Origin of the sequence: Ilyomonas limi, assembly GCF_005233845.1 — a bacterium.
In the GTDB taxonomy this organism is placed as follows: Bacteria; Bacteroidota; Bacteroidia; order Chitinophagales; family Chitinophagaceae; genus Ilyomonas; species Ilyomonas limi.
In genome coordinates this window covers 115,344-162,067 of sequence record NZ_SZQL01000015.1, presented here as the reverse complement: position 1 = coordinate 162,067, position 46,724 = coordinate 115,344, and the positions used below count along the sequence as shown (strand labels likewise).

Sequence of the window (46,724 nt, the reverse complement as noted above, 5' to 3'; positions counted from 1 at the left end):
CTTTTGATTGTTGTTTGAGTAATTGCTTTAATTGCTGAGGTGTTTCTTTTACCCTAATTCCTTTTGCCTTTGCCATATGGCAAAATATTATAAATTAGACTATTTATGAAATATAACCGGTATAATAGCCATCATCATCAACTACCGGTTGACCATTCTTATACACAAAATTGTAGCCTCTTAATGTACCGTAGGGCTGCCCAAGGGTAGCGTTTACTGTTACCTCGCTCTGAGACTGCCCAATCAGCAGGTTGTTAGATGTGTCAAATAGTGATATAACCTTATTACGGTTTTTGGACCAGTTTAGGTTAACAGACCAGGAGAAGTCTTTGGTTCTTACCGGCGTTGCATTCAAAGATACTTCCACACCCTGGTTGCGAATGCTACCCGCATTTACATATTCGTAATTATAACCCGTAGCTGTTGACACCTGCACCGGTAAAATCTGATCCACTGATTTAGTGTTGTAATAGGAAACATCAAAACCTAAACGGTTGTTGAACATGGATGCTTCCAATCCTACCTCATAGCTCTTGGAGAGTTCTGGTTTAAGATCTGCGTTGTTCCGCGTATTAGCTACTGATGCTAACGTATGGGTACCAAAAGGACTTGGAATAGTATAGGTATTGATTACGCTTAGTGCAGGGGCATTGTTACCTACTTCGGCATAGTTTGCTCTTAGTTTTCCATAGTTGATCCATTTAAGACCGGGTAGTAACTTGGAGAAAACAAAACCACCGGAAACAGATGGATAGTAATACGTATTATTACTTTCAGGTAAAGAAGAAGCCCTGTCTCTCCGTAAGGTGGCATCCAATACCAGCATTTCTTTATAGGTGAGGGTAGCACCTGCAAAAACACCATCTACTTCCAGCAGGCTTTGCGTTTCTATGGGAGGGCTCAGCGGGTTTACAGAATTGGAAAGTGCATAAAAGTGAGGAATTACAATACCGCCATTTGTTTTAGCAAGATTGGATGCATCTTGTGTGCGGCGGATGTTGCCACCCAATAATGCTTTTAGATTTAAATCCTGGTTTAGATTCTTATCGAAGTTAATCAGCAAGTCGTAGTTGTATTCTCTGAAAGAATGATTATACTTGGCATAGCCGGATGGTTCGCCCACTGTCTCCTGGGTGCTTTGCCCTGCTATAAACGCCGGTGTACTACCCACAGCTATACGTTCTTCCTGCATTTCGTCGTAAGAGTCGAGTGCTACACGACCCAATACATTCAGCCAGTCAGTAATTTTATAATTAAGACTTACATTGCCATAGGTGCGGTAGCGTTGGTCATTTTCATAGTTTTCATACCTGTTCCAGTACTGATTGTCCCAATAGGCAGGACGATTGCCATTCACCGGATCGGAAGGATCGAGCCAATTCCAGGTGGTATTTTGTTTTGTTCTGAAATAAGCATCTTTTTGTTCCAATATGTCCACATTGGTTTCCCACCATTGCCTGAAGTTCGTCATCGGGTTCTTAGGGTCGTAGCCGGTTCCATACCTGCCTAATCCATCAATCTTTGAGAAATTGACAGATGCTGCGGCAGTAAGGTTTTTAGTTACCTTATAACTGGCGCTAAAATTCAGCAGGTCTTTGTTGATTTTGCTGTTGGGTAAAATGCCTTTATCATTGGTCCTGGTATAACCGAGTGTAAAGCCAGCTTTATCATCACCACCTTCGATAAACACGCTGTTATTGAGCGATACGGCAGTCTCCAAAAAGCTGTAGGGAGTATGAGCGGCGGCAACCCATGGACGAGGCTTGCCATAATAAGGCGATGTTTTATCAAAAAATGCATCCCAATGATATACCTGTAAATTAGGGTCGAATTTTGCACCCCAGGAGGCATCCTGACCAGTAGGTACTACAAGGTCAGGATGTCCATCACCGTTTACATCAAAATAATGAAAATTACCATCCGGCGATCCGTATTCATTTGCCGAGCCATAACCTGAGCCATATTGATTCTGGTACTCAGGGAAAGTAGCCTTATCTGCTTTACCTATGGTTACGCCCGAATTTACACTAATGCCTAAGCCCTTTCTTCCTTTTTTGGTAGTAATCAAAATAACTCCATTGGCAGCGCGGGAGCCATACAAAGCAGTAGCAGCGGCGCCCTTCAGCACCGTGATGGATTCAATATCATCCGGGTTGATATCGGCAGCAGCACTACCATAATCGAAACCGCCACGACCCCCTATTTGATTAAGGGTATTCGTATTTGAATTGTCGAACGGCATACCATCTACTACGAAGAGTGCCTGGTTACTTTGTGTAAACGATTTGTACCCGCGCAGCACTATATTAGTAGAGCCACCCATGGTATTAGTTTGCCTTATTTCTAAACCGGCTACTTTACCCGACATGGAACTTATTACGTTATTGTTCCTTGTCCGGGTTACTTCTTCGCTGCCTATTTGTTGCGCGGCATAGGGGAGCTGATTTTTACTTCTGCGAATGCCCAGCGCAGTTACTACTACTTCGTTTATCTGGCCTGCAGTTCGCGTAAGCATTACATTGAGTGTGGTTTCGTTGCCAATGGTTAGCTCGGCTGGTGCAAAGTTTACGGAGGAAAAGACGAGCACTTCGCCGGGCACAGCAGCAATACTAAAGTTGCCTTGCGCATCGGCAGATGTTCCCCTTTTAGTGCCTTTTACTACTACCGATGCGCCCTCTACCGGCTCGTTGTTTTGGTCGGTTACCTTGCCGCTAATCGTTCTTTGCTGGGCATGTGCTATTGCAAAGCAAAGCAACGCCAGCAGCAGCATTACATTTTTTCTCATTTACTTGTTTTTAAATTACTAATGAATGTGTGTAAAACTTATACACAAGCCGGGCAAGACGGGAAGCATTTTCTCATGCACACGGCATTAACATTGGTTTGACACCGCAAACTGGTAAGATGTTGATGAGCGGGAAACGATAAAAAACCGAGAGCTGAAAAATACAGTTTGAAGCATGAAAAAGTGGTGTTTAAGTGAAAATATAACACACGGATGGGCGCGAGGATTTTAATATAGGAGGTTAGATGTGAAAAGGTTGTATGTTATTATTGGCTATGCAAAAACGGTGTATTCCAAATTTTCACAGCATCTGTTTTTACCTGATGCTGCAAATGCTGCCAACTAACCTTATTCCCTTATTGCTGCTGAAGGATCATAAGCCTGCCTGCTGGCAGCTTACAACTGTATCTTCATAAGGTATGCGCTAATGAAGTGTCTGAAATGCACACTTGCAAGACTAAGGTGAGCTAAGAAAGGCAGAGGTGAAAACCAGTTCCACAACTTTAAACATTAAACTTCGTACAGCAGAGTGATAGTGATCACAGCGGTATTCATCAAACAAAGCAGTTTTCTTAAAATTCCATCAGCTTATTCATAAGTAATAATAGAATACTACTTTTACCCGCTAAAGCAATACACCACGCTGTAATGGGTATCATTCGCAAGCAAAGCATTTACTCGTCCATTTTCTCCTATCTCGGTTTTGTTGTGGGCGCGGTAAACAAACTGCTAATTTTCCCCCTCTTCTTTTCTACCACCGAAATAGGTTTAACCACTGTTGCGGTTGACCTTGGATTGGTGTTTGCTTCGCTGGCTACTTTTGGCAGCAATTCGGTAACGGCTAAATTTTTTCCTTTTTATAAAGCTTATCTGCCTAAGAAAAAGAATGATTTACCGGCGCTTACACTATTCACCTGTATTGGCGGTTGCATTATTATTACACTGGCACTGGTAGTTTTCAAAGGCTTTATCATCCGGAAGTTTGGGCAAAACTCAGCCATGTTTGTAACGCATTACCACTTGTTGTACCCGCTGGTAGTTACCATTGCACTGTTTTTGTTGTTTGAAGCTTTTGCCTGGAGCATTCAAAAAACCGTCATCTCCAATTTTCTGCGTGAAGTATTGTTTCGCGTGGTAGTGCTGGTTTTATTGCTGCTGTATATTTATAAAGTTATTCCACTCGAAACTTTTTTTACTTTATACTCTTACATCTATCTGCCTTCGGTTGTTGCGCTATTAATTTATCTTATCAGCACCGGCAATTTCCCTATCAATTTTTCTATAAGTAATGTTACCAGACGGATGCACAAAAGGATAGCATCGTATGGTGCACTTATTTTTTCAGGCTCCATGCTCAATGTTATTTCACGCACCATTGATGTTATTTTCTTAGCCAGCCAGAGTGCCGGCGGTTTAAGCGATGCCAATGTATTTTCGTACGGCTCGTACATGATAAGTATTATGGATGTACCGCAACGCAGCATTGTTGCCATTGCCACGCCTATTATTTCGCAGGCATGGAAAGACAAAAACACGCAACAGATACATGAGATCTATCAAAAAACATCGCTCAACTTGTTGATAGTGGGCTTTTTTATCTGGGGTGTTATTTTTTTAAACATGCACAATGCCATTAAATATCTGGGCAGTGCATACGCGCCCATGCAGTGGATATTCATCGTAATGGGTGTTGCCAAACTCATTGATTTAGGCACCGGCGCCAACTCACAAATTTTATTATTATCCAAATACTGGCGGCTCGATTTTATAACCAATATGTTATTTGTAGCCATGGCACTACCGCTCAACTATACCCTCATTCATAAGTATGGCATTTATGGTCCGGCGTATGCCAATTTGATCGCGCTCACGGTGTTCAATAGTGTTCGCCTTTTTTATATCTGGAAGTTATTTAGGCTGCAACCTTTTACCAAACATACATTCTATGCTATTTTGATTGCCATAATATGCGTTAGTATCGTACATTTTGTTCCCATTATACCCAATTTATACTTAGATATTCTCCTTCGCACTACCATTTTCGTATTGCTTTTTGCAACCAGTATTTTATATTTCAATATATCGGAAGATCTTACCGCGCTCTTTCAGCACACGTTACAACGGTTTAAAAAGAAATAACAATTACCTTCATCGCTTATAAAAATTTTGCACAAACTGCATGGAACGCTTCCAGGGGCTCATAGGCATAGCTTTGATTTTAGGTATCGCTTTTTTATTCTCCAACAACCGCAGGCGCATCAATTACCGGCTGGTGTTGAGTGGTATAGCTTTGCAAATTGCAATAGCAGTTTTGGTGTTTAAAGTACAGCCGGTAGCCGCTTTCTTTCAATGGCTGGGGCGTGGTATGCAGTTAATAGAAGGGTTTGCCTTTAAAGGTGCTGCTTTTGTGTATGGCGGTATCGGCGTACCCAAAACGGGTGGCGGCATTATGGATTATGCAGCGGGCGGATTTGTATTTGCATTCAACGTTACGGCTACTATTATTTTGGTGTGCGCGCTGGTGGCCATTTTTTATCATTATGGCATCATGCAGCGTATTGTGGCACTTATTGCCAGGGCTATGAATTTCATTATGCGCGTAAGCGGCGCCGAAGCATTGAGCAATGTGGCAAGTGCATTTGTAGGCCAGGTAGAAGCGCAGGTAATGATTCGTCCTTACCTGCAAGGCATGACCAACAGCGAACTGCTGGCAAGTATGAGCGGCAGCCTCGCTTGTATAGCCGGTGGCATATTGGTAGTGTATGCTAATATGGGCGCTGCCGCAGGCTTAGATCTTGCGCCAAAGCTCATTACCGCCAGCCTCATGGCGGCGCCGGGCGCGTTGGTTATATCAAAAATTGTGTTTCCCGAAACAGAAGAAAGCCAGACGTTTGGTAAAGTAAAGCTGGAAGTAAAAAGTAATTATACCAATGTAATTGATGCCATTTCGCATGGTGCCGGCGATGGCTTTAAAATAGCTATGAATGTGATTGCCATGCTTATTGGTTTTATTGCCATTATTGCCTGCTTAGATTATATTTTGGTAAGAACCGGGCATATCTTTAATCCTCATTTTGACCTCACGCTGGATTATATTTTTGGGAAAATATTTTATCCGTTTGCGTGGGCTATGGGCGTGCCGCAGCAGGATATCAGCAGCGCTGCAACATTGCTTGGGCAAAAATTAACTATCAATGAATTTGTGGCTTTTAAAAGTTTGACTGACAAAAACGTGCCGGTGCTTACACAAAAAGGTCTGCTGATTATCTCTATTGCAATATGCGGCTTTGCCAATTTCAGCAGCGTAGGAATGCAAATTGGCGGCATTGGCGAGCTGGCGCCGGAGCGCAGAAGAGACTTGGCCAGGCTTGGACTGAAAGCTTTGCTGTGCGGTACGCTGGCAAGCTATCTCAGTGCTACCATTGCCGGTATATTGATGTAGCGTTGCAAATAAAATTGCAGTTAATGGTGGGGTAGGATCATCAACAGTTATTTGCTTATAAATACTCGTCCACACTATTTATACTTTTTCGCGAACTCATAAAGTGAACGATAAAACAGACTATCAAAAATACAATCAGGTACAACATACACTCGTCTTTTTAATCAATAACAGTGCTCTTAAAGAAAAATTTATGCCAAGAGTAAAGTCATTTGCCTTACTTGACCTTATAAATTGTAAAATGTTTAAAACTGTTTTTTAAAAAATTAAAGCGAACAGTTATATTATTGTTGTAGTATTTATCGTTGGTGTGTTCTTACCGGCAAACATTTTTGTTTACCCGATTTCACTTTTTTCTCCTCAATGCATCGTTTATTATTGTTGCATATTGCACGCTTCTTTACCTCCAATACGTTGCTACATTTTTAAACTAAAATAAGACTTGCACACCAGCAAAGAAATTACGTTTTGGTGCAGGATTGTAATACCTCTTTCCAAACGCATTAATATCATTGCCAAGACTATAAGCTTCGTTTAATAAATTATCTCCGCCAATAAAAATATTGTATTGAAAGTAATGGTTGGATACACGGTGATGATACCCGATTTTGCACTGCAATAAATGGTACGCATCAGCAAAAGCATCATTGGCATCGGTAAGCGGAATGGAAGAAGTGTTGTTCAAAATAACATTAGCATAAAAGCCCGGCTTGCTCTCTATTTCCACTGTTGAAACATTGATGTTGCGCGGCACGCCGGTTATCCGGTTGCCACTATAATCTGCATCGGCTACCATATACGAGGTAAATGTATAAGGCTGAAAACTATAACTATTACTTACTGCAAGCGAATTGATAAAATGTGTTTCATTCTTAATAACCCAAGCACGCATCCACACTTCTATGCCTTGTTGCCGCGTGCTGCCGGCATTTACATAATACTCCGGATTTACATCGGTGCTGCGCCTTACAATGGCATTGCGTAAGCGAAAAGAATACGCAGAAGCATCAAACTGCAGTCTGTTTTGTAGTAAGTTTCCTTTTATACCCAATTCAAAATTCCAGCCGTATTCCGGTTGCAAACTATCGTTGAAAGTGCCGTTGCTGGGATGCAGTTCCTGAAGGCTGGGTGGCGAAAAACCTTTTGCAGCTACGGCATAGACATTCACATCGCCAACAACTTTATACAACAAGCTGATGCGCGGTGCGGCGAGGTTGCTTGTTTTACTTTTTACAAAAGTATTTTGCAGCGAATCGGTGAGCCGTTTATATTTAATGATTTGCTGGTTGCTGCTGATGCCGGCCTGCGCTGTAAACCGCTCTGTCCATTGCAAATTTATTTGTGTAAAAAAACTTTGTTGCGTAGCATACAATTCGTCTTTAAACTGCACGGCTGCTTTTACACCTTCGTTGTTATCATAATCATCAATATGCGAATGATTGTAGAGCAATTCTGCTCCTGCCAGCCATTTAAAACGGATGTTTTTTGTTTCGGTATGGTAAGTAAAAACAGTTCGCCCGCCGCTATTCCATTCATCCCGCAATTCATAATTGGTGGTGAATGGATTTTTGAATGATGTATGATTAGCTGTAAGTGTTGTGGTGTTATCAAAGTGCCTGTTGATGGTAGATGCAAGGCTGGCGCCCGCAAAAATTGTTTTGTTATACACGGCTGCTTTTTGCAATATTGCTTTCGGATAAGCTGTCGTATCGGTACCTAATTGTGATGCCGTGAGCCCGCCCGGTGTTTGATAATACAGGTCGGAATAAAAGGATATAAAAGAGAGCTTTTCTTTATCAGAAATCTGCCAGCTACCATCCCATTTTATCATATCGCGGCGCATAGCGGAATGTTCCCTGTAACCGTCACTTTGCAGGTGTGTTTGTTGTATGCTTGTTTTGAAGTTTTTACCGTTATGCATCCAGGCAGCTTGTTCGTTTAATAGGCCGTAAGAAGCGCCGCTGACGCTTGCTTTATACGTATTAGTTTTGGGGGTAAAATAATTACCCGAATGCAGGATAACTGCGCCACCGGTATTCGCTCCATACAAGCTGCTCGCCGGGCCTTTAATAATTTCGAGCGATTGTATCTGGCTAATATCTACCAACTGCAAATAGGTGTTGCCACCCGCATCGGTAAGCGGAATATCGTTCCAATACACTTTTACATTACGTACCCCAAAAGGCGAGCGCAGCAAGCTGCCGCGGACAGATAAACGATAGCTGCCGGGTGAACGTTCTTCCATTCTTACACCTGGTACTGTGTTGAGCACCGGCACCAGCGAAACATTGTTGAGCAGTTGTAGTTGCTGCGGCGTTACAACGGCTATTGCTGCGGGCGCATCCTGCCAGCTGCTTTGCAAATTGAAAGCAGTTACCGTAACACTATCCAATGTACGACTGGCAAGCGAAAAGGCAGTTACAGTGGTGTCTTCGTGTACTGTTGCCGTATCTTTTTGCTGTGCGATGCTCCAGTTGTAAAAAGGAAAGAAAAGAACAACAAATAAAAGCTTTTGAAAAAACATATAATAAAAGTGCAGTTGCAATTTATTGAGAAGAAATAAAGGACAAAAGATGAGCCAGTTGAAGATTCTCTCACAGATAGCACCAATATGCACAGATGAAAAATTAATATTCTTCAAATAGCTGTGTTTATCTGTGAGAACTGATAAATCTACACACAATTATTTAAAACTAAAAATCCCTAAGCAAGCCTACTTACTCAAGGATTATTTTTCAAATTCCCCTTCAGGGGCAGGAGCTTTATTTATTTTTTCATATACATTACTTCTTTCACCAGCTTTACCGTGCGTGTCACGTCTGGTAAATAGGCTGCTGCCAGGTTAGGTGCATAATGCATTGGCGCATCAGCGGCTGTTATACGGCGGATAGGCGCATCTAAATAATCGAAACCTTCTTTTTGTATGCGGTAAGCAATTTCGCTCGATACGGAACACATTGGCCACTGCTCTTCTACAATCACCAGCCGATTGGTTTTTTGCACACTTTGTAAAATAGTGAACCAATCCAGCGGGCGAATGGTACGCAGGTCAATTACTTCGGCGCTTACGCCTTCTTTTTCCAGTTCGCCAGCAGCGCCCATAGCCACTTTTACCATCTTATTGTACGAAACAATGGTTACATCTTTACCCGGGCGTTTTATATCGGCTTTACCCAGTTCTATATAATATTCTTCTTCCGGCACTTCACTTTTATCGCCATACATTACTTCACTTTCCATAAACATCACCGGGTCTTCTTCGTAGCGGATAGCTTGTTTCATTAACCCTTTGGCATCATACCCATTGGACGGAGAAACCACTTTAATGCCCGGAATATTAGCTAAATAACTTTCATAAGCAGTAGAGTGTTGCGCACCCAATTGTCCGGCACTGCCGTTGGGTCCGCGAAAAACAATCGGGCAACCCAATTGCCCGCCGCTCATCGCCAGCATTTTAGAAGCAGTGTTAATAATCTGGTCGAGCGCCAGCACAGCAAAGTTCCAGGTCATAAACTCTACTATCGGGCGCAAGCCATTTTGCGCAGCACCCACACCAATGCCAGCAAAACCTAACTCCGTAATCGGCGTGTCTATCACGCGTTTGGGGCCAAACTCGGCAAGCATGCCCTGGCTTACTTTATAAGCACCGTTATATTCAGCCACTTCTTCCCCCATCAAAAAAACGCGGCTGTCGCGGCGCATTTCCTCACTCATGGCCTCACGAAGCGCTTCACGAAAAGCAATTTGTCGCATAAGTATTATTGATTAATCATTGCAAAAAAGCCGGGCAAAAATAGAGTATTCTTATTTATAAAAGTCATGTATAAAAGTCATGTATAAAAAGTCAGTGGCGATTTCAAGTCCACGTTTTTAAATTGGTATTATTTAAAGATGCAATTGTGAGTTATAGGTAAAATGCCTTACTGCCTTAATAATAAGTTGCATAAAGTATAATTCTAATTTTATTACCTTATTTTTTAGACTTATAAATGAGCTAATAAAGTCTTAAATAGTTGTTGATCGTTCTTTTTACTAAGGTAATAAGGTGGAGCAGCAATGAAGATACCCGCAATAAATACATTGCCATCCATCAGGTAAATCAGTTTTTTATCGGCATACATCATTATCAAAAATTCCTCAATCGTTCTTTATTATTCACTTTTATTTTCAACAGCATAAAAAATTGTTTCTTTTGTATATAGCAAATGTGTTTTACTTTCATCGCCTGAATAACATCTTTAAAACTTCTAACGAACGATAATGCAAAACAACCGCGACGAACAAAACAAAACAGACAACTCCCGCCGTAATTTTATTCGCAATGGTGCTACTGCATTGGCTGGCTTGTACATAGTGCCACGCCATGTGCTGGGCGGCAGTGGTTTTATTGCCCCTAGTGATAAGCTGAATATTGCAGGCATTGGCGTGGGTGGCAAAGGTTTCGATGACATCAGCCATTTTCATGCAGGTGGCAAAGCCAATATTGCCTACTTGTGCGATGTAGATGACCGGCAGGCCGCGGATGCTGTTAAAAAATTTCCGCAGGCAAAATACTATAAAGACTTCCGCGAAATGTTTGACAAAGAAGCTAAAAACATTGATGCGGTGTCGGTATCCACACCCGACCATACCCATGCTGTAGCAGCTATGGCAGCTATGCAACTGGGCAAAGGCGTATATGTGCAAAAACCAATGGCACACGACATTTATGAAGTGCGCATGCTTACCCAAGCTGCTAAAAAATACAAAGTAGTAACACAGATGGGCAATCAGGGTGCCTCGGGTGATGGCGTGCGGCAACTGGTAGATTGGTACAAAGCCGGAGTAATAGGCGATGTAACCGAAGTATGGGTATGGACCGATCGTCCCGTATGGCCACAAGGCATTCCCTGGCCTTCGGAAAAACCACCTGTACCTGCAGGTCTTAACTGGGAGTTGTGGCAGGGCACCGCACCGCGCAAAGATTATATAGATAACCTGATTCCTTTTAACTGGCGTGGCTGGTGGGATTACGGTACCGGCGCGCTTGGTGATATGGGTTGCCATTTGATTGCGCCTCCATTCCAGGTACTGGATTTAGGTTATCCCGAGAGCGCTGAGTGTAGTGTAGCCAAGCGTTATATTACCAACTGGACGCCAGGCTATTTCCCCGATAGCGGTCCCACCGCATCTCATATCACACTTGCTTTTAAAGGTAAAAAGCCAGGGCAAACTATCAAACTGCACTGGATGGATGGTGGCATTCAACCAACAAGACCGGAAGAACTCGGTTCAAATGAAACGATGGGCGATGGCGGCAACGGTGTTATTTTTATAGGTACAAAAGGTAAAATGATGTGCGGTACTTATGGCATTAATCCGCAACTGCTGCCTACTTCCAAAACAAAGGAAACAAAAGTGCCGCAAACGATAGCCCGTGTAAAAGATCAGGAAAACGGACATTACTGGCGTTGGGTAGAAGCGTGTATGGCAGGCTACGGCAGCAAGGAAGCCAATGAACTAAGTTCCCGTTTTGATCTGGCAGGACCGCTCACCGAATCGGTATTGATGGGCAATCTGGCTATTCGCAGCTATGATATACGTAAGCCAATAAGTGGTAAAAGTGATGAATATGACTATCCGGGACGCAACATAAAACTGTTGTGGGACGGCGAGAATATGAAGATTACTAACTTTGAGGCTGCTAACCAGTTTGTTAAACGCGACTACGCAGGCAACTGGAGCCTCGGTATTTAGAAGGGTATATTCTTTGATAAACTAAATTTGACAAATTAAAATAAAATTTAACAAAGTGAAAAAGTACATTTTTACAATTGCGATGGTAAGCCTGCTGGCTGCCTGCGGCGGAAACGCGAATGACACTAATAATGATACTGCAGCTAGCGGCAATACTTCTGCTGAAGCAAATGCCGGCAGTGCAGACATCAGCCAGAATCCTGACTACCAAAAAGGACTGGACCTGATTGGTTCGTCAGACTGTCTTACCTGCCATAAAGTAAATGAGAAACTGGTAGGTCCATCCTATCAGGATGTAGCTAATAAGTATGCAGGTGTGGATACCGCTGTTACTTACTTAGCGCATAGAATTATACATGGTGTAAACCCTGCTGCCGGTGACAAAAGTGACTGGGCTGATGTAACAAACAATGCTGCAATGACGCCACACCCACAGGTTTCGCAAGCCGATGCCGAGCAAATGGTGAAATACATTCTTTTACTTAAAAACCAATAGTTGTACATAATGAAACAACTACTTTTTGCTGCCGCTGCCATGCTTGCCTTTGCAGCCTGCAACAGCGCCAACGATCAAAACAATGCAACAGACAGTACGGCTATGAACGGCGACAGCACTACCGCAAATGCTCCTATATCGGACACGGCATGGGCACCTTTGTTTGATGGTAAAACGCTGAATGGTTGGCACAGCTATGGCAAAACTACGTCGGGCAGCGATTGGGGCATAGACAGTAATGCCATTCATCTGAAACCTGCTGGTCAGGGAGGTGGTGGAGATCTAATAAGTAATGATCAATACGGCGATTTTGACCTAAAGCTGCAATGGAAAATTTCGAAAAGCGGCAACAGCGGTATTTTGTTTTATGTGCAGGAAGATACTGCAAAATATAAAGAAACCTACTTTACTGGCCCCGAAATGCAGGTACTGGATAATAATGGGCATCCGGATGCAAAAATTGTTAAGCATCGCGCCGGCGATCTGTACGACCTAATCACCAGCAAGCCTGAAACAGTAAAACCTGCCGGCGAGTGGAATGATGTGGAAATAAGGAGTGTGGACAGCACTATTACTTTTTGGCTTAATGGTACTGAGGTGCTTACTACCAAACTATGGGACGATAACTGGAAAAAGATGGTTGCCAATAGCAAATTTAAGCAATGGCCAGACTTTGGCACTTTTACCAACGGACACATTGCTTTGCAGGACCACGGCAACGAAGTATGGTTCCGCAATATTGAAATCAAACGGTTATAGTAATTGTTTTGGTTGAATAAAAGCTGTTGAAATGAGATATTTTCAACAGCTTTTTTGTTTTATAGCTTGTTTATTTTTATAGTAAGCCCGGCTTGAATGATGATAAGTTTTGCAGCATCGTAAGCCTGTTTTAAGAGCGTACAACCCTTAATTTGCCTCTTGGCTCGCCTTGTTGCAAATCCTTTTTTCTTGCATTTTATACCATTTCAAGGTAGATAGTCCGGTTAATCAGTAGAGATAAATTTGTTGCATACTCTTATTAATCCACACAACTTAATTTAAAAAATGGTATTATACCCCAAATTGCAGGTATTATTAGGATATTCAAATATATCTAAACTGTATTTTATTGGTATTATCCGCTGGCATACAGCTTAACAAGAGCCTGTTTAAATAAGGTATTGCTTTTCAGCCGTAATAAAAAGCAGCTTTCTTAATCATTATTATACAACTACTTTTGCAGTTATTAAATGTAAATAATAATGAACTTAGGATATTTCAATTATCCAATGCCAGCTAATGAACCAGTGTTGCAATATGCTCCCGGCTCACCCGAAAAAACGGAAATTAAAAAAGCATTGGCAGCATTGAAAGCACAGGAAGCAGACATACCCATGTATATTGGCGGCGAAGAAGTAAGAACCGGCAAAAAAATTGCCATTCACCCACCACACGAAATACAGCATACGCTTGGTTATTTTCACGAAGGAACGGCGGAACATGTACACGCGGCTATAGAAGCTGCCATGCAGGCAAAGGAAGCCTGGGCAAATATGCCCTGGGAAGAACGGGCGCATATTTTTTTGAAAGCTGCCGATTTGATAAGTGGCAAATACCGCGCTTATATGAATGGCACTACCATGCTGGGACAAAGCAAAAATATATATCAGGCAGAGATTGACAGTGTATGCGAACTGGCGGATTTTCTGCGTTTTAATGTGCATTTTTTAAGTGAGATATACAAGCAGCAACCACTCAACGCACCTGGCGTGCACAACCGCACCGAGTGGCGGCCGCTGGAAGGGTTTGTACTTGCTGTTACGCCGTTCAATTTTGCGGCTATTGGCGGCAATTTGCCTACAGCCCCCGCTATGTGCGGCAACACCGTTATATGGAAGCCGGCGCATACACAAATCTTTAGCGCGCAAATGTTCATGCGCATTTTGATAGAAGCGGGTTTACCTGCCGGCGTTATCAACCTTATTTATGTAGATGGACCAATAATGGGCGACATTTGCTTTAGTCATCCTGACTTTGCGGGCATACATTTCACTGGTTCAACGGGTGTATTTAATAAAATGTGGAAGACGATTGGTGAAGACACCGGTAAGTACAAAAGTTACCCGCGCATAGTAGGTGAAACCGGTGGTAAGGACTTTGTGCTCATTCATAAAAGTGCCGATGTGGACGTAGCTGCTACGGCGCTGGCGCGTGGTGCCTTTGAGTTTCAGGGGCAAAAATGTTCGGCTGCCTCGCGGGCTTACCTGCCATCCAATATTGCAGATGCTATTAAAGAGAGATTGGTAGCGCAAATAAAAACGATGAAAATGGGTACGGTAGAAGATTTTACCAACTTTATTAATGCAGTAATAGATGAGCGCAGCTTTGATAAAATAAGTAAATACATTGATGCCGCTAAAAACAATCCGGATGTAACGATTATCGCTGGCGGCAACCACGACAAATCAAAAGGTTATTTTATTGAGCCTACCGTAATTGAAACCAAAGACCCGCGCTATGTAAGTATGTGCGAAGAAATATTTGGACCAGTGCTTTCTATATATGTGTATGATGCCGAAAAATTTGAAGAAACAATAGAACTGGTAAATACTACTTCGCCGTATGCGCTTACCGGTGCGGTAATAGCGCAGGACAGAAATGTAATTGCACTGGCTACTGAAAAACTACGCAATGCCGCAGGCAACTTTTACATCAACGATAAACCCACTGGCGCAGTGGTTGGCCAACAGCCATTTGGCGGTGCCCGTGCCAGTGGCACCAACGATAAAGCCGGCAGCCAGCTTAATCTCTATCGCTGGTTAAGTGCAAGGTCTATTAAAGAAACGTTCGTTCCGCCTGTAAATTATCAGTATCCTTTTATGCAGGAAGCATAATTCTTATTCTACTTTTTTATACAAAAAGCTCCAAGCTATTTGGGGCTTTTTTGTTGTGTGCTTTTATAAGAGCAATAAAGGAATAAAAAGTTGAAAGAACAGGTTGGTATAATGGTTTTTCAGGATTGTTCTTAAAAAAACCTTCAAACAGAATTCAAATATTAAACCAGCATAGAAAAGCATTTAAATGCTCCTTATAATCAGTTTATATAGTGTCGGGAAATAAAAGAGCAACTTACATTTACACTGTGTTTAATTTTTTGTTAGGTAAATGATTTTTAGGTGTTTTTTCATAGGTTAGCACGGCCGCTGTTTCTACAGTGGCTTTTTTGTTTCTGGAATATTGAATCACGATGTTTTCTGGTATTCTGCTGATAAAACTGATGGAATAAATCTCTGCGCAACTCTGCGCATAAACTCCTGTTCCGCTGCGGTAAAAAACGTACTCGCATAAAAGCTCCATCCATATTCTTCAGTTGCAGTGTGCGACGCCTCTGTAGCTCAATACTTATTCCGCAGCTCACTCCCATAAAAAAGCATATAACACCGCAAGGTGTTTTCAAATCTTACACCATTTAGCATCAAAATAAGTGCATTATTAAAGTATAAAAAGCCGCAAAATTGTTGCTCCATGTGTACTATTCCTTTCAACACACCAACCCGCTCCTTACCTTTGTTCTCTTATGCAAAACATTGAAGATTTACTGAAGGGATTGAATGAGCCACAACGCGAAGCGGTAACACATGTAAACGGCCCGCTGATGATTGTTGCCGGTGCAGGCAGCGGCAAAACCAAAGTGCTTACTACACGCATTGCCTGGCTGATGGGCAAGCACAACGTAGATGCTTTTAATATACTCGCACTCACTTTTACCAATAAGGCTGCTGCCGAAATGAAGGAACGCATCGGGCGCATGTTGGGCAGTAACGAAGCACGCAATTTATATGTCGGCACTTTTCACAGTGTGTTTGCGCGCATATTGCGCAGTGAGGCAGAAAAAATCGGTTATCCGCGCAGCTTTACCATTTATGATACCGACGATAGCCGCTCGGTGTTGAAGACGGTGATTAATGAGTTGAATTTAGATGATAAACACTATAAGCCTAATGTTGTGCACAACCGGATTTCGGCTGCTAAAAATGCACTGGTTGGTCCGGCAGAATATGCCACCGATTACTATTTGCAGCAGGAAGATGCACGTACCAACCGTCCTGCTATTGGCATGATATACAAAGCATACGCAGCGCGATGTTTCAAAAATGGCGCGATGGATTTTGATGATTTATTGCTGAAGATGTATGAGTTGCTCAGCACCATTCCCGAAGTGTTGCACAAATACCAGCATAAGTTTAAATACATATTGATAGATGAATACCAGGATACCAATCCGGTGCAATATCAAATAAGCAAACTGCTGGCTGCCGTGCACGAGAACATTTGTGTGGTGGGCGATGATGCACAAAGTATTTACAGTTTTCGTGGTGCAACGATAGAAAATATTTTACAGTTCCAGAAGGATTATGATGATGTAAAAGTGGTAAAACTGGAGCAAAATTATCGCAGCAGTCAAAGTATTTTGAATGTAGCAAATGAGGTTATCAAAAACAATAAAGGGCAGATACCAAAAGTACTGTGGACCGATAATAAAGAAGGCGAAAAGATAAAGCTTGTGCGCACCATGACCGATAATGATGAAGGTAAATTTGTAGCCGACAGTATTCAGGAACAACGGCTACGCAATCATTACCGCAACGCTGATTTTGCCATTCTCTATCGCACCAATGCACAAAGCCGCGCCTTTGAAGAAAGCCTGCGAAAAATGGGTATTCCGTACCGTATTTATGGTGGTATTTCTTTTTACCAGAGAAAAGAAATTAAAGATTTTCTGGCTTACCTGCGAGTGATTGTAAATACTAAAGATGAAGAAGCATTAAAGCGTATTATTAACTATCCGGTGCGCGGTATTGGTAAAACAACCATTGAGAAAACAGTTATTTATGCTAATGAAAACAACATCAGCATGTTTGATGCACTGGAGCAGGCACCGGCGTTTGGCATTAAGGGAGGCACGCTCGAAGTGATACAGAATTTCATAACGATGATTAAGTATTTCCGAAGCCTATTGCAAAATAATGATGCTTATAGCGTAGCCCAGCAAATTGGAAAACATACCGGTATTGTAAAAGAATTATTCAACGATAAAACCACAGAAGGATTAGCACGATATGAAAACATCCAGGAGTTGCTCAACTCTATTAAAGAATGGACCGAAAGCCCTGCTAATGAAGAAGGCGAAGTAGGTGATAAAGGGCTGGGCGCTTACCTGCAACAAATTACATTGCTTACTGATGCAGATGACGATAAAGAAAATGCAGATGTGGTAAAACTGATGACGATTCATGCGGCTAAAGGATTGGAGTTTGGTTGTGTGTTTGTTGGCGGTATAGAAGAAACACTTTTTCCCAGTGCGATGAGCATTAATACGCGTGAAGAGTTGGAAGAAGAACGAAGATTATTTTATGTGGCAGTTACGCGTGCTAAAGAGCGCCTTTTTTTAACCTACGCCAACAGTCGCTACCGCTTTGGCAATCTGGTACAAAACGAGCCCAGTCGCTTTTTGGATGAACTGCCCGAGTCTTTCTTAGACCGCACTTTTGCCGGTGGTGGCGCACGCAACAGCAGTGGACTAAATAATATGGGAAGTGCATTTCAACGCATGCACCGCGGCATGGGACCAGCACCGGAGCGCAAGTCCGAAGGCAGCAAACCATCCTACATGCCAGTTGCTCCCAAGCAGCAAACAATCAATCATATTCCATCGCCCGATTTTGCGCCGAGCGATACCAGCGGCTTGCAGCCGGGGCAAAAAGTAGAGCACCAGAAGTTTGGCTTTGGCGAAGTGATAAAGATAGAAGGCAGTGCGCACAACCCGGTAGCTACTGTAAAGTTTGAGCATAATGGTGAAAAGAAAATTATGCTTAATTATGCGAAGCTGCGGATTGTGGAGTAGGTGGTAATGTTGATCAGACAACTGAGCTTTAAGTTAGTATACAGATGCGTTGATTGAGAGGTTATCCGGATTGAATAAGATACAGTTGTATCTTATAAAGGATAAAGCCAGATGTTACTTATTTCGTCTGGCTTTACTTTTAGCAATGATATTATAAACAATTAAACCAGCACCCGCAAAGAATATAGCTACCAAAGGACCATATCCGCCAGGTATTTTATCGCCTGCTATCAATCCAAATGCTGCACCACCACCAATAATACCTATTTGTACCCAAAAGTCACTATTTGCGAGGTTAGGGTCCATGCCTTTTTCAATTAATGCCAGCCGTTCTTTACTTTTAGAAGTAATGTAGAGGTACATAATGCCAAAGATGGTTAGCAGTATCAATACAATAAGCAGTAAAAAGAAAGCGGAACTAAGGGATTGTGTATGCATGTTATATGTTTTTACATTTTGACAACAGAATATAAAAAATGGTTACAAAAAAGGATACTTTTATTTTGTAACCACAGCAACGCTATCGTTGTCTAAATAGCAAGTGAATCATACAACCGACGAGATAATCATCCATAAAGTGCTGGCAGGAGACATACCTGCTTACAGCGAATTGGTAAACAGGTATAGCAGTATGGTATTCACATTGGCATATAATATTATTATCAACAGGGAAGATGCGGAAGAAATAGCGCAGGATGTTTTTATAAAAGCGTTTACTTCGCTGCGTTCTTATAAAGAACAATCGAAGTTTGCTACATGGTTGTATCGTATTGTGGTGAATACCGCTTTAAATAAAAAGAAGCTGCGTAAACTTATAACTGCCGATATTACAGCAGCGCTAACGGAAGAAGAATCTGCAGATGTTTATTCTTTACTGCAATATGAAAGAGCAGACATGAAGCAATTTGTACAAAAAGCAGTAAATGTTTTGCCCGATAATGAACGCATTTGTATCACTATGTACTATTTAAACGAATTATCGGTCAATGAAATCAGCGAGCTAACGGGCATAACAATTGCAAACATCAAAGTGCTGTTGCACCGTGGCAGAAAACGGTTGTATACAAAGCTGGATGAGTTGTTGAAAACAGAATTAAATGATTTAAAATAAAGTGTATGCAGGAAGATAAACAACTGAAAGAATTATTGACGAAATGGGCGGTGCAACATCCTTCTGCAGGTTTTACCAGTCAGGTAATGCAACAAGTAACATCGGCTTATACTTCCAATGCAAACACACCGCCGTTATACAAACAAAGATTGCTGAAAATAGTGTTTGGTTTGTTTGTAATAGTTTGCATAGTACTGCTGATATTAAGTTTTACAACACCTGCAACACTCCTGTTTCGGTTTAATGTAAAGTTGCCTGCCAGCTATTTTTCGCAGGGTTTTTCTTTTCTTATTACTTTTTGGATAGTAATGTTTTTAAATTTGATATTAAAAAAATATCCGGTTAAAACAGCGTAATTACTATTAAAACAAATAACGCATTTGCCGATACGTTTTTACTATAAATAGTTATTATTTTATTTTTGCATCTATTGTCGCAAGTCTTCTCGCCCCATTACTGTTTCATTTGTTGCTATTCTGGTGCATGAATACACGTGCAGTACGGAAGGTTATAAAATTTTATTATACATTACTTATTATCCTATATTTAAAAACACTACCCTTATTCCGTGTTATTTTATCTCAGTGACTGGTTCTCTTATATCTTGTATATTGTTTCTCCCTTCCTTGTATCTTGTTTCTTATTAGCTTACTCCTTGTTTCGTGTTTCTTCTATCTTTGCTATCTTAAAATAAACTTAACCAACTATGGGACAAAACATCCAGTACGATTTTGGAATGATTGGTCTTGGTGTAATGGGCAGCAACCTGCTGCTGAATATGGCAGGGCATCAGTTTGCTGTTATTGGATTTGATAAAGATGTACAAAAAGGGCAGGCACTCGAAGCGGCTTCTTCAGATGTGAGCGAAGTGATAAAGGGCGTAAGCACGCTGGAAGAAATGGTACGAAGCCTTAAAAAACCGCGCAAAATGATGATGCTGGTACCCGCCGGCAAAGCGGTGGATAGTGTAATAGAAAGCTTACTTCCGCTGATAGAACAAGGCGATGTGGTAATAGATGGCGGTAACTCGCATTATACCGATACACTCAGGCGTGTTACATACCTTAAGCCCAAAGGCATTCATTTTATGGGCATGGGCATCTCGGGTGGTGAGCATGGTGCCCGTACCGGCCCCAGCATGATGCCCGGCGGCAATATGGAAGCATACAACCAGGTAAAACCGATACTGGAAGCCGTAGCCGCTAAAGTGGATGGCGAGCCTTGCACTGCTTATATGGGCAAAGATGCGGCAGGACATTATGTAAAAATGGTACACAATGGTATTGAATACGCCATGATGCAACTGATAAGTGAAGTGTATGATTTGATGAAGCGCGGACTTGGACTGAATAATGATGAACTGCACGATATATTTGGGCGTTGGAATGGCGGCGAATTGCAATCGTATCTCATAGATATTACTGAAGATATTTTTGTACAAAAAGATGATCAGAAAGAAGACAACAACGTACGGCTTATAGATTTAATACTGGATAAGGCCGGCAGTAAAGGCACTGGCAAGTGGACTTCACAGGACGCGATGGACTTGCCTGTTGCCGTGCCCACTATAGATACGGCTGTTTCTTTCCGCACCATTTCCGGCTATAAAGACGAGCGTGTAGAGGCTGCTAAATTGTATAAAAATGAGATAAAGAAAGTATCACTAGATAAAGACACTTTTATCAATCAGTTGGAAGATGCTTTATACTTTGGCTTTATTATCTGCTATGCGCAAGGCCTGGCAATGCTGTACCAGGCATCCAAGCAATTGGGTATGGATATACCACTGCATGATGTAGTGAAAATCTGGCGCGGTGGCTGTATTATCCGCTCCAAATTGTTAAACGACTTTTACAAAGCATTTAAAGAAAATGATAATGAGCTGCCCAATATTTTATTGGATAAGGGTATTGCAGATATTATAAAAAGCAAAGAAGACAGTATTCGCACAGTTATAAAAGAAGCTATTGATACTAACATTGCCCTTGGCGGATTGACGAGTGCACTGGCTTACTTTGATGCTTATACTACCGAAAATATGCCTACCAACCTCATACAGGCACAACGTGATTATTTTGGTGCACACACGTATCAGCGTATAGACATGCCGGGCGTATTTCATACCGGCTGGATAAGCAAAGAAGAAAAAAGTGTGTAAAAGGTTCAAGGCACAAGGAGCAAGATTCAAGAAAGAAATTTCTTACAATTTAATGCAGTGAATATGGAAACATTATTAGTTCGTGCAGATAGTGAGGAGAAGCTGAAGGCATTAAGGCTGTTTTGAAAGCTTTAAAAATGGATTTCGAAAAAAGCACTTATAATCCTGAGATAGTTGCAAAAGTGAAACAAGGCGAGAAAGACTTACAACAAAACAAGTATGTAAAAATCAGCCTTGATGATATATGGAAATAATGCTGACACCTGCCGCCAAAGCAGGTTTGGATGAATGGGAAAGTAATGGCAACAAGAAAGTGATTCAACGCATTCACGACCTGGTTGAATCTGTTCAAAGAACACCCTTTAAAGGTATTGGTAAACCGGAACCTTTAAAATAAGAACTGACAGGCAAATGTTCGCGCAGAATCACAAACATGGATAGCATGATTTATGAAATAAAAGGCAACAGCATTAACATTTATTTGCTTAAGAGAAATTATAAAAAATAATTAAGCTCCTACATTATCTTATCGCATAAAGAATTAAAATACACACCATACATTACTTTATCAAGTACACATTTTATTATGCCAACAAACAACAATACAAAACGTCCGCCGAATACAATAATTTTCATTTTCGGCGGCAGTGGCGATTTAAACAACCGCAAGCTCACACCCGCCTTATTCAACCTTTATCTCGATGGCTTAATGCCCGGCGAATTTGCTATTGCCGGCATGGGACGTAGTCCTTACACCGATGACAAATACAACGAACATTTGCTGCAAGGCATCAGAGAGTTTTCGCGCCGTAAGGAAGGTGGTGATGGCAAATGGCAGGAGTTTTCTCAGCACAACCACTACATACAAATGGATGCCGAGAAAGACGCAGGCTACGACAAGATTGAAGCCTTCATCAACCAGAGAAAAGAGGAGTGGGGCACCGATGTCAATGTGCTGTTTTATATGGCGGTGGCGCCTCAATTAGTGCCCGATATTGCCAAAAAAATAGCCGACTTAAACTTACCTGCCGACTCCACACGTATTATTGTAGAAAAGCCTTTTGGACATGATTTGAAAAGTGCCACGGAGCTGAATACACTACTCAACAGCATGTTCAACGAAGACCAGATTTACCGCATAGATCATTACCTTGGCAAAGAAACTGTGCAAAATATTCTGGCCCTTCGCTTTGCCAATGCACTGCTGGAGCCGTTGTGGAATAATAAATACATAGATCATGTGCAGATAACGGCTGCCGAAACAGTAGGTGTAGAAGATCGTGGTGGCTATTATGAGCAAAGCGGTGCGTTGCGCGATATGGTGCAAAACCACATACTCCAATTGCTGTGCATGGTAGCTATGGAACCACCGGTATCGTTTAATGCAAATGAAATAAGAAACAAGAAAGTAGATGTACTGAATGCCATCCGGGAGATTGATAAAAATGAAGTAAATCAATATGCAGTACGCGGCCAGTACAGCGAAGGATGGATGAAAGGGGAGCAAGTAAAAAGCTACCGCGAAGAAAAAAATGTAGATCCGGAGTCGCCGGTGGAAACCTTTGCCGCGGTTAAGTTTTATATAGATAACTGGCGCTGGCAGGATGTACCTTTTTATGTACGCACCGGAAAATATCTGCATCAAAAATCTACAGCAATTAATATTTTGTTTAAGCCGGCGCCGCACTATGCTTTTCCGGAGGAAGCTACCGAAACCTGGCGCCGTAATCGCCTTACCATCAGCATACAGCCAGAGATGGATATACGCCTGCGTTTTCAGGCAAAACGCCCTGGACAAACCATGATGCTCGTTCCGGTAGATATGGTGTTTAGTTATGGTTCGGACAGCAAAGACCAGCCTGAAGCTTACGAAACTTTACTGCTGGATGCGATGGAAGGCAATGCCACGCAATTCCTCCGTGCCGACCAGGTAGAAGCAAGCTGGCGTGCCGTAATGCCTATTATAGAAGCGTGGGAAGCGCGCGCGCCATCCTCTTTTCCCAATTATGCGCCGGATAGCTGGGGCCCCGAAGACGCCGAAGCTTTAATAGCCCGCGATGGTAAAAACTGGATAACATTACCTCCTAAAAAATAGCCCTCACTTAACCCCCTCTCCACGCGTGGAGAGGGGCAAGAAGGCTTAACATTGTGCACCTTATACAACTGTTTTTTGCTTCATGCAAATAACGAACAGGGTGCAATAGAAGTAGTATATTCGAGTAAATATTTTCCTGTTGAGAATGTGATAATATACACAAAAGCAGGTAGTATTTTCACATGCAGTATGATTAACCATTTACCCAAAGGCATCATCAAAAAGCTGAAGGCTTTGGCTATCTACCAGATTATTGGCGGGCTGCTGGGGTTAATCACTACCACCTGGATTGTTATACAATTTCCAACATTCACTCCGTTTATTATTTTTCTCTTTACAATTGCCTTCGGATTATATATTTTTTCGTTGGTTAGTGGGTGGTTGTTGTGGAATCAATATACTGCCGGTGTTCAATGTTCGCTTATCAATCAGTACCTGCAAATTGTTCAGTTTGCAATAGGTGGCTTTGCTTACACGTATATATCCGGTGCTTATTTTTCATTAGGTATTGATCTTACTTATTCTTACCGCTTACTAATTGATTTTGGCATTATTTCTACCTGGCAGTTAAAGGCATTTACCCAAACGCAGGTGGTGCAGTTGAGCTTTAATTTCGTAGCCATTTTGCTCATTGTTTTTTTAACACATGTAAAAAGAGATTTGGAAGATGACGTGTTATTAGACAACTTGCTTACGGAAGAAAACCCTACTTTATAATACTTTATATTTATACTTTCCTATGCAATTACACATCGCTAAAGATACCACCGACCTGAGTACACAGGCTGCCGATCTTATTGTAGAACACATAAATGATACGTTGCAAAAACAGCCTCGTTTTACCCTTGCTTTATCGGGTGGCAGCACGCCCAAGGCATTGCACGAGTTACTGGCAAGTGCTGCATATAAAAACAAAATTAACTGGAGCAAAGTGCATGTGTTTTGGGGCGATGAACGCTTTGTACCTTTTAATGATGCACGCAACAACGCAAAGATGGCTTTTGAAACTTTGCTTGATAAAGTGCCGGTGCTAAGAGAGCATATTCATATTATGCAAACCGAAAACATTACACCCGATGAATCTGCACAGGCGTACGAAAAAATTTTACACAATTATTTTCCATTGGTGCACACACACCATAATGACGATGTGCCCGACAACACACCGCACACCACGTTTGACCTTATCATTCTTGGTATGGGCGACGATGGGCATACCTTGTCCCTTTTTCCCGGTAAGCCGGTAATACATGTTGTAGATAAATGGGTAAATGCTTTTTATCTGGATGAGCAGGCAATGTACCGCGTTACGCTTACGCACCCGGTAGCCAATCATGCTGCTTGCGTTATGTTTTTGGTAAGCGGTATTAATAAGGCAAAAGCATTAAAAGAAGTATTGGAAGGACCATATAATCCTAATGTGTATCCATCACAAATCATCAAACCCAAAGGCGAGCTGCATTGGTTTGTGGATGAAGCAGCAGCGAGCAGCCTTACGCAGGAATAGGTTTTTTATTTTTCCTGCTCCAATATTTATCAATCCCAATCAATACAAAACTCAAAAACAAAAACAGGAGCGACAAGTAAAAACTATTCAGCCAAAAGCCAGTATAACCAATTTTATTGACATCCATAAAAGGATATGGATAATAGCCGGAAGCAGCGCCATGCACTAAAGTATAAGCAAGATAAAGCATGAGATAAATCAGCCAACTGATTGCGTGCTTCCATTGTATGCTGCCTTTTGTTGCAAAGGTGAGCCAGTAAATAACATACAGCAAAGGCACAGCGCTATGCACTATTTCATCCGCAACTTTTCCCCAGCCCTGTGGGTGGTACAAAGAGCGCAATATAATATTGTACACCAGCCCCACAACAATGATGTATAAAGTAATAGCCGTAATTGTGGCAGGCTTTGCACAAAATCTTCCAGATTTTGTATGTGGCAGCAACAAGGTATATGTTGTGGCTATTGCAACTATCAGATTGGTAAGAATAGTAAAAAAACTAAAGAACAGTACGAGCGATGTACTTAATGTTTTTCCTTCCTTCATCCATGCAGGAATATACGTTGCGAACTGCAGTATTACACCCAGCCACGCACATACGGCAATTAGTAATAGAAGTAGGGTATGGGATAAAGTACGTTTAGGATTCATTTGGAAGTTTGTGTTTGCTACTGAAATTAAACAAGTAATGTTACGAATTGATTAGAAACAACTACTCTTTATATTTTATCCATTTCTACACCCTGCAGGTCCTGTAGCTTATGCAGCACTTCTTCCGTCCTTGCTACAGGCACACCTATTTGCATCCTGCAAAACATACTTATTTCCTGCTGCTCAATAAGGCATTGGCATTGTTTTATTATAAGCATAACATCATTCATCAGCGTATAATCAAACTGCAGGCGATAGCTTATGAGCACCGGCTTGCGCACAGCGGGCACCAATTGCAGTGCCAATACCGTTGCAGTTTTATAAGCATTTATCAGCCCCGGTACACCCAGCAATGTGCCGCCAAAATAACGCACTACCACTACGCCGGCATTGGTAATGTTTTTACTATCAATCTGCCCTAATATTGGTCGCCCCGCAGTGCCCGATGGCTCGCCATCATCGCTTACCCGGAAGCTGTTGCCGTCCACCCCGATTCTGTATGCAAAACAATGATGCGCTGCTTTAGGATGTTCTTTTTTCAATGCCTGCAACTGCTTTTTAAAATCCTCTGTCGTTTGCATAGGGAAAGCATACGCCATAAAGCGGCTGCCACGGTCTTTAAATTCTGCAAAAGCAACTTGTTCTATCGTATAAAAAAATTCCTGTGCTGCCATTAATTATTGGTATTGCTGAAGTAATCAATCCTGTCTTCGCCCAATTGTTCCGAAGTTTCCAAACGATGGTTCATTAATGCAGGTGCGTATAATCCACGACCAACATACAATCGTTGATTAGTGATGATGCGTGCTTCATCCCACAAGTCGTGCTGTATAAAGGTTTGCAGCAGTTGCGCACCGCCTTCTATTAGTACACTTTGTATGTTTAAAGCATAGCACGCTTTGCAAATGGAATCTGCCATACTTTGTGCAGTATCCATTTTAAAATACACCAGGTTCTCTTCTTCTTTTTGCTCTATCATATTCAGCACTACTGTTTTTATTTGCTGGTCAAAAAGGTGTAAGGAAGGCGGTAACCGCAATGCTTTATCCAATACCAAACGAACAGGTGAAGCCCCGCTCCAGAGACGATTATTTAATTGCGGATTATCGAGCAAAGCAGTAGTGGTTCCCACCAAAATAGCAGCTTCTTCGCTGCGCCATTTGTGCACTAGTCTGTTCGTTATTTCATTACTTATTTTTAACCGGTCTTCGCCGGCAGCAGCCATTTTGCCATCGGCTGTTTGCGCCCATTTTAGAATAATATATGGGCGTTTTTTGGCATGAAAAGTAAAAAAGCGTTTGTTTAATTTTTTGCACTCTTCTTCCAGTACATTTACTGTAATATCAATGCCTGCTGCGGTAATTTTTTCAATGCCTTTGCCATTCACGGCTTCAAAAGGATCGCGGCAACCAACTACTACACGCGTTATTTTTTTATCAATAATTAAATTGGCGCAAGGCGGCGTTTTACCCCAATGCGCACAAGGCTCCAGCGATACATATATAGTGGACTGTTGTATCAAATGCGCGTCTTCTTCCTTAACACTGTTAATACAATTCACCTCTGCATGTGCTTTGCCATATTGCTGATGGTAGCCTTCGCCTATTATTTTCCCTTCGTGCACCAGCACCGCACCAACCATTGGATTGGGGGCAACATTGCCTGCACCTAATTGGGCAAGGTCTATACACCGCTGCATGTAATATTCATCTGCTTTCAACTGCATATTCGTGGTATCTTGACAAATGTACAATCAATGCCTATTATTGTGGTATGACAACCGTTCAGCAGGCATACGAACAATTGCGCAAGCAACTCCAAACTATTTACGATCAGCGCGAAGCTGCTGCTGTTGCTGCTGCCGTAACAGCGCATATTACCGGTTTAGATAATACGGGCAGGCTTATCAATAAACATCAACCACTCACAAATGAACAGGCGCAAACTTTTCGAATAATGACTAATGAATTGCTGCAACAAAAACCCTTGCAATATATTTTGCACGAAGCGCCGTTTTATGGGATGAATTTGTATGTAGATGAAAATGTATTAATTCCCCGCCCCGAAACGGAAGAGCTTGTTGATTGGATAATGCAGGAAGCAAAGAGTGAAAGGAACAAGATACAAGACATAAGGAACAAGGAACAAGGGGCAAGATACAAGAACCAGGTTTCGATCCTTGACATTGGTACGGGCAGTGGTTGCATTCCTATTGCTTTAAAAAAGCATTTACCTTTTGCATCCGTTGATGCCGTGGATATTTCTGAAAAAGCTTTAGATGTGGCAAAAAGAAATGCATCAACGCAGGGAGCGCTTATAGATTTCCATTTATTGGATATATTAAATACAACTTCCTGGAATCAACTTAGGCAATTTGACATTATCGTAAGCAATCCGCCATACATTACTAAAAAAGAAGCAACCGGAATGCACAATAATGTGCTGCAATATGAGCCGCATACTGCGCTGTTTGTGCCTGATGAAAAACCATTATTGTTTTATGAAACCATTGTTTTTTTTGGCTTACAGCACTTAAACAATAATGGCTTGTTATTCTTTGAAATCAATGAAGCGTATGGGAAAGAAATAATTGATATGCTGGCGGCAAAAGGCTACAAAAATATCGAGCTAAGAAAAGATATGCAAGGCAAAGAGCGGATGATAAAAGCAGCCTTATTTAGTTAGTATGATCAGCCACACTTTGTTGGAAGGCTCTTTTTTATCATACACCTGCAGTATAGTATTACAATTTTTATAAGTGGCTTCCGGTGGAAAATAAACGCTTAACAAAACATAATTCACTTTAAAAGTTTCATCATAGCCAGCTCGTTGGAAAAGATGCTCATCAAATTGGGTAGTAGATGTAATGCGCTTCATTACAAGCATCCGCCCATAGGCCGCAACGGGTTTTTTATCAAATATCGCAACTACGGTTACCTGCCTGCCCGGGTAGCAGGGCAATCTTTCTTCAGGCATTTGTCCCGCCTGTAATGCAGTTGGTGGAATAATCTTCTGAAGCGAAAGATGCTGTGTTTCTTCAAAACGCCGTGCTACTTTAGCGAGCAGCGAATCATTGATGTGCTGTGCAAAAAGTGGAGCATTTGTTGCAAACAGCACAACAGAAAGTAAAGTTCGCATCATCAGGTGCATACACAAAGTTACTTCACATTTGCCACCACTCTGGCACCGGCGCGCTTGGCACTTTGCATAATGCGAAATACTTCGCCGTAATAAGAAATAGTATCGGCATTGATAACTACCGAAGGCGTGTCGGTTACCGAGTGCGCTTTAGCCACTTCCAGCTTCAGCAAAGTATCTAATTGATTCATATCAACTGCTTTCTGGCCAATAAATACCTGCTGGTCTTTATTGATAGACACTACAATATTCTGTTTCGATTTAGTGTCTTTTGTGCCTTTGGGGTTGTTGACTTTTACTACATTGGGGTTTGCCAACGTAGATACAATCAAAAAAAACATCAGCAGTATAAACAATATATCGTTCAATGCACCGGTGTGCATTTCAGGATGGTTTCTTAATCGTTTGCGTATATTCATTATTGAGTTGACAGTTGATAGATGACGGTTGACAGATAATTGTCAATGGTGAATGTGTGAGTTGTGAGTAAATAATGTAACTTAACCATTACTCACATCGTACATCACACATCGTAAATCGTACATTGCCTATCTCGTTGGTTCCAGCAATACATCCAGAAATTCGGTGCTGGCGGCTTCCATGCGGTTGGCTGTTTTATCTATTTGAGTAGATAAATAATTGTAGCCCACATACGCTACCAAACCAATAATTAAACCTGCAGCAGACGTAATCATTTTTACATAAATACCGCCGGCAATTGCATTTAGTTCAAAGCCCTTGCTGTTTATTTCGTAAAACAACTGGATCATACCTGCAATCGTGCCTAAAAAGCCAAAGAGCGGCGCAATACCGGCAATCAACGATAGGATAGACAGGTTGCGCTCCATTTTATACATCTCCAGTTTACCCACATTTTCCATGCTTTTTTCAATGGTGTCAATCGGCTTGCCTATGCGTTGAATGCCCTTGTCTATCATGCGTGCCACCGGGTTATCGGTATTTTTTGTGAGATTTCGTGCAGCGCTCACATTTCCCGAAACAATATTATCACGTATGATATTCATGAAGTTGGTATCAATCTTCGAAGCCTTGCGCACGGCGATCAAGCGCTCAAAAAAAACAAAAATGGCAGCCGCAAGTAAAATATACAGCGGATACATGAGCCAGCCTCCTTTTTCCAGCAGGCTGCCCAATGTTATTTTGTCGGGCGTTGCTGCTGCTGCATCGGTCATTGCTTTAGAAGCCGTATCCGCAATCTGTAGTAAAATCCCCATTAGATTTAGAATTGTATTGGTTTTTGCTAAAGTAACTTGTACCACAAAACAACGCCGGGCGTGTGAATAAATTACGTGCTAAGTTTTTTTTAAGAAATGTTTTTCACAATTAAATGCAGCGAAATGAAACTATTAAAATATAACTAATACGAAAGTGTATCGTTTCGCTACTTTGCATTTGATTATATTATCAATTATACCATGAGCGCTGTTTATTTTATTATTGAAATTATTTCATCATTATTAATCCCAGGCATGCTACGGCTTGGTAGCACTCCTCCATTGCAGCACCAAAGATATACGTCGTAGTTTTTTTCAGAATGTTGAAAGGAAGATAACAGTGCATTTTAATGCAGCGCTTAAGAGATAGTATAGTGAATGCACTATATTTATCTGATAAATATTAAATGACTTATAAATGAATGTGGTAAAAATGGTTAAGCAGGTTGCTTTATAAAACTACTCTTTTGCCAGTTGCAGCCGATCGCTTTGCTGCATCCAGTATTTCCATAACAATCATGTTATATTGTAATGATGATTGATCATTCTGTCCGGATATTTTATGCTGTAATACTGCCGTTAAGTAGCTGATGGGGTCATTTATGGGTACAGGTAAAGGCTGGGCAATTTTAGCATCTTTAATATTTTCCCGCATCCTGCTGTTAATATGCTCTTTATCAAGCGCGTGTAAGTATCCGGTTTCACCAAATACTTCCAGATCTTTTATCGAAAAAGGCCAGTTCCACGAAGCCTCTATTTGCCCTGTTGCTGTTGGGTATTCTACAAGTACCGTCGCATCATCATCCACTTTAGGATAGACATCGGTTTTGTAATGCCTGGTAATGGCCGTAACGGCAATGGGTTTACTACCGTGCATTAGCCAGGTCATTAAATCGGCGCCATAGCAACCGAAGTCATTTAAGGCGCCGGCGCCATTTAAAACAGGGTCTGTGAGCCAGCTTAAGAAATCCGTACTGCAACCAATCTCTTTCGGTCCCTGGTGGCCATCATGCGCCACTATTCTTTTAATTTGCCCTATGCCACCGTTACTTACCGTGTTGTAAACATCCTGGTAAGAGGGATACCAGGTAGTTTCGTAATTCGTTAAAACTTTTATGTAATATTTGTTAGCTAAAGCTTCCATTTGTTTTGCCTGTTCCAAAGTTGCCGCCAAGGGCTTTTCTACCATAACGGAAATTCCTAAAGGCGCACATATTTCCACAATTTGCAGGTGATTGGCTACGGCATTATAGCCCAATACCGCATCCGGCTTCTTCGCTGTCAACAACTTTTGAAGATCATCAAAAAACAATGAATCAGGCAAGTGATACAGCTTGCTGAATTTTTGCTGCAACTGTTTATCGGGCTCAGCGATGCCTATTATATTTACTGTGCCTTTTTTGTATTGGCTTAATATACCATGCACGTGGTCGTGATTCAAACCAGCTACCACCACACTGATGGGCTGTTGGGCAGAGAGATTGATGGAAATACCCATAATGAATAAGACAATGATCAACTTTTGCAGGCAGGAAAACGAAAGCTTTAAATTGTTATCTGTCATATGTCCTATTCTTTCGATATTTTATTTAATTTAGAATCAAGTTTTATGACCCGGTTTTTACTGTATTCAGCTATAATTTCACCACTTTAGCTTTTTATTTTTGCAACAACTATATAAAAGCTATTGATAATAATCGCATAGTATTCCTGCATCAACCCGCGTGCTTTACATACACTGTCATTAAAAGTCTATGCCAGACCATTTGCGTTTGGAACATTCGTATTTTTTAAAATCAAACTTATACAGCCTGCCGGGGCGGTGCGGTACATCATCTTCGTATTCTCCGGTATCTATCAATAAATCCATTGCAAAAAATTTCTTGCGGAAATTGCGGCGATCCAATTTTACATTCAAGATAGCTTCGTAGAGGTTTTGCAGCTCCCGGAGCGAAAACTTATCAGGTAATAAATTAAAGCCTAATGGATGCTCCATAATGCGCTTTTGCAGCCAGTGATAGCATTCATCAATAATTTCTTTATGGTCGAAAGCCATATTGGTAAGTCCCTGCACTTTGTGCCAGTGCAGTTCATTATCCATGCGTTTCAACTGATGGTGCTCAATATTTAATAGCGAACAATAAGCCACTGTAAGCACCCGCCCACCGGGATGTCGATGTGGATTGCTAAACGTTTTTACCTCTTCCAGATACACGTTGGTCATCCCGGTGCGCTGCTGCAACACACGGTAAGCAGCATCCGTTAGTTCCTCATTGTCAGCAGCAAAATCGCCCAGTAAGCTCCATTTATCTTTATATATCTCAAGGTCGCTGCGGATGAGTAATACTTTCAATTCATTTTCATCAAACCCAAATATCACACAGTCCACCGTTATAGGCACACGTGGGTAAGAAGCTACTAATTTATGTACGTCTTTGATGAGTGTGGTTTCCGGGACGGCAATACTATCAATGTCATTCATCATATTGGCAAGAAAGCAATTTTAAACTCCGAAAGTAAAGTTTTCTTACAGTAAGTAATAGAAGTAAAATTACAAAAATAAGAACGAATCATGTTCCATAATTACCCTTACAAAGCGCAGCAATTTACGATTTGAACAAATATCTTTACCGCATGTATTCGCTACAACAAACCAAAGAATTGCAACAGGCAACTGCCGACTTTCTGCAACAGCGTATTCCGGCTGACCAACAAAATATCCAATTGCTACGCAGCGTATTACGCTTTCACGAGTATCGCTATTATGTATTAAACGACCCGCTTATTTCCGATTATGAGTATGATACTTTGTATAAGGTACTGGTGGCTTTAGAAACAGCAGACCCAACACTGGTGACACCCGATTCGCCTACGCAGCGCGTGGGCAAAGGGTTAACAAAAGTTTTTCCAACGGTACAACATTTAGTGCCGATGCTCTCGCTCGAAAACTCGTACGATGCAGAAGATTTGCAGGACTGGGATAGAAAAGTAAGAGAACTATCGGGTTTAGATGCAGTGGAATATTGCGTAGAGCCCAAGTTTGATGGTGCCAGCATTTCTTTGGTATATGAGCATAATCAATTGGTGCGTGGCGTTACGCGCGGTGATGGTGTGCAGGGCGAAGACATTACCAATAATATCAAACAGGTACGCTCCATTCCGCTGTCGGCAGATTTCAGGCGATATGGTATTGAAGAAATCGAAATTCGCGGCGAAGTCATTATGACGAAGAACAAGTTTAAAAAATTCAACGATCAGCGCATGGAAGCCGGACTGCCTTTGCTGGCCAACCCGCGCAATGCTGCCAGCGGCTCCTTACGCATGATTGACCCTAAGGAAACGGCAAAGAGAGGTTTGGAGGCATTTCTTTATCACATCAGCGATTATACCACCACAGAAGGTGTTCGTGTGAGTGATGAAACCGACCATTCCAAAGAAAATCTGGAGCGCAAAGATGTGCCGTTTACCACGCATGCACAATCGCTGGAACTCTTATGGCAATTGGGCTTTCGCAGTCCTGAAAAAGAAAAAAAGGTAGTAAAAGGCATACAGGGTGTGATTGATTACTGCCATGAATACGAAAGCAAAAGAGACGATCTGCCCTACGAAATTGACGGCATGGTAATAAAGGTAAATGACCTCCATTTGCAGGATAAACTGGGCATGACCTCGCACCACCCGCGCTGGGCAATGGCGTTTAAATTTAAAGCACGACAAGCTACAAGCAAGCTAAAAGCAGTAGAGTTTAATGTAGGCAGAACCGGTGCAGTAACGCCCGTAGCCAAGATAGACCCGGTGCATATTGGCGGCGTTACAGTAGGTAGTATTTCTATTCATAATGAAGAATACATACGCGAAAAGGATTTAAAAATCGGTGATGCCGTGCTGGTAGAAAGAGCCGGTGATGTGATACCGCAAATTGTGAAATCGTTGCCCGAGCTGCGCACCGGCGAAGAAACAACCATTGTTTTTCCAACACATTGCCCTGCCTGCGGCAGTCAACTGTTTAAAGAAGAAAGCGAGGCGGTGTGGCGTTGCGTAAATATAGAATGTCCGGCACAAACGCTGGAAAGAATGATACATTTTGTGAGCAAAGATGCCATAGACATCAAGCATTTCGGCGAAGCAAACATCCGCAAGTTTAATGCACTGGGATTATTGCCCGATGTGCCCGGCATTTACAAACTAAACTATGATAAAATAGCAGAGCTGGAAGGTTTTGGTAAGAAGTCTATTGACAATTTGCGTAATGCTATTGAAGCTTCAAAGCAGCAGCCATTGCATCGGTTGATATACGCTTTGGGTATTCGCTATGTAGGCGAAACGACTGCTAAAACATTGGCAAATGCGGTAAATAATGTGTTTGATTTGCAAAATAAAAGCATTGAAGAACTGCAAGGTCTGGAAGATATTGGTGTAAAAGTAGCTGCTTCTATTCACCAGTTTTTTGAAAATGCGCAAAACATTGAAATGCTGCACGAGTTGCAATTGCTGGGTGTGCATATGAATAACCAGAAGAAAGAAAGCAATGGTGAAAAAAATATGCTTGACAATCAAACTTTTTTGTTTACCGGCAGTCTCAGCAAGCTTAAACGTAGTGAAGCAGAAGAAATGGTGGAACAGCATGGCGGTAAAATAATGAGTGGCATCAGCAGCAAATTGAATTATCTGGTAGTGGGCGAAGATGCTGGTAGTAAGCTGGAGAAAGCAAAAAAGATTACTACTATTAAGATCATTAATGAGGATGAATTCTTAAAAATGATGGAATAAAAAAATAAAAGAGAAGATGTAAGGCCTAGAATAAAAAATGTTTTTGCCGCAGTTTATATAATTTTATTTTTTGCTTTACTAAAGAAAAGATAATTGCTATACAGACTTTTAAAAGAGAACTCAGATTGCTTTATTATTAACTACATCAACAAATATATTTTATAACCAATCAACACACATGAAACACAAACATTTATTAATCATGTCTGCCGCCGTATTGTTTACTGCTGTATCGCATGCACAGGACCAACAGCAAAAAATGAAGCCCGAAGAAACAGAATTCTACTCGCCTGTGCCTAAAGTGGTAACGCCTGGTAAAACCTGCGGCGCTGCACCTTCGGATGCTATTGCTTTATTTGATGGCAAAAACCTCGATCAGTGGGAAGATGCGCAGGACACTACCAAGCCTGCCGAGTGGAAGGTAGCCAACGGCATCCTTACCGTTGACAAAACCAAAGGCAACATCCGTACGAAACAATCCTTTATGGACTACCAGTTGCACATTGAATGGAAAGAGCCTAAAACGCTCACCGGCAGCGGACAGGCACGTGGCAACAGTGGTTTGTTTTTAGCTTCTTTAGGGTCTGGTGATGCAGGATATGAATTGCAGATTTTAGATTCTTACAACAATCCAACGTATGTAAATGGTCAGGCAGCTTCTCTTTACAAACAAAGTCCGCCGCTGGTAAATGCCAGCTTTCCTAATGATGTGTGGCAAACTTACGATGTGGTTTGGACTGCTCCTCGCTTTAATGGGGATGGTACAGTAAAAACACCGGCTTATGCTACGGTGTTTCATAATGGGGTGTTGGTACAAGACCACACTGCACTTTTGGGACCAACCCAATATATAGGTTCACCGGCTTACCGCCAGGCGCATGGTGCATCTCCTATTAAGTTGCAAGCACATGGCGATAAGAGTGAGCCGTTGAGCTTTAGAAACATCTGGATCAGAGAGTTACAGGAGCGGCAACCTATAGACTCAACAAGTAGAAAATAGCCTTGCATTTTTAAATATAACGCGCTGCTTTTCTGATTTCGATATAATCATAAAAAGCCTGTAAATATTTGCAGGCTTTTTCTTTTAGTATAAAACAGATAAATGAAAAGGTTGTTACATTTGGAGCTTACATGACGCTACAAAACCTTATTTAATACTACTATGGGTTGCAGGCATAATAGTTAATGTACTTCAGCAATATACTAATCAAAACGGTCTGTTACTCTTCACCCATCCGGTGATATAACCGGCAATTTCCTTAGTGGGTGTGCCGGGCGAAAATAATTTACCAACGCCCATTTGCTGTAATTGCTGCATATCATCCTGTGGTATAATGCCGCCACCGGTAAGCAATACATCAGTCATATTTTTTTCCTTCAGCAATGCCAGTACTCTTGGAAAAACAGTCATATGGGCACCGCTTAAAATACTAATGCCAATAGCATCCACATCCTCTTGCAAGGCAGCATTCACCACCATTTCGGGCGTTTGCCGCAGCCCGGTATAAATCACTTCCATACCGGCATCGCGCAGGGAGGCGGCAATTACTTTGGCACCGCGGTCGTGCCCATCCAAACCTACTTTAGCAACCAGTACGCGTATCGGGCGATGAAAGGATGGACTCATACAATCGTTATTATTTTTCAAAGGTAAAAAGAATCTATAGCACACGGCTTATCCTTGGATAAGGATGATACTGATGAGAACAATTGATTAAACCGGTAATTAAAGGATTTATTTCTATGATAAATCAATCCTTTCTTATCCATGCTTTAGTCCGTGTCATTCGTGTGCTATCAAATTTGCTATTTCATTTCCGCCTTATCCTCCGCTATTTTTTGATGGAAGAAGCGTGTAAAACGCTCATCAGCGCCTTTTGCCAGCATTATAAAATCGCCATATTCCCTGGCGTACACATTTGTTACGCTATCGGTAAACTGTGCCGATTTGAAAAAGCGGATATAATCGTGTGCTAATTCATCAGTATCTTCTGTTACCAAAATCAAATTGGTCATTGGCTTATTTTCCGGCAACCAGTATAAAAAGCTTGCATTGTCGCTGTATGCTTCGGGCAAGCCATATTTTCTTCCATAATAATTAACGGCGCCCGCCATGCCATAATTGTTACAAAAAATAAGCGTTTGCTGCTGCTCTGCAGGCGATAAAGAGCGATACGCTGCCGCTACTTTTTTTGTCATTTCTTCCCAGCCCAGCATATCAGAAAAGTCTTGCGGCAAGGGATGATTTTTAAGATCTTCCCATTTTAAAAGGCCAGTTTTGTTTATACCCATTTTCTGGTAAAATGCAGCCAATTTAGCAGGCTCATATATAGGCAGCAACAGCGGTAAAAAAACGAAACCCAAAATAAAAATGGGCACCATCATTATATAGCGCCACATCTTTTTTGCAATTGTAATGTGCTCCAGATAATAAGCGCCAAAAGCCAGCAACACAGGGTAAGCACCAAGTGCATAATAATTTTTTCCGCGACCGATTAATAGAATAATGATAACAAATACATACGCCCAACCTGCAAAGCGAAACCGTTTTTCATTGCGCGAAAAGAAAACATAATACAAGCCAGCCAGCCATACAAAAAAGCAGGGTGCAAACATCAATAACTGGTCGGAGAGAAAAGATAGCGGGCTAATATATTGCAACTGTGTTTGCTGCAACTCGCGCATATGATGAAAAACCGGAAACTGATGATGGTATTGCCACAATAAGTTGGGCAAAAAAATAATAAAACCTGCCAATGCAGCCAGCCAAAAATGCTTACTGATAAAGATGGTGCGATACTTTGTAAGCAGCACACCCGCTAGCAGGCTTACCGTATAAAATGCTACCGAATATTTACTCAGCATACCCAAACCAACAGCTACGCCAAACACATATAGCCATCTGTTTTTGCCGGTTTGTATATAACGAATAATGCTATACACCATCATTGTCCAAAAAAATACTTCGGGTGGATTGGGCTGAAATAGAAAGAACAATCGGAGATATACACTAAAGGTGAAGGATAAAAAAAGGAGCCACAGTGCAAAACTTCTTCCGCCCTGCGATAATACTATTTTACCGGCAACTATAAAAGTAGCAGCGCCAAACAGCGACGGCCAAAGCTTTATCCAAAACATACCACCGCCCAACAGGTGGGTAAGCCATGCAAAAATGCTGAGCATTGGCGGCACTTCCATAAAGCCCCAGGCTACATGATTTCCTTCGGCTAAATATAAAAATTCGTCCCGGTGCGGCTCGTACACAGGGTTTTGCAACAGGTAAGGCAACACTAATCTTAATAAAGCAAGTGCATACAGTAGTTTGTTGTAGTTCTTCATGCCGGCAGTAGTTGTATGAGGTGAAAGTACAACAGCTTTTATGACAAATAAATTATTGCTGCTATTGATGTTCTTTACCAGCCAGCAAGTATTTACCGGTGAGAAACATCACAGGTATAGAAAAAGATGATAGGAAAATTAGAGCAGTATTTTTATTGAAAAGATACTAATGCTATCATTAATTCCACTTTTACCAGCATACAGATTGTTTCGCTCGCAATAAAGTTGTTTAATATTTCCTGCAAATAACGATGGCTAAGAGCAATGCAAAGGCATGTAGAGGATAAAAGAGTGGTGTTTAATGCTATAAGTTTTAGCATATTTATAATAACTTATTTAATACAACTTATTTAAACTGTAGATAAGAAAAAAGTGCCACACCGGTTTTCTACAGTGTGGCAACCTCCTTTTTTATTGAAATACATTTGATTAATGAAAATAATAATGTCCATTTTCATTAATCAATGAATAGAATGTGAAAAGGAAGGAGTTGATCATAAAACTTGTTAGAAATTTTTTTATCCATTCTTTTGGTTTACTATCAAGCAGTTGTACATATTAATTAACAGAACGGACTGTTATATCGGGAATATTTGGCATAAAATTTTACTAAACCTATCAGGAATTTATACATGAAAATCCCATAAAATACAGGATATGAAGAAGCTCGACCTGACGCGGCAAGATATTGCTCCGCTTGCACTATTGTTTGTAAGTTTATCGTTAATGATTATTGGTATTGTATTTAAAAGCCTCATTGTGCTGGCAGGCGTTACCGGTATTGTGCTTGCCTGGTTCTTATGTATTGATACGCTAATTGTCAACCACAAAATGAATATTATCAAACGTATTGTTTTTGGTGGCATTATTATCGCACTTCCAATTGCATTGGCCATGTATATGGGTGCATAAGTTAGTTTTATATACGTTTAAAATTATTTACCCGCAGTATTATTCCTGCACTATTATATTTTATACTGTTATACTTTTATAAAACCTCGCCGCTACCGGAGAGGTTTTTTGTTAAGATATATAAAAATAAAGTCTCTTACAATTCTGTTCAATTTTCATTTGGCATTTCACAGTCATACTCCTATTTTTGCAGCCCCTAAATAGAGTGTGAGAAACGGTGAGGTGGATGAGTGGCTTAAATCAGTAGTTTGCTAAACTGCCGTACGGGTAACTCTGTACCGAGGGTTCGAATCCCTCCCTCACCGCTCATTAATCATTTTCTTCGGGGCGTAGCGTAGCCCGGTATCGCGCCTGGTTTGGGACCAGGAGGTCGTAGGTTCGAATCCTGCCGCCCCGACAAAACCTCTTCAATATTGAAGAGGTTTTTTATTTTCAGACGCTCATACAAATAAATGCTCAGTTTTTATTGCGCGGTGGAAGTATGCGGTGGCATCTTTAGCACCACTGGCTGCAACCGAAGCTTTATAGCAACACTATATAGCTTGTAACATTACAAAGCAAAAGCCCCGCATGCGGGCGGGGCTTTTGAAAAAGTTGTTTGGTTGTAGGTGTAGTAAGTATCTTACATAGAGGCAAGCTGTACTTTTTGCGTAAGCTCTATTACATTTTCTTTAAACAAACTATCTGTATCCATCAGGTCTTTTACGGTTTGACAACTGTGGATAACGGTGGTATGGTCGCGACCACCAAAATGTTCGCCAATGGTTTTGAGCGAATTTTTGGTAAATGATTTGGCGAGGTACATAGTAATTTGCCGTGCCTGCACAATCTCGCGCTTGCGGGTTTTTTGCAGCAATTTATCGTATGGCACATCAAAATATTCGCACACCATTTTTTGTATAATATCAATAGTGATTTCTTTACTGCTCGTTTTCACAAAATTGCGCAGCACTTTCTTGGCTAGTTCTACATCTATGTCGCGCTTATTGAGCGATGATTGCGCCAGCAACGATATTAACGCACCTTCCAGCTCGCGTACATTGGTGCTGATGTTGTAGGCTACATATTTCACTACTTCTTTGGGCATATCGCAGCCATCAATCTTCATTTTGCGTTCCAGTATCTCTATACGCGTTTCGTAGTCGGGCATCATCAGGTCGGCACTTAAGCCCCAGCGAAAACGGCTGAGCAAACGCTCCTGCAAACCGTCAAGATCTTTGGGGGCTTTGTCTGATGTAAGCACGAGTTGTTTACCGCTTTGGTGCAAATGATTGAATATAGCAAAGAAAGCATCCTGGCTTCTTTCGGCACGGTTGAAGAATTGAACATCATCAATAATCAACACATCTATTAACTGGTAGAAATGAATAAAGTCGTTAATAGCATTGTTACGGCTGTGATCCTGAAACTGGTTGATAAATTTCTCACTGCTTACATACAATACTACTTTGTTGGGATGCAGACGTTTTACTTCGTTGCCAATACATTGCGCCAAATGCGTTTTGCCCAAACCCACACCACCATAAATAACCAGCGGATTGAAGGAACTGGCACCGGGCTTTTCGGCTACCGTTTTACCGGCACGCCGCGCTACCCTGTTGCAATCGCCTTCTATCAATGAGTCGAAGGTATAAGCCGGATTGAGTTGCGGATCTATCTGCACTTTTTTTAATCCCGGAATCACAAAAGGATTCTTAACGGGGTTATTAATTACCAGTGGAAATTCCATTTCATTATTTACATATACTTTACCATTGCTCGCGGCAATATCCATCGAGCCATTGCGACCATTATTGCCGCTGTCTACCATAATACGGTATTCCAGCCGGGCATCTTTGCCCAGCTCACGCTTCAGTATTTTTGCCAGCAGATTAATGTAGTGCTCCTCTAAGTACTCATAAAAAAACTGGCTGGGTACCTGTATTAGCAACACATTTCCCTTTAGTTCGACGGCCTTAATGGGCTCGAACCATGTTTTGTAGTGCTGCCACTCTACAATATCCTTAATTATCTGCAAGCAATTAGTCCAAACGGATTCGGCGGTTAATAGCATAATAGGCAATATCGGTTTATAGAGTTAAAGAAATCTATTTCGTAAGGTCCCAACGTTTCATTGTTGTGTATGAAAAAAAATTAGGACAGGAGGACGAATTTCTACCTTTTTGTTGAAAAAAAAATTTTTTAATCAGCCAATTTTTCCTCAATAGGGAGTTGCAGGTAATGGCAAAATTTTTTTTAACGCGGGATATACAAAAACATACAGCTTATTTGTACAAGATTGTTTTTTGGAGTGTACAGAAGAATGTTTTATATGTGTTTTGGCAAATAGCATACAATCGTTTTTAGAAGATGTAGTGGGGAATTCGCAAGTCATCAAATATAAAAAAAATATTTGCTTGCGGTATGCTGAAAAATTGGCAGCTACCTGTATTTTAATGGGAAAATTGATGCAATGTTTATAAATTTTTTTTTTATTAATTTCTATAAACAATGCGATTTTCTATGGTGGCTGTTACAGGTTTACCTGCTTTTGTAAAAGAGGCAATATAGTCTATCAAAGCAGTACGAAATAAATGATTCTTATTGAGCTGCAGCAAGCCTTTGAACATAGTACATTGATTGCCGCCATTGGCTATATAATCGGCTACCGCAACAGTATATGTTTTTGTATCTTCTAATGGTTGATTATTTATCTGAATGTCAATGGCTTGCTTATCTTTAATAGTCATGCTGATGCCAGAGCAAGGCCAGCCGCCAAGGCTTGCCTGATGATCTAAAAACTGCCGGAATATATTACCTTGTATAGAGAGTAAAACTATCTTATTATCATACGGCATTACTTTAAAAATCGTTCCAATGGTAATATCACCTTTAGGTATATAAGCGCGCATACCACTAAAGTTTACAAAAGCCGCATCCACATTTTTGTTGTATAGTTTTTCTGCATACAATTTCATACAATCTGCCATTAAATTTCCAAGCGGACTTTCGGGTTGCTTTTTATATAACGGTGCTATTGCAAAGCCAATTACTTTGGAGGTGTCTGTACTATCTGCATAGGCATTTAGATGTTGATTATTATAGGTTTTGATGTTGATGGTAGAATCATTTGCGGGTTGTTTTTTATACATGTATTCATACGATTGCGCATGTATGATGGATAAGCAAAAAAGCAAATTATAGATTGTAAATAACAACACTTTCATCAGTGTAAGGATTTAAGTGTGCCGAATGTAAGTAATGTTGATGAAATGAGGAGCGGTGAATTGCGAATGGTCAATTGTGAATATAAGCAGCAAATATAGTCTCTGTTTAGTTTTTGGTTTAAACCTCAAAAGCAATCGTTTAACTTTAAAGGGTCATTTATTTTTATACAATAAACAACTTAAATAAACCAGCTAAATTTTTAAATTACTCCGTTTTACTCCTCATATATTAGCTTAGCGCCTTCACAACTTTTCGGTGAAATAATATGCCTAATGACTTTTTTCGCTTTAAAAAGTTTACAATATATCAGCAGCATTGTGCTATGAAAGTGTGTACTGATGCCTGCCTGTTTGGCGCATGGACTGCAAATAAGATCGCCGCTAAAAAACTGCAAAGCAATTCTATTTTAGATATTGGCGCAGGCACCGGTTTGTTATCATTGATGCTTGCACAACAATTAAGTAACAGTATTATACATGCTACAGAAATAGATGCTGATGCAGCAAAGCAAGCAAGTGAAAACTTTGCCGCTTCGCCGTGGCATGGGCAATTGCATGCTGTTAATGCTCCTATACAATCTTTTTCGTCCTCCTTGCAGTACGATTTTATTGTATCCAACCCACCGTTTTTTCAAAACGATCTGGCAAGCAACAATGCACAGCGCAACGTGGCTTTGCACAGTCATCAGCTTGGTTTTGAAGAGTTGTTGGCTGCAATACAAATGCACCTTTCTGTAACGGGACATTTTGCTGTGTTACTTCCCTATCATCGTACAACAGTATTTGAAAGTTTAGCACAAAGGGAAGGGTTTTATTTACATCAAAAAACATGGGTACAACAAACACCTGCGCACGCTTTATTCAGAAGTATGTTATTGTTTGGAAGAGAACAAAAAGAACCTGAACAAACAACCATAATAATAAAAGATAAAGCCGGAAGTTATACAGATGCGTTTGTTGCATTGCTGAAAGATTATTACCTGTATTTATAAAGAAAATTTAATGCGCTGCATAATCTTTCAAATACCCGAACCGTTCGGTAAGGTATCCATTCCTTAAAATAGTCGCCCGCTCTATCATGCTGCTGCTTTCTTTTTTAAGAATGTCCTCTAACACATATTTTATGAGTTGATCTCCAAAGTACCGGCTCGCATCGCAAGGCAGTTCGTTGGGCAGATTGCCTACAGCCACTACATCTACACTGGTGGGCAGATAGGGTGCTGTTTTGGTATTCGTCATTTTATCTACCCCATATACCGGGTTTGTAATAGTTGCATCGCCCAGATTGCAGGGGATGCTGCCACCTGTATCATCGGTAATATCTGCAATGGTTTGTATGTTAAAATCGCTGTTTTGCATGGTTTCCGGCTCAAAAAGACGCGGTATTCTTTTATCCCAATAAATACCGTTCATCAGTATATCGGTGTGGGCGCAATATGGCTCAAAAAGACATTCATATTCTTCAGGATTGGCATGAAACTCAGCGCGTTGATACGTGCGCTTGTTTTTGTGTATGTACAGGTCGGCGCCTTTGAGGTGCACATATACCGGATAGTTGAAACTGCGCTGCAGATACTCTTCCGGTTCCACTTCCTGCACATCCATCAGGTTCATAATTTCGAGTATGCCGTGCGCTACGCGCCCGCTGCCGGTAACTGTTATTTTAATGTTGGGTAACTTCAGTCCAAAATACGTATTGATGAGATGCCGGTAATCTTTATTTTGATACACGCGGCCAAGCGAAAATGTTTTAGTGCGGTTGCCATAAGCCATCATGCCATTGTGTGCGCCTACAACACCTGCAAAAAAGCCAAAGCCGATAATGCGCTGTCCATCTTCATGCTCCAGGCATTCATAATCTACCAGCGTAATGCCTTTATCTATCATAGCGTGCATGAGTTGCTGATTGTGAGGCTGCCCTTTTTTGGTATGCGAAAAAAATAAGTAGGTTTTGTTTGGGATTAACTTGGCAACCGGCACTTCTTTTATACCCAGCAACACATCGCACACACTTAAATTGTTGCTAATAATAGCGCCGGCTCTTTCATAATCTTCATCGGCAAAGCAGCGGCTCTCAGATGGCTCTATTACAATACGGCAACCACCTACTTTGGTGAGCAACCATTTGCAATGTGCAGGCGTAAGTGCAACGCGGTTATCAGAAGGAATTTTTTCTTCTTTAATTAAGCCAATCGTAAGCATGGGAAGTGTATATGGTATGGGATGGAAAGGTAAAGGTTATTGATGAAATGTTGTGAGCCGGAATGTTTATAACACAGGCCTGCCTGTTGGCAGACAGGAGTAAACAAGATTTTTTATGTATAGTATGAAATGTAAGGTGTACGTTGTGAAAAGTTTAGCAGGAATGGTAATAGGTAAAAAAGTACAAAAACAGTAATCAGCGTGCTGTAGGAGCAGTATGTTTAGCAATGCGCGCAATAAATAAATGCTGCCGGTAATTACATTTCGTATTTACACTATTACGAGTGAACTTTGTACCGCAATGCAAGCAGGAAATGAATTATTTTGAGCTTTATAATATGCCTGTTACAATGAAGCCGGATGTGCAGCAGGTGAAACAAAAGTTTTATGAATTAAGCCGCCGTTACCACCCGGATTTTTTTGCGAATGCTACAGCGGAAGAGCAGATACAAGCACTGGAAAAATCATCGCTGATAAACAGGGCTTTTAAAGTATTGCAGCAGCCGGATGAAACGATTAAATATGTGCTTCAACTGCACGGCTTGCTGGAAGAAGAGGAAAAGAATCAACTGCCGGGTGCTTTTCTGGCAACAATGCTGGACCTGAACGAGCAAATTGCAGAGGCTGAAATAGATGAAGATGCCACGGCATTGCAGCAAATACAATCTACTATTTATGATATTCAATCAAACTTATATGAACCTGTTCGGCAAATTGTGGAGCATTATCAGGAAGGTGTTACTGCCAAAGAAGAGTTGCTGCAAGTAAAAGATTATTATTACAAGAAAAAATACCTGACACGTATTTTGGCAGGTATGCACTGATATACTAATATTGCAGCCCAATTCAGAAAAGCCCGGATGGCGGAATTGGTAGACGCGCCAGACTCAAAATCTGGTTCTCGCAAGGGAGTGCAGGTTCGATTCCTGTTCCGGGCACCTCAAAGCCTTGTAAATAGTTGATTTACAAGGCTTTTTTATTTTCAGATATCAAAAAGTGTTAATTTTTCTTGCTTTTTACTGCCATCGTTAACAGACATTATTGGGAAAAACTGTACAGGTGGAAGTTGCTTCATTCACCCTTTTGATTGTATGCTTAACGAGCCATGCTTAGTTACAGCTATTCTCTTCGAAATTTTAGAATATTCTATAATCATTCAACAGGCCGCTTGGTCAATTACTGTTTTTCAGGTATTTGCTTTTGTATTCAAAAGGCGTCATAGCCGTTATCTTTTTAAAACTCCGGTAAAAATTTGAAACATTATTAAATCCGCATTCAAAGCAAATAAGTTCTGTTGGAAGCCTGTCTTCTATCAAATGCCGGCAGGCATGACTGATCCTGATTTCAACCAAAAAATCATTGTATGTTTTTTGGGTCATCAGTTTAAAGTAACGGCAAAATGACGTAGTGCTTAAATTGGCAATGCCTGAAATTTCATGCAATGAAATATTCTTTTTGTAATTAGCCAATGTGTACGTGTAAATTTTATTCAGCCGCAACGTTTCTGCTTCATTGGTTTTATAAAATGCATGTGCAGAAGCGATATAAGTAAAGTCCTTGGTTTCTGCTAAAATTTTAATGATGGAAAGCAATAAAATAATACGGTCAAGATTTACAGCTTTCAACGCTGCATACATCAGTTTGGCTAATTTTTCTTTTGTTCTACCCGTGATAAGCATTCCCTTTTTTGCCTTTTCAAACAATTTTGATATCAGATAAGCTTCCGGCAGTTTCAAAAAATCTTCTCCTAAACAAGTAGGTAAAAAATGCAGTACAATAGCTTCCACCTGCAACCCGCAGTTCTGTTCAAAATACGCTTCCCGGCATCTCCAGGTATGGGGTAAATTTTCTCCTAATAATAAAATTTCCCCGGCAGAAAAGTTGCTGATATTATCACCAATAAAACGAAGCCCTTCACCTCTTATAACGTAATGCAATTCCAGTTCGGGGTGGAAATGCCATAGCGTTGGAAAATATTGTTGAATATCATGACGAATGCCAAAAGAGCTTTGCAAGCCAAGGGGTACTTTGTGAAAAAGGGGTTTCATACAGCAAT

The 46,724-nt window shown here is 41.2% G+C and carries 40 protein-coding genes and 3 tRNA genes; 24 read left to right on the top strand and 19 right to left on the bottom strand.

Translation table 11 applies throughout. From position 1 onward, the window contains the following. Positions 1–103: 103 nt before the first annotated feature. Complete coding sequence (locus FC093_RS17755; RefSeq protein ID WP_137263148.1) at positions 104–2,785, bottom strand: SusC/RagA family TonB-linked outer membrane protein; 2,682 nt, start codon at positions 2,783–2,785, stop codon at positions 104–106. 648 nt (positions 2,786–3,433) lie between these two features. Between FC093_RS17755 and FC093_RS17750 the strand changes: the two genes are divergently transcribed. Both FC093_RS17750 and FC093_RS17745 read left to right on the top strand, forming a co-directional pair. Then, on the top strand, positions 3,434–4,924 hold the full coding sequence (locus FC093_RS17750) for a lipopolysaccharide biosynthesis protein (RefSeq protein ID WP_137263147.1): 1,491 nt from the start codon (positions 3,434–3,436) through the stop codon (positions 4,922–4,924). Between the two features lie 40 nt (positions 4,925–4,964). Then, positions 4,965–6,227 (top strand): NupC/NupG family nucleoside CNT transporter, encoded by a 1,263-nt coding sequence (locus FC093_RS17745; protein ID WP_137263146.1) that lies wholly within the window; start codon positions 4,965–4,967, stop codon positions 6,225–6,227. A 430-nt stretch (positions 6,228–6,657) separates the two neighbouring features. On the opposite strand, the gene FC093_RS17740 is transcribed toward FC093_RS17745, so the two are convergent. From FC093_RS17740 to FC093_RS23835, 3 genes are all read right to left on the bottom strand, one after another. Further along, positions 6,658–8,868, bottom strand: a complete 2,211-nt coding sequence (locus FC093_RS17740; RefSeq protein WP_137263145.1) for a TonB-dependent receptor — start codon at positions 8,866–8,868, stop codon at positions 6,658–6,660. 125 nt (positions 8,869–8,993) lie between these two features. Further along, on the bottom strand, positions 8,994–9,980 hold the full coding sequence (locus tag FC093_RS17735) for a pyruvate dehydrogenase complex E1 component subunit beta (RefSeq protein ID WP_137263144.1): 987 nt from the start codon (positions 9,978–9,980) through the stop codon (positions 8,994–8,996). 230 nt (positions 9,981–10,210) lie between these two features. Further along, positions 10,211–10,357: a hypothetical protein gene (locus FC093_RS23835; protein WP_170971144.1), complete on the bottom strand. Its 147-nt coding sequence runs from the start codon at positions 10,355–10,357 to the stop codon at positions 10,211–10,213. 130 nt (positions 10,358–10,487) lie between these two features. Between FC093_RS23835 and FC093_RS17730 the strand changes: the two genes are divergently transcribed. The 5 genes from FC093_RS17730 (at position 10,488) to FC093_RS17710 (ending at position 18,343) form a co-directional block, all read left to right on the top strand. Further along, positions 10,488–11,963 carry a Gfo/Idh/MocA family protein gene (locus tag FC093_RS17730; RefSeq protein ID WP_137263143.1) on the top strand — a complete coding sequence of 492 codons (1,476 nt, stop codon included), beginning with the start codon at positions 10,488–10,490 and terminating at the stop codon, positions 11,961–11,963. 55 nt (positions 11,964–12,018) lie between these two features. Beyond that, a complete protein-coding gene (locus tag FC093_RS17725; RefSeq protein WP_137263142.1) occupies positions 12,019–12,459 on the top strand; it encodes a c-type cytochrome in 441 nt (146 codons plus the stop codon). A gap of 9 nt (positions 12,460–12,468) precedes the next feature. Then, positions 12,469–13,218 (top strand): 3-keto-disaccharide hydrolase, encoded by a 750-nt coding sequence (locus tag FC093_RS17720; RefSeq protein ID WP_137263141.1) that lies wholly within the window; start codon positions 12,469–12,471, stop codon positions 13,216–13,218. 482 nt (positions 13,219–13,700) lie between these two features. Further along, positions 13,701–15,332, top strand: a complete 1,632-nt coding sequence (gene pruA, locus FC093_RS17715; RefSeq protein WP_137263140.1) for an L-glutamate gamma-semialdehyde dehydrogenase — start codon at positions 13,701–13,703, stop codon at positions 15,330–15,332. Between the two features lie 683 nt (positions 15,333–16,015). Continuing rightward, complete coding sequence (locus FC093_RS17710; RefSeq protein ID WP_137263139.1) at positions 16,016–18,343, top strand: ATP-dependent helicase; 2,328 nt, start codon at positions 16,016–16,018, stop codon at positions 18,341–18,343. Positions 18,344–18,457: 114 nt separating this feature from the next. On the opposite strand, the gene FC093_RS17705 is transcribed toward FC093_RS17710, so the two are convergent. Beyond that, complete coding sequence (locus FC093_RS17705) at positions 18,458–18,781, bottom strand: hypothetical protein (protein WP_137263138.1); 324 nt, start codon at positions 18,779–18,781, stop codon at positions 18,458–18,460. Between the two features lie 103 nt (positions 18,782–18,884). On the opposite strand from FC093_RS17705, the gene FC093_RS17700 reads away from it, so the two are divergent. From FC093_RS17700 to pgl, 8 genes are all read left to right on the top strand, one after another. Continuing rightward, a complete protein-coding gene (locus tag FC093_RS17700) occupies positions 18,885–19,454 on the top strand; it encodes an RNA polymerase sigma factor (RefSeq protein ID WP_137263137.1) in 570 nt (189 codons plus the stop codon). Positions 19,455–19,459: 5 nt separating this feature from the next. Then, positions 19,460–19,810: a hypothetical protein gene (locus tag FC093_RS17695; RefSeq protein ID WP_137263136.1), complete on the top strand. Its 351-nt coding sequence runs from the start codon at positions 19,460–19,462 to the stop codon at positions 19,808–19,810. Between the two features lie 350 nt (positions 19,811–20,160). Continuing rightward, a complete protein-coding gene (gene gndA / locus FC093_RS17690) occupies positions 20,161–21,612 on the top strand; it encodes an NADP-dependent phosphogluconate dehydrogenase (protein WP_137263135.1) in 1,452 nt (483 codons plus the stop codon). Positions 21,613–21,749: 137 nt separating this feature from the next. After that, positions 21,750–21,866: a DUF2683 family protein gene (locus FC093_RS24665; protein ID WP_394347976.1), complete on the top strand. Its 117-nt coding sequence runs from the start codon at positions 21,750–21,752 to the stop codon at positions 21,864–21,866. Beyond that, entirely contained in the window at positions 21,857–22,009 is a 153-nt protein-coding gene (locus FC093_RS17685) for a type II toxin-antitoxin system YoeB family toxin (RefSeq protein WP_137263134.1), read from the top strand. Before FC093_RS24665 ends, FC093_RS17685 begins: the two co-directional genes overlap by 10 nt. Before the next feature lie 189 nt (positions 22,010–22,198). Continuing rightward, entirely contained in the window at positions 22,199–23,707 is a 1,509-nt protein-coding gene (zwf, locus tag FC093_RS17680) for a glucose-6-phosphate dehydrogenase (protein WP_137263133.1), read from the top strand. Positions 23,708–23,896: 189 nt separating this feature from the next. Then, the gene (locus FC093_RS17675) at positions 23,897–24,424 is read left to right on the top strand and encodes a hypothetical protein (protein WP_137263132.1); all 528 of its coding nucleotides are present in this window, start codon (positions 23,897–23,899) and stop codon (positions 24,422–24,424) included. A 22-nt stretch (positions 24,425–24,446) separates the two neighbouring features. Beyond that, on the top strand, positions 24,447–25,214 hold the full coding sequence (gene pgl, locus FC093_RS17670; RefSeq protein WP_137263131.1) for a 6-phosphogluconolactonase: 768 nt from the start codon (positions 24,447–24,449) through the stop codon (positions 25,212–25,214). Here pgl and FC093_RS17665 read toward each other — a convergent pair. The 3 genes from FC093_RS17665 to ribD form a co-directional block, all read right to left on the bottom strand. Further along, positions 25,201–25,866, bottom strand: a complete 666-nt coding sequence (locus FC093_RS17665; RefSeq protein WP_137263130.1) for a Pr6Pr family membrane protein — start codon at positions 25,864–25,866, stop codon at positions 25,201–25,203. The two genes, pgl and FC093_RS17665, sit on opposite strands and share 14 nt — an antisense overlap. 68 nt (positions 25,867–25,934) lie before the next feature. After that, a complete protein-coding gene (locus FC093_RS17660; protein WP_137263129.1) occupies positions 25,935–26,540 on the bottom strand; it encodes an IMPACT family protein in 606 nt (201 codons plus the stop codon). Next, positions 26,540–27,592, bottom strand: coding sequence for a bifunctional diaminohydroxyphosphoribosylaminopyrimidine deaminase/5-amino-6-(5-phosphoribosylamino)uracil reductase RibD (ribD, locus tag FC093_RS17655; RefSeq protein WP_137263128.1), 1,053 nt, complete (start codon positions 27,590–27,592; stop codon positions 26,540–26,542). Before ribD ends, FC093_RS17660 begins: the two co-directional genes overlap by 1 nt. 47 nt (positions 27,593–27,639) lie before the next feature. Between ribD and prmC the strand changes: the two genes are divergently transcribed. Next, positions 27,640–28,551, top strand: coding sequence for a peptide chain release factor N(5)-glutamine methyltransferase (gene prmC, locus FC093_RS17650; protein ID WP_137263127.1), 912 nt, complete (start codon positions 27,640–27,642; stop codon positions 28,549–28,551). Here the strand turns inward: prmC and FC093_RS17645 are convergent. From FC093_RS17645 to FC093_RS17625, 5 genes are all read right to left on the bottom strand, one after another. Continuing rightward, positions 28,540–29,007, bottom strand: coding sequence for a hypothetical protein (locus FC093_RS17645; RefSeq protein ID WP_137263126.1), 468 nt, complete (start codon positions 29,005–29,007; stop codon positions 28,540–28,542). The two genes, prmC and FC093_RS17645, sit on opposite strands and share 12 nt — an antisense overlap. Positions 29,008–29,024: 17 nt before the next feature. After that, the gene (locus FC093_RS17640) at positions 29,025–29,423 is read right to left on the bottom strand and encodes an ExbD/TolR family protein (protein ID WP_137263125.1); all 399 of its coding nucleotides are present in this window, start codon (positions 29,421–29,423) and stop codon (positions 29,025–29,027) included. A gap of 129 nt (positions 29,424–29,552) precedes the next feature. Continuing rightward, the gene (locus tag FC093_RS17635; protein ID WP_137263124.1) at positions 29,553–30,239 is read right to left on the bottom strand and encodes a MotA/TolQ/ExbB proton channel family protein; all 687 of its coding nucleotides are present in this window, start codon (positions 30,237–30,239) and stop codon (positions 29,553–29,555) included. A gap of 451 nt (positions 30,240–30,690) precedes the next feature. Further along, positions 30,691–31,803: a Gfo/Idh/MocA family protein gene (locus FC093_RS17630; protein ID WP_170971143.1), complete on the bottom strand. Its 1,113-nt coding sequence runs from the start codon at positions 31,801–31,803 to the stop codon at positions 30,691–30,693. Between the two features lie 180 nt (positions 31,804–31,983). Beyond that, the gene (locus FC093_RS17625; protein ID WP_240743349.1) at positions 31,984–32,724 is read right to left on the bottom strand and encodes an NUDIX hydrolase; all 741 of its coding nucleotides are present in this window, start codon (positions 32,722–32,724) and stop codon (positions 31,984–31,986) included. 149 nt (positions 32,725–32,873) lie between these two features. Between FC093_RS17625 and ligA the strand changes: the two genes are divergently transcribed. Continuing rightward, entirely contained in the window at positions 32,874–35,009 is a 2,136-nt protein-coding gene (gene ligA / locus FC093_RS17620) for an NAD-dependent DNA ligase LigA (protein WP_137263123.1), read from the top strand. Between the two features lie 178 nt (positions 35,010–35,187). Next, a complete protein-coding gene (locus FC093_RS17615; RefSeq protein ID WP_137263122.1) occupies positions 35,188–36,009 on the top strand; it encodes a 3-keto-disaccharide hydrolase in 822 nt (273 codons plus the stop codon). Between the two features lie 207 nt (positions 36,010–36,216). On the opposite strand, the gene FC093_RS17610 is transcribed toward FC093_RS17615, so the two are convergent. Both FC093_RS17610 and FC093_RS17605 read right to left on the bottom strand, forming a co-directional pair. Then, a complete protein-coding gene (locus FC093_RS17610; protein WP_137263121.1) occupies positions 36,217–36,636 on the bottom strand; it encodes a cobalamin B12-binding domain-containing protein in 420 nt (139 codons plus the stop codon). 179 nt (positions 36,637–36,815) lie between these two features. Continuing rightward, on the bottom strand, positions 36,816–38,348 hold the full coding sequence (locus FC093_RS17605; protein ID WP_137263120.1) for a glycosyltransferase family 39 protein: 1,533 nt from the start codon (positions 38,346–38,348) through the stop codon (positions 36,816–36,818). A gap of 657 nt (positions 38,349–39,005) precedes the next feature. On the opposite strand from FC093_RS17605, the gene FC093_RS17600 reads away from it, so the two are divergent. From FC093_RS17600 to FC093_RS17590, 3 genes are all read left to right on the top strand, one after another. Beyond that, entirely contained in the window at positions 39,006–39,260 is a 255-nt protein-coding gene (locus FC093_RS17600; protein WP_137263119.1) for a hypothetical protein, read from the top strand. 216 nt (positions 39,261–39,476) lie between these two features. After that, positions 39,477–39,565: transfer RNA gene (locus tag FC093_RS17595), tRNA-Ser, on the top strand. A gap of 18 nt (positions 39,566–39,583) precedes the next feature. Continuing rightward, positions 39,584–39,657 (top strand) — tRNA-Pro (locus FC093_RS17590). A gap of 225 nt (positions 39,658–39,882) precedes the next feature. Here the strand turns inward: FC093_RS17590 and dnaA are convergent. Both dnaA and FC093_RS17580 read right to left on the bottom strand, forming a co-directional pair. Further along, on the bottom strand, positions 39,883–41,313 hold the full coding sequence (dnaA, locus tag FC093_RS17585) for a chromosomal replication initiator protein DnaA (protein WP_137263118.1): 1,431 nt from the start codon (positions 41,311–41,313) through the stop codon (positions 39,883–39,885). A 421-nt stretch (positions 41,314–41,734) separates the two neighbouring features. Beyond that, positions 41,735–42,391, bottom strand: coding sequence for a 5'-nucleotidase C-terminal domain-containing protein (locus FC093_RS17580; protein WP_170971142.1), 657 nt, complete (start codon positions 42,389–42,391; stop codon positions 41,735–41,737). A gap of 398 nt (positions 42,392–42,789) precedes the next feature. On the opposite strand from FC093_RS17580, the gene FC093_RS17575 reads away from it, so the two are divergent. After that, positions 42,790–43,458, top strand: a complete 669-nt coding sequence (locus tag FC093_RS17575) for a tRNA1(Val) (adenine(37)-N6)-methyltransferase (RefSeq protein ID WP_170971141.1) — start codon at positions 42,790–42,792, stop codon at positions 43,456–43,458. Positions 43,459–43,465: 7 nt separating this feature from the next. Here the strand turns inward: FC093_RS17575 and FC093_RS17570 are convergent, their stop codons facing one another. Further along, positions 43,466–44,668: an NAD(P)-dependent oxidoreductase gene (locus FC093_RS17570; RefSeq protein ID WP_137263115.1), complete on the bottom strand. Its 1,203-nt coding sequence runs from the start codon at positions 44,666–44,668 to the stop codon at positions 43,466–43,468. A 314-nt stretch (positions 44,669–44,982) separates the two neighbouring features. On the opposite strand from FC093_RS17570, the gene hscB reads away from it, so the two are divergent. Both hscB and FC093_RS17560 read left to right on the top strand, forming a co-directional pair. After that, positions 44,983–45,492 (top strand): Fe-S protein assembly co-chaperone HscB, encoded by a 510-nt coding sequence (hscB, locus tag FC093_RS17565; RefSeq protein WP_137263114.1) that lies wholly within the window; start codon positions 44,983–44,985, stop codon positions 45,490–45,492. Positions 45,493–45,522: 30 nt separating this feature from the next. Beyond that, positions 45,523–45,606 (top strand) — tRNA-Leu (locus tag FC093_RS17560). 234 nt (positions 45,607–45,840) lie between these two features. On the opposite strand, the gene FC093_RS17555 is transcribed toward FC093_RS17560, so the two are convergent. After that, complete coding sequence (locus FC093_RS17555) at positions 45,841–46,716, bottom strand: AraC family transcriptional regulator (RefSeq protein ID WP_137263113.1); 876 nt, start codon at positions 46,714–46,716, stop codon at positions 45,841–45,843. Between the last annotated feature and the right edge of the window lie 8 nt (positions 46,717–46,724).

Bases quoted from the DNA above. Each gene is read 5' to 3' on its own strand.
- FC093_RS17755 (WP_137263148.1), bottom strand. From the start codon at position 2,785: ATGAGAAAAAATGTAATGCTGCTGCTGGCGTTGCTTTGCTTTGCAATA.
- FC093_RS17750 (WP_137263147.1), top strand. From the start codon at position 3,434: ATGGGTATCATTCGCAAGCAAAGCATTTACTCGTCCATTTTCTCCTAT.
- FC093_RS17745 (WP_137263146.1), top strand. From the start codon at position 4,965: ATGGAACGCTTCCAGGGGCTCATAGGCATAGCTTTGATTTTAGGTATC.
- FC093_RS17735 (WP_137263144.1), bottom strand. From the start codon at position 9,980: ATGCGACAAATTGCTTTTCGTGAAGCGCTTCGTGAGGCCATGAGTGAG.
- FC093_RS17730 (WP_137263143.1), top strand. From the start codon at position 10,488: ATGCAAAACAACCGCGACGAACAAAACAAAACAGACAACTCCCGCCGT.
- FC093_RS17720 (WP_137263141.1), top strand. From the start codon at position 12,469: ATGAAACAACTACTTTTTGCTGCCGCTGCCATGCTTGCCTTTGCAGCC.
- pruA (WP_137263140.1), top strand. From the start codon at position 13,701: ATGAACTTAGGATATTTCAATTATCCAATGCCAGCTAATGAACCAGTG.
- FC093_RS17710 (WP_137263139.1), top strand. From the start codon at position 16,016: ATGCAAAACATTGAAGATTTACTGAAGGGATTGAATGAGCCACAACGC.
- FC093_RS17705 (WP_137263138.1), bottom strand. From the start codon at position 18,781: ATGCATACACAATCCCTTAGTTCCGCTTTCTTTTTACTGCTTATTGTA.
- FC093_RS17695 (WP_137263136.1), top strand. From the start codon at position 19,460: ATGCAGGAAGATAAACAACTGAAAGAATTATTGACGAAATGGGCGGTG.
- gndA (WP_137263135.1), top strand. From the start codon at position 20,161: ATGGGACAAAACATCCAGTACGATTTTGGAATGATTGGTCTTGGTGTA.
- FC093_RS24665 (WP_394347976.1), top strand. From the start codon at position 21,750: ATGGATTTCGAAAAAAGCACTTATAATCCTGAGATAGTTGCAAAAGTG.
- FC093_RS17685 (WP_137263134.1), top strand. From the start codon at position 21,857: ATGGAAATAATGCTGACACCTGCCGCCAAAGCAGGTTTGGATGAATGG.
- zwf (WP_137263133.1), top strand. From the start codon at position 22,199: ATGCCAACAAACAACAATACAAAACGTCCGCCGAATACAATAATTTTC.
- FC093_RS17675 (WP_137263132.1), top strand. From the start codon at position 23,897: ATGATTAACCATTTACCCAAAGGCATCATCAAAAAGCTGAAGGCTTTG.
- pgl (WP_137263131.1), top strand. From the start codon at position 24,447: ATGCAATTACACATCGCTAAAGATACCACCGACCTGAGTACACAGGCT.
- FC093_RS17665 (WP_137263130.1), bottom strand. From the start codon at position 25,866: ATGAATCCTAAACGTACTTTATCCCATACCCTACTTCTATTACTAATT.
- FC093_RS17660 (WP_137263129.1), bottom strand. From the start codon at position 26,540: ATGGCAGCACAGGAATTTTTTTATACGATAGAACAAGTTGCTTTTGCA.
- ribD (WP_137263128.1), bottom strand. From the start codon at position 27,592: ATGCAGTTGAAAGCAGATGAATATTACATGCAGCGGTGTATAGACCTT.
- prmC (WP_137263127.1), top strand. From the start codon at position 27,640: ATGACAACCGTTCAGCAGGCATACGAACAATTGCGCAAGCAACTCCAA.
- FC093_RS17645 (WP_137263126.1), bottom strand. From the start codon at position 29,007: ATGATGCGAACTTTACTTTCTGTTGTGCTGTTTGCAACAAATGCTCCA.
- FC093_RS17640 (WP_137263125.1), bottom strand. From the start codon at position 29,423: ATGAATATACGCAAACGATTAAGAAACCATCCTGAAATGCACACCGGT.
- FC093_RS17635 (WP_137263124.1), bottom strand. From the start codon at position 30,239: ATGGGGATTTTACTACAGATTGCGGATACGGCTTCTAAAGCAATGACC.
- FC093_RS17630 (WP_170971143.1), bottom strand. From the start codon at position 31,803: ATGACAGATAACAATTTAAAGCTTTCGTTTTCCTGCCTGCAAAAGTTG.
- FC093_RS17625 (WP_240743349.1), bottom strand. From the start codon at position 32,724: ATGATGAATGACATTGATAGTATTGCCGTCCCGGAAACCACACTCATC.
- ligA (WP_137263123.1), top strand. From the start codon at position 32,874: ATGTATTCGCTACAACAAACCAAAGAATTGCAACAGGCAACTGCCGAC.
- FC093_RS17615 (WP_137263122.1), top strand. From the start codon at position 35,188: ATGAAACACAAACATTTATTAATCATGTCTGCCGCCGTATTGTTTACT.
- FC093_RS17610 (WP_137263121.1), bottom strand. From the start codon at position 36,636: ATGAGTCCATCCTTTCATCGCCCGATACGCGTACTGGTTGCTAAAGTA.
- FC093_RS17605 (WP_137263120.1), bottom strand. From the start codon at position 38,348: ATGAAGAACTACAACAAACTACTGTATGCACTTGCTTTATTAAGATTA.
- FC093_RS17600 (WP_137263119.1), top strand. From the start codon at position 39,006: ATGAAGAAGCTCGACCTGACGCGGCAAGATATTGCTCCGCTTGCACTA.
- dnaA (WP_137263118.1), bottom strand. From the start codon at position 41,313: ATGCTATTAACCGCCGAATCCGTTTGGACTAATTGCTTGCAGATAATT.
- FC093_RS17580 (WP_170971142.1), bottom strand. From the start codon at position 42,391: ATGTATAAAAAACAACCCGCAAATGATTCTACCATCAACATCAAAACC.
- FC093_RS17575 (WP_170971141.1), top strand. From the start codon at position 42,790: ATGAAAGTGTGTACTGATGCCTGCCTGTTTGGCGCATGGACTGCAAAT.
- FC093_RS17570 (WP_137263115.1), bottom strand. From the start codon at position 44,668: ATGCTTACGATTGGCTTAATTAAAGAAGAAAAAATTCCTTCTGATAAC.
- hscB (WP_137263114.1), top strand. From the start codon at position 44,983: ATGAATTATTTTGAGCTTTATAATATGCCTGTTACAATGAAGCCGGAT.
- FC093_RS17555 (WP_137263113.1), bottom strand. From the start codon at position 46,716: ATGAAACCCCTTTTTCACAAAGTACCCCTTGGCTTGCAAAGCTCTTTT.